Annotated in this window: 49 protein-coding genes and 4 pseudogenes (2 of these 53 cut by a window edge); 13 read left to right on the top strand and 40 right to left on the bottom strand. The window is 46.2% G+C overall.

From position 1 onward, the window contains the following. Positions 1 to 1,485: the 3' portion of a DUF1593 domain-containing protein gene (locus AC0WRU_RS05285; protein ID WP_476127517.1), read on the top strand. 141 nt of this gene lie to the left of the window's left edge; only the last 1,485 of its 1,626 coding nucleotides appear in the window; the start codon falls outside the window, past its left edge; it ends in the stop codon at positions 1,483 to 1,485. Positions 1,486 to 1,572: 87 nt separating this feature from the next. Here AC0WRU_RS05285 and AC0WRU_RS05280 read toward each other — a convergent pair whose 3' ends face one another. Continuing rightward, on the bottom strand, positions 1,573 to 2,418 hold the full coding sequence (locus AC0WRU_RS05280; RefSeq protein WP_476127516.1) for a TrmB family transcriptional regulator: 846 nt from the start codon (positions 2,416 to 2,418) through the stop codon (positions 1,573 to 1,575). A gap of 160 nt (positions 2,419 to 2,578) precedes the next feature. On the opposite strand from AC0WRU_RS05280, the gene AC0WRU_RS05275 reads away from it, so the two are divergent. Then, on the top strand, positions 2,579 to 3,481 hold the full coding sequence (locus AC0WRU_RS05275) for a DMT family transporter (protein ID WP_476127515.1): 903 nt from the start codon (positions 2,579 to 2,581) through the stop codon (positions 3,479 to 3,481). Between the two features lie 254 nt (positions 3,482 to 3,735). Here the strand turns inward: AC0WRU_RS05275 and AC0WRU_RS05270 are convergent, their stop codons facing one another. Beyond that, positions 3,736 to 3,915 carry an aspartyl-phosphate phosphatase Spo0E family protein gene (locus tag AC0WRU_RS05270; RefSeq protein ID WP_025685194.1) on the bottom strand — a complete coding sequence of 60 codons (180 nt, stop codon included), beginning with the start codon at positions 3,913 to 3,915 and terminating at the stop codon, positions 3,736 to 3,738. 161 nt (positions 3,916 to 4,076) lie between these two features. Next, positions 4,077 to 4,262, bottom strand: a pseudogene (locus AC0WRU_RS05265) (MFS transporter); the annotation flags it as partial. 1,010 nt (positions 4,263 to 5,272) lie between these two features. Between AC0WRU_RS05265 and AC0WRU_RS05260 the strand changes: the two are divergent. Both AC0WRU_RS05260 and AC0WRU_RS05255 read left to right on the top strand, forming a co-directional pair. Then, entirely contained in the window at positions 5,273 to 6,367 is a 1,095-nt protein-coding gene (locus AC0WRU_RS05260) for a hypothetical protein (RefSeq protein WP_476127514.1), read from the top strand. A 50-nt stretch (positions 6,368 to 6,417) separates the two neighbouring features. Continuing rightward, positions 6,418 to 7,248: a copper amine oxidase N-terminal domain-containing protein gene (locus AC0WRU_RS05255; protein WP_476127513.1), complete on the top strand. Its 831-nt coding sequence runs from the start codon at positions 6,418 to 6,420 to the stop codon at positions 7,246 to 7,248. Between the two features lie 80 nt (positions 7,249 to 7,328). Here AC0WRU_RS05255 and AC0WRU_RS05250 read toward each other — a convergent pair whose 3' ends face one another. From AC0WRU_RS05250 to AC0WRU_RS05235, 4 genes and pseudogenes are all read right to left on the bottom strand, one after another. Further along, positions 7,329 to 7,625 (bottom strand): hypothetical protein, encoded by a 297-nt coding sequence (locus tag AC0WRU_RS05250; RefSeq protein WP_476128722.1) that lies wholly within the window; start codon positions 7,623 to 7,625, stop codon positions 7,329 to 7,331. After that, positions 7,559 to 7,705, bottom strand: coding sequence for a transposase (locus AC0WRU_RS05245; RefSeq protein WP_476128578.1), 147 nt, complete (start codon positions 7,703 to 7,705; stop codon positions 7,559 to 7,561). Before AC0WRU_RS05245 ends, AC0WRU_RS05250 begins: the two co-directional genes overlap by 67 nt. A 147-nt stretch (positions 7,706 to 7,852) precedes the next feature. Then, positions 7,853 to 7,999 (bottom strand): annotated as a pseudogene (locus tag AC0WRU_RS05240) (IS5/IS1182 family transposase); the annotation flags it as partial. A gap of 159 nt (positions 8,000 to 8,158) precedes the next feature. Further along, entirely contained in the window at positions 8,159 to 9,391 is a 1,233-nt protein-coding gene (locus tag AC0WRU_RS05235) for an MFS transporter (protein ID WP_025685195.1), read from the bottom strand. 131 nt (positions 9,392 to 9,522) lie between these two features. Between AC0WRU_RS05235 and AC0WRU_RS05230 the strand changes: the two genes are divergently transcribed. Continuing rightward, entirely contained in the window at positions 9,523 to 9,780 is a 258-nt protein-coding gene (locus tag AC0WRU_RS05230; RefSeq protein ID WP_025685196.1) for a YqkE family protein, read from the top strand. 44 nt (positions 9,781 to 9,824) lie between these two features. On the opposite strand, the gene AC0WRU_RS05225 is transcribed toward AC0WRU_RS05230, so the two are convergent. After that, positions 9,825 to 9,995 carry a hypothetical protein gene (locus AC0WRU_RS05225; protein WP_167518709.1) on the bottom strand — a complete coding sequence of 57 codons (171 nt, stop codon included), beginning with the start codon at positions 9,993 to 9,995 and terminating at the stop codon, positions 9,825 to 9,827. Positions 9,996 to 10,112: 117 nt separating this feature from the next. Here AC0WRU_RS05225 and AC0WRU_RS05220 point away from each other — a divergent pair, with 117 nt between their 5' ends. Further along, positions 10,113 to 10,790, top strand: a complete 678-nt coding sequence (locus tag AC0WRU_RS05220; RefSeq protein WP_476127512.1) for a peptidylprolyl isomerase — start codon at positions 10,113 to 10,115, stop codon at positions 10,788 to 10,790. Between the two features lie 336 nt (positions 10,791 to 11,126). Here the strand turns inward: AC0WRU_RS05220 and AC0WRU_RS05215 are convergent, their stop codons facing one another. Further along, positions 11,127 to 12,560: an N-acyl-D-glucosamine 2-epimerase gene (locus AC0WRU_RS05215; RefSeq protein ID WP_476127511.1), complete on the bottom strand. Its 1,434-nt coding sequence runs from the start codon at positions 12,558 to 12,560 to the stop codon at positions 11,127 to 11,129. Between the two features lie 194 nt (positions 12,561 to 12,754). Here AC0WRU_RS05215 and AC0WRU_RS05210 point away from each other — a divergent pair. Then, positions 12,755 to 12,916: pseudogene (locus AC0WRU_RS05210) on the top strand (SDR family NAD(P)-dependent oxidoreductase); the annotation flags it as partial. An 8-nt stretch (positions 12,917 to 12,924) separates the two neighbouring features. On the opposite strand, the gene AC0WRU_RS05205 reads toward AC0WRU_RS05210, so the two are convergent. Continuing rightward, positions 12,925 to 13,731: a YwaF family protein gene (locus AC0WRU_RS05205; protein WP_476127510.1), complete on the bottom strand. Its 807-nt coding sequence runs from the start codon at positions 13,729 to 13,731 to the stop codon at positions 12,925 to 12,927. A 103-nt stretch (positions 13,732 to 13,834) separates the two neighbouring features. On the opposite strand from AC0WRU_RS05205, the gene AC0WRU_RS05200 reads away from it, so the two are divergent. Next, positions 13,835 to 14,047: a hypothetical protein gene (locus tag AC0WRU_RS05200; protein ID WP_025686491.1), complete on the top strand. Its 213-nt coding sequence runs from the start codon at positions 13,835 to 13,837 to the stop codon at positions 14,045 to 14,047. A gap of 79 nt (positions 14,048 to 14,126) precedes the next feature. Here the strand turns inward: AC0WRU_RS05200 and AC0WRU_RS05195 are convergent, their stop codons facing one another. The 8 genes from AC0WRU_RS05195 to AC0WRU_RS05160 all read right to left on the bottom strand — a co-directional run bounded on the left by AC0WRU_RS05195 (position 14,127) and on the right by AC0WRU_RS05160 (position 25,404). Next, positions 14,127 to 15,398: a methyl-accepting chemotaxis protein gene (locus tag AC0WRU_RS05195; RefSeq protein WP_476127509.1), complete on the bottom strand. Its 1,272-nt coding sequence runs from the start codon at positions 15,396 to 15,398 to the stop codon at positions 14,127 to 14,129. 261 nt (positions 15,399 to 15,659) lie between these two features. Next, entirely contained in the window at positions 15,660 to 17,003 is a 1,344-nt protein-coding gene (locus AC0WRU_RS05190) for a hemolysin family protein (protein ID WP_476127508.1), read from the bottom strand. A 139-nt stretch (positions 17,004 to 17,142) separates the two neighbouring features. Continuing rightward, the gene (locus AC0WRU_RS05185; protein ID WP_476127507.1) at positions 17,143 to 17,802 is read right to left on the bottom strand and encodes an SGNH/GDSL hydrolase family protein; all 660 of its coding nucleotides are present in this window, start codon (positions 17,800 to 17,802) and stop codon (positions 17,143 to 17,145) included. A 188-nt stretch (positions 17,803 to 17,990) separates the two neighbouring features. Then, on the bottom strand, positions 17,991 to 19,256 hold the full coding sequence (locus AC0WRU_RS05180) for a beta-propeller fold lactonase family protein (protein ID WP_476127506.1): 1,266 nt from the start codon (positions 19,254 to 19,256) through the stop codon (positions 17,991 to 17,993). Between the two features lie 183 nt (positions 19,257 to 19,439). After that, a complete protein-coding gene (locus AC0WRU_RS05175) occupies positions 19,440 to 20,357 on the bottom strand; it encodes a PD-(D/E)XK nuclease family protein (RefSeq protein WP_476127505.1) in 918 nt (305 codons plus the stop codon). Between the two features lie 165 nt (positions 20,358 to 20,522). Further along, positions 20,523 to 21,818 (bottom strand): galactokinase, encoded by a 1,296-nt coding sequence (locus AC0WRU_RS05170; protein WP_476127504.1) that lies wholly within the window; start codon positions 21,816 to 21,818, stop codon positions 20,523 to 20,525. A gap of 295 nt (positions 21,819 to 22,113) precedes the next feature. Next, a complete protein-coding gene (locus tag AC0WRU_RS05165; RefSeq protein WP_476127503.1) occupies positions 22,114 to 23,637 on the bottom strand; it encodes a copper amine oxidase N-terminal domain-containing protein in 1,524 nt (507 codons plus the stop codon). Positions 23,638 to 23,739: 102 nt separating this feature from the next. After that, entirely contained in the window at positions 23,740 to 25,404 is a 1,665-nt protein-coding gene (locus AC0WRU_RS05160; protein WP_476127502.1) for a PucR family transcriptional regulator, read from the bottom strand. A 196-nt stretch (positions 25,405 to 25,600) separates the two neighbouring features. On the opposite strand from AC0WRU_RS05160, the gene AC0WRU_RS05155 reads away from it, so the two are divergent. Both AC0WRU_RS05155 and ald read left to right on the top strand, forming a co-directional pair. Then, positions 25,601 to 25,798, top strand: a complete 198-nt coding sequence (locus tag AC0WRU_RS05155; RefSeq protein WP_476127501.1) for a hypothetical protein — start codon at positions 25,601 to 25,603, stop codon at positions 25,796 to 25,798. 45 nt (positions 25,799 to 25,843) lie between these two features. After that, positions 25,844 to 26,974 (top strand): alanine dehydrogenase, encoded by a 1,131-nt coding sequence (ald, locus tag AC0WRU_RS05150; RefSeq protein WP_025686499.1) that lies wholly within the window; start codon positions 25,844 to 25,846, stop codon positions 26,972 to 26,974. A 97-nt stretch (positions 26,975 to 27,071) separates the two neighbouring features. Here ald and AC0WRU_RS05145 read toward each other — a convergent pair whose 3' ends face one another. From AC0WRU_RS05145 to AC0WRU_RS05135, 3 genes are all read right to left on the bottom strand, one after another. Next, positions 27,072 to 27,626 (bottom strand): mismatch-specific DNA-glycosylase, encoded by a 555-nt coding sequence (locus AC0WRU_RS05145; RefSeq protein ID WP_476127500.1) that lies wholly within the window; start codon positions 27,624 to 27,626, stop codon positions 27,072 to 27,074. A 121-nt stretch (positions 27,627 to 27,747) separates the two neighbouring features. Continuing rightward, positions 27,748 to 29,067: a hypothetical protein gene (locus AC0WRU_RS05140; RefSeq protein ID WP_476127499.1), complete on the bottom strand. Its 1,320-nt coding sequence runs from the start codon at positions 29,065 to 29,067 to the stop codon at positions 27,748 to 27,750. 141 nt (positions 29,068 to 29,208) lie between these two features. Then, positions 29,209 to 30,663 carry a substrate-binding domain-containing protein gene (locus AC0WRU_RS05135; RefSeq protein ID WP_476127498.1) on the bottom strand — a complete coding sequence of 485 codons (1,455 nt, stop codon included), beginning with the start codon at positions 30,661 to 30,663 and terminating at the stop codon, positions 29,209 to 29,211. 99 nt (positions 30,664 to 30,762) lie between these two features. Here AC0WRU_RS05135 and AC0WRU_RS05130 point away from each other — a divergent pair, with 99 nt between their 5' ends. Further along, positions 30,763 to 31,035: a hypothetical protein gene (locus AC0WRU_RS05130; protein ID WP_476127497.1), complete on the top strand. Its 273-nt coding sequence runs from the start codon at positions 30,763 to 30,765 to the stop codon at positions 31,033 to 31,035. 99 nt (positions 31,036 to 31,134) lie between these two features. Here AC0WRU_RS05130 and AC0WRU_RS05125 read toward each other — a convergent pair whose 3' ends face one another. The 9 genes from AC0WRU_RS05125 to melA all read right to left on the bottom strand — a co-directional run bounded on the left by AC0WRU_RS05125 (position 31,135) and on the right by melA (position 45,431). Then, a complete protein-coding gene (locus AC0WRU_RS05125) occupies positions 31,135 to 32,694 on the bottom strand; it encodes an IS1182 family transposase (RefSeq protein ID WP_476127496.1) in 1,560 nt (519 codons plus the stop codon). A 148-nt stretch (positions 32,695 to 32,842) separates the two neighbouring features. Then, a complete protein-coding gene (locus AC0WRU_RS05120; protein WP_476127495.1) occupies positions 32,843 to 33,607 on the bottom strand; it encodes a methyltransferase domain-containing protein in 765 nt (254 codons plus the stop codon). A gap of 136 nt (positions 33,608 to 33,743) precedes the next feature. Beyond that, on the bottom strand, positions 33,744 to 35,840 hold the full coding sequence (locus tag AC0WRU_RS05115) for a multidrug ABC transporter permease (protein ID WP_476127494.1): 2,097 nt from the start codon (positions 35,838 to 35,840) through the stop codon (positions 33,744 to 33,746). Beyond that, positions 35,815 to 36,717: an ABC transporter ATP-binding protein gene (locus AC0WRU_RS05110; protein ID WP_476127493.1), complete on the bottom strand. Its 903-nt coding sequence runs from the start codon at positions 36,715 to 36,717 to the stop codon at positions 35,815 to 35,817. The genes AC0WRU_RS05115 and AC0WRU_RS05110 overlap by 26 nt, the downstream gene beginning before the upstream one ends. Then, positions 36,710 to 37,099 carry a GntR family transcriptional regulator gene (locus tag AC0WRU_RS05105; RefSeq protein WP_476127492.1) on the bottom strand — a complete coding sequence of 130 codons (390 nt, stop codon included), beginning with the start codon at positions 37,097 to 37,099 and terminating at the stop codon, positions 36,710 to 36,712. The genes AC0WRU_RS05110 and AC0WRU_RS05105 overlap by 8 nt, the downstream gene beginning before the upstream one ends. Before the next feature lie 204 nt (positions 37,100 to 37,303). After that, complete coding sequence (locus AC0WRU_RS05100; protein WP_476127491.1) at positions 37,304 to 39,979, bottom strand: PAS domain S-box protein; 2,676 nt, start codon at positions 39,977 to 39,979, stop codon at positions 37,304 to 37,306. 98 nt (positions 39,980 to 40,077) lie between these two features. Beyond that, positions 40,078 to 41,013 carry a nucleoside hydrolase gene (locus tag AC0WRU_RS05095; RefSeq protein ID WP_476127490.1) on the bottom strand — a complete coding sequence of 312 codons (936 nt, stop codon included), beginning with the start codon at positions 41,011 to 41,013 and terminating at the stop codon, positions 40,078 to 40,080. A gap of 175 nt (positions 41,014 to 41,188) precedes the next feature. Then, positions 41,189 to 43,369 carry a glycoside hydrolase family 6 protein gene (locus tag AC0WRU_RS05090; protein ID WP_476127489.1) on the bottom strand — a complete coding sequence of 727 codons (2,181 nt, stop codon included), beginning with the start codon at positions 43,367 to 43,369 and terminating at the stop codon, positions 41,189 to 41,191. Between the two features lie 547 nt (positions 43,370 to 43,916). Beyond that, complete coding sequence (melA, locus tag AC0WRU_RS05085) at positions 43,917 to 45,431, bottom strand: alpha-galactosidase (RefSeq protein WP_476127488.1); 1,515 nt, start codon at positions 45,429 to 45,431, stop codon at positions 43,917 to 43,919. 184 nt (positions 45,432 to 45,615) lie between these two features. Here melA and AC0WRU_RS05080 point away from each other — a divergent pair, with 184 nt between their 5' ends. Then, positions 45,616 to 46,461, top strand: coding sequence for a Cof-type HAD-IIB family hydrolase (locus AC0WRU_RS05080; RefSeq protein ID WP_476127487.1), 846 nt, complete (start codon positions 45,616 to 45,618; stop codon positions 46,459 to 46,461). Between the two features lie 481 nt (positions 46,462 to 46,942). On the opposite strand, the gene AC0WRU_RS05075 is transcribed toward AC0WRU_RS05080, so the two are convergent. The 7 genes and pseudogenes from AC0WRU_RS05075 to AC0WRU_RS05045 form a co-directional block, all read right to left on the bottom strand. After that, on the bottom strand, positions 46,943 to 47,170 hold the full coding sequence (locus tag AC0WRU_RS05075) for a hypothetical protein (RefSeq protein WP_476127486.1): 228 nt from the start codon (positions 47,168 to 47,170) through the stop codon (positions 46,943 to 46,945). Between the two features lie 173 nt (positions 47,171 to 47,343). Next, a pseudogene (locus tag AC0WRU_RS05070) lies at positions 47,344 to 48,301 on the bottom strand (IS30 family transposase). Between the two features lie 468 nt (positions 48,302 to 48,769). Further along, positions 48,770 to 49,246, bottom strand: coding sequence for a hypothetical protein (locus AC0WRU_RS05065; RefSeq protein ID WP_476127485.1), 477 nt, complete (start codon positions 49,244 to 49,246; stop codon positions 48,770 to 48,772). Then, complete coding sequence (locus AC0WRU_RS05060) at positions 49,246 to 49,692, bottom strand: hypothetical protein (protein ID WP_476127484.1); 447 nt, start codon at positions 49,690 to 49,692, stop codon at positions 49,246 to 49,248. Before AC0WRU_RS05060 ends, AC0WRU_RS05065 begins: the two co-directional genes overlap by 1 nt. Before the next feature lie 151 nt (positions 49,693 to 49,843). After that, positions 49,844 to 51,085: an IS110 family RNA-guided transposase gene (locus tag AC0WRU_RS05055; protein ID WP_476127483.1), complete on the bottom strand. Its 1,242-nt coding sequence runs from the start codon at positions 51,083 to 51,085 to the stop codon at positions 49,844 to 49,846. A gap of 131 nt (positions 51,086 to 51,216) precedes the next feature. Further along, positions 51,217 to 51,459, bottom strand: coding sequence for a hypothetical protein (locus tag AC0WRU_RS05050; protein WP_229523046.1), 243 nt, complete (start codon positions 51,457 to 51,459; stop codon positions 51,217 to 51,219). Positions 51,460 to 51,470: 11 nt separating this feature from the next. Continuing rightward, positions 51,471 to 52,247, bottom strand: a complete 777-nt coding sequence (locus AC0WRU_RS05045) for a recombinase family protein (protein WP_476127482.1) — start codon at positions 52,245 to 52,247, stop codon at positions 51,471 to 51,473. A gap of 175 nt (positions 52,248 to 52,422) precedes the next feature. Between AC0WRU_RS05045 and AC0WRU_RS05040 the strand changes: the two genes are divergently transcribed. Continuing rightward, positions 52,423 to 52,632, top strand: coding sequence for a helix-turn-helix domain-containing protein (locus AC0WRU_RS05040; RefSeq protein ID WP_061828714.1), 210 nt, complete (start codon positions 52,423 to 52,425; stop codon positions 52,630 to 52,632). 519 nt (positions 52,633 to 53,151) lie between these two features. On the opposite strand, the gene AC0WRU_RS05035 is transcribed toward AC0WRU_RS05040, so the two are convergent. The 3 genes from AC0WRU_RS05035 to AC0WRU_RS05025 all read right to left on the bottom strand — a co-directional run. Further along, positions 53,152 to 53,775 carry a helix-turn-helix domain-containing protein gene (locus AC0WRU_RS05035; RefSeq protein ID WP_476127481.1) on the bottom strand — a complete coding sequence of 208 codons (624 nt, stop codon included), beginning with the start codon at positions 53,773 to 53,775 and terminating at the stop codon, positions 53,152 to 53,154. Between the two features lie 522 nt (positions 53,776 to 54,297). Beyond that, entirely contained in the window at positions 54,298 to 54,771 is a 474-nt protein-coding gene (locus AC0WRU_RS05030; RefSeq protein WP_476127480.1) for a hypothetical protein, read from the bottom strand. A gap of 6 nt (positions 54,772 to 54,777) precedes the next feature. Beyond that, positions 54,778 to 57,671: the 3' portion of a CdiA C-terminal domain-containing protein gene (locus tag AC0WRU_RS05025; RefSeq protein ID WP_476127479.1), read on the bottom strand. 379 nt of this gene lie beyond the right edge of the window; 2,894 of the gene's 3,273 nt are visible here — the last part of the coding sequence; the start codon falls outside the window, past its right edge; its stop codon occupies positions 54,778 to 54,780.

The raw sequence follows: 57,671 nt of genomic DNA, 5'->3' as shown, positions 1-57,671 counted from the left end.
GTGGAAGCTAAAGCGACGAAGGCTAGAACCGTTATTACGACCGATGGAGAAGTCGATGATATGAATTCGGTTATTCGCTTCCTCCTCTATTCTAATGAAATGGACTTGTCCGGTATCGTACTGACCAGTTCCGTGTACCATTATGCAGGTGATGAAAAAGCAGGCATAAAGCCATTCAGATGGACTGGAACTCAATGGGTAACGGATATGATCGATGCTTATGGAGAGATTTACCCTAACCTAACTAAACAAGCCGAAGGATATCCAAAGCCTGAATATATTAAGAGCGTGACCAAGATAGGCAATATTTCATACAAAGGTGAGATGGACAAAGAAACAGAAGGATCTAATTTTCTTAAAAATCTCTTCCTGGATGATGACAAAAGAGATTTATATGTACAAACCTGGGGTGGCACAAATACGACAGCCAGAGCTTTAAAATCCATTGAGGACGAATACAAAAATACAGCTCAATGGGCTGATATCCAAAAAAAGGTGAGCGATAAGCTCGTTCTTTATATCATTTTGGATCAGGATGACAGCTACAATAAGTACATCGCAAAAAATTGGCCGGACATCAGAATTATCAATGATCAATCTAACTTCTGGCATTTTGCATACGCTTGGAAAATGCACACGGAAGAAGTAAACAGCAAGTTACACGGGGATTGGAACTTCAAGAATATCCAAAATGGTCACGGCAAATTGCTCGATATGTACGCTTTGATGGGCGATGGAAAGATGATTCCAGGTGAATTGGCTGAAGAACAAAGAGGCAGTGACGCTTATTTGAAGAAAAATCCACAATATGATAAATATGATTTTATCTCTGAAGGAGACTCTCCATCATTCTTCTATCTGATTGATAACGGTCTGCGGAGTATGGAAAACCCAACCTATGGTGGCTGGGGTGGTCGTTTCGGTGTGGTTAACGATAAATTATTTAGAAATACCGTGTTAGACTATGATGTGTATACGAAAAAATTTGAAGCAGAATATTCTCTGATGAGATGGTTTGATGATATTCAAAATGACTTTGCAGCTCGTGCAGATTGGGCTATTGCATCCGACTATAAAGATGCCAATCATAATCCAACTTTAAGCATTAAAGAAGGAGTAGATGTAGCAGCTAGTCCCGGAGAGAAAATAACACTGCATGCAGAAGGATCAGATCCGGACGGCGATCCATTAACCTATAAATGGTGGAGATATTTTGAAGCCGATACGTATGAAGATTCTAAAGTAAAACCCGCGGAAGTTAAACCTGAAATGCTGGGTAACATGCAGCTTGGACTTCATAGAGAAGTCGCCAAGGGTGAGAAAGTAAATACGATTGACTTGCAAGGCAGCGATACCAATGCAGTAAGTTTTACAGTTCCCGCGGATGCCAAAACTGGAAATACGATTCATATCATCGCAGAAGTACAGGACAATGGAAAGCATCAGCTAAAACATTACCAACGTGTGATTGTAACTGTAAAATAACAGACGGAACGTCCATTGAAAAAGGCTCATGGAATTAACACTCCATGGGCCTTTATTTATGCATTTTGGGCCATCGCATACTCGCGTTTAAGCCTTCTTTTCAGGCAAAGGGACATAATATCCTTTGCCATTCGGACCCATCGCGAATTTATTGCGAAGATGGATAAGATTAGGGCCGAATTTGGCTTCCAACTCTTCACGGAACTCATACATGATTTCCATAATATAAACATCATGAATAATCACTTCCGTGATCGGCATCACAAGCCCCGGATGCATCGTCCATGCAGCACGGCTGTCATTCCCGAGCGAAAGTATACCGGCTACAACCTCCCGGTCATCTACGCTCAGTACAATCCACCGTCCCCCAATTTCGGACGTAATTTCCTCACTCATATCATGGTGATAAATGGTGGCGAAATCAAATTTAAGATCTCCGTACGCTACAATGAAAATCTCAATGCCTTCCCGGGCGACTTGCTCTAAAGCAACTCTGAACACCTCGGCATCCTCTTTCCAAATCTCCATTAAGATTCGGTGTTTGGCTCCCTTAATTCCTTCTTGTATGCGACTTATAATGGCTTCATAACCCGATATATTCCAAATATTCTCTCTGTTTTGGGACGATGCTGTATACTGCTCCAATGTCTCTTGCGCTACATTAAAAATCTGCTCTGCTTTGCGTTTTCTCTGGGCAATCAATTCATGAGGCGGGAGTGGTACATATAGCGGTGTATTATCCTGACTGACCATAATGTCCCCACGGTTAACCATCCCTGATAAAACCTCATAAATTTTAGATCTTGGCACGCCGGAATTCAATGACACAGCGTATCCCGAAAGTGGAGAGCTTTCCAACAAGGTCACATAAGCTTTAGCTTCATATTCCGTAAAATTCAGATCCCGCAGAATTTCTAACACATTTGGTTTCATGATGCATTCTCCTCAAATTCATGTTCAACCTTACTATATCACTTCCCCTTGACAAAAACCGATATACGCACTATCTTTTTTATTAGTAGTCACCTAAGTAGCTACTCTAGTAACTACTAATATTTTATTTGATATGAGATCATGTCAGGGAGGATTTCGCTTGAACAAAGTCATAGCTATCAACAGCAACAGCAATCGCATCTACTACAGCGCTACGATTCTGGCTCTGCTGATTTGGAGCACATCGTTTATCGCCACAAAAGCAGCGTATACCACGTTCCCCCCTCTTACGTTGGGACTATCCAGATTTATGATAGCCTCTGCCGTGTTGGGTATTGTTTTGCTTATAAGAAAGGAATTTGTCAAAATTAAGCCAAAGGATTTAGCTATGATTGCATTTAGCGGTGTTTTGGGGATCACTATCTATTTTTCAATGGAGAATATAGGGGTAAGCCTGACCACCGCTTCCAACGCAGCACTGATTGTCGCCTCCTATCCCGCGATTACATCGCTGCTTGAACTCATGATATATAAAGTGAAACTATCCAAATATAAAATCATCGGCATTGCACTGGCTATGATCGGGGTATATTTTTTGACTTCGGTAGGCGGAAGCTCGAATGGGAAGAATGAACTGATCGGAAATTTAATATTGATTGGAACTGGTTTTGCGTGGGCATTTTATACTTTCATGACACGCAAGGTCGTGGACAAATACCCGCCCGTGACTTTATCTTTTTATCAAACTATTGCAGGCAGCATCTTCTTTATACCTCTGGCACTCATTGAAAAAGATAGCTGGCAAGCTCCGACAACGGGATCGTTTATGTTGTTAATATATCTGGGCGTGTTCTGTTCCGTTATCGCATTTTTGCTTTACAATTACGGATTAATCAAGCTGTCACCGAGCAGTTCCGTTTCCTTAATGAACCTGGTACCCATATTCGGGGTATTATTCTCTGTTCTATTGTTGCAGGAAACCATTTCATGGCGACAAATTATTGGCGGTTTGGTCGTTATCCTAGGTGTCCTACTCAGTGCACAGCAACCAAGCAGCAAATAGCACAATAGTATTCATGCTCTTTTGTTCATCTTTCGCTAGGGTTAAGAACATATATCCTTAAAACAAAAAGACGCGATTTACGCGTCTCTTATGAATATATATCGTGCTTTTTTTGTGAATTTTGCAGGGGGTATCGTAAATGATGTAAAAGTAACGCTATTTCCGAATGCTAAGATTTCAACTAAAATATATAACGATGTGCCACAATAAAAGGGCGAGCGACCTCACCATGTTTCTCGCCCAGGTCGGTTGCTTCATGCAGTCGGCTTTTTTTCTTTCACATAGAAATGGCGGTTATATTGATTAATGAGCTTGTCCAGAATCATAGATTGTCTGAGCACGCTGGAGTGACTGAAGCCATGTTTTGCTTGCAAAACATAAAGCCTTTGTCGAGCTTTCTCCAACCGTTGTCGCAAAATGTCGTCCCTTATCATTATATAACCTCCTTTGTCGTATTCTTAGTTTAGAGGGTTATGAATAAGTTTACTAAAAGTAAAGGTTTGGGATAATTATCTATTATCAAACAAAAAAAGACCCGCTGAAAGAGCTGGTCTGCAATTAAATATGCTCATGCACATCGTACAGTTGTCTATACTCTAGCGGCAAAGGTCGCAATTAGCGCAGAGACCAGCACAAGCCCCGCAGAGAATAGAAAGGCATTTCGATTGCCGTAATAATGGCTTACCACTCCGCCAATCAACCGACCTATGATGCTGCCCGTCGCCCCGGAGGTTGCCATAATGCCGAGTGCATAACCCGTTTTATCCTCAGGCGAACCCGTTCAAAGTATCTCGTGATAAGGTTTTCTTGTATAAAAAAGCCTCCAATACTCCTCTTCCGATCTTTCTAAATGCTGGCAAAATTCCTTTGCCTCTTTCTTTCGCCTCTTCCGTTCAATCTCTAGACAATCATTATAAAAATGATGAACAGCCCATAATGCCGATTCTATATAAAAATCAGTAGTCCCCGTTAAGTTGAATTTTTCAGCCAAAAAAAGCAAATCATCCCACAAGGATCTATAACCTTTATATTCTTCATTCTGGTGAGAAATTTTTACAATTTCCCATTCGAGGATTCTTTATCAACATTGAATCCTTGACTCAAATACCATTCAGAAGCTATTTCATAGGCTCCACAAACCTTTTCTAGTTCCTTTATGCATTCTGGAGCGAGCTTCTCAAGCATGCGGACAAAATAAGTAATTGAGTGGTGATGTGATGCGTTCATGATGACAGAGCTATGGTCAGATTAATTCTGCCAGGATGATAATATAATCCAGTTTTCATACCATTACCTCCATACTCGCTGTTTATATCATTATCATACGAGATTGAATGTAGGGTTTCTAGGAAATAAGAAGTGGTTTCGTAAATCAACTATTATTTAATGGCCAAGAGGCCCGAATGTACATCACACGTCCAATCTACGTTCCTTATTTACTCATACATCATCTACTCTATCATTTTTAATCAATAAAAGAACTCCAGCAAGTGAATGAAGCTGCCCGAGTGTACAAAAGGTCTTTTACTTCTACTCACTTAGAGGTTGAAGTTTAAGAAATAGAGCTTTAAGAGTTATAAGTCAGCAGCGGTCAGAATCTACCCCGTCGCTTGATATCGATTGTTTTTTTTCAAAGGTTTAACTATGTTAATTGTAAAATTGGTAAATTATATAATATTGATTTAATATATAGTTTTGTACATAATAGAGTTGTGTTGTAATTGGTAAAAGAGGAGGCTAGTGGTTTTTATGTAATTTTAACAACAAAAATTTGAGGGAGATGAATGTATTTTGAAGGTCAAGAGTTTATGTACGTGTGTGGTTGTAGGCATGCTTTCGTTATCGCTAACTTGTTCAGTCGGTGCAGAATCACTCCAAAGTGGAGATTTAATCAACCTGTCCATGAGTAAATCGGACAATGCTATTTTGAGCAATATCATCAATTCGCTGGACCCCGATGACAGAGAGAACGTTACATACATAGATGAAACGGGCAAAGTGCTAGTAAACAAGGAAAGCCTAAGGGAGCAAGTAATCCCCCTGGAACCGGTGAGCCAGGTTACGTACAAGAATTCGACATCTTCCCTCACTTCGGTAACTCAGAATACGTATAAAGATTCGAAAGGACAGTTATATACTTTACCTGTATTACAACCTAAACCAGATTGTATTGTAGGGAATCATTCAACATCTACACCAATGGACTTTAGCACTAACTCCGCTAGTTTCCCCGTATGCCGGGACCTGAGAAATGGGCCGTATCGTGCGGTATATTCACATATAGGATACGCATGGGCAAGTACGCGAGTTCATTTACCGAAAGCTGAAGAGATTAAAGATAATAATAGCGGTTATAGTGCAAGCACAGGATTCATCTATATGGGCGGTTGGAGTAACACCAATAATGCTGTTGATGTAGGTTTACAGCATAGCACAAAGTATAATGACTGGGCTCCTTTCATGCTGATTGAAGGTGTAGGGCACCCTTATTCATTTACTCCACGATTTGATGCCGATCAGGAAGTTCGAATGAAATTTTATGTCCCATCTGACGGTAACATTGCTTTAGTTATTTCTGGTTATTCAGACGGTACTAAGATGACTCAAAGCTGGGTCAAGCCGGCTCTAGGTTGGACTGCTTCTGGGAATGGTAACCTCATAAAAAGAGTGACAAGTATAGCCCAAAAACAAAACCAAGAAGACTATAATGATGGTTCTTACATCAAAAATATTCGGTGGTCTACCTCCTATATTGGTAAAGATTCAGAAGATAATATTCCATGGCGAAACAGCCAAACCTATGGATATTGTTCTTCGCCACGGAGTAAAGTGTTTGTGAATTACGTACATGGAGGAGAGGAAACAGATGATATTTATTTAGACTAAATTTTATGAGAGGGGCTGCTTTGCCCCTCTCTATTAAAGGAGGAGATTTTGTGGGAAAACTGTTGCTCAGAATTATGCTTTTAAGTGTATTGTTTTTTTGCTTTTCTCAACAAGCTTATACAGGAAAAATGTCAGCTCAGAGTATAGCTCCAAGCACCCAATTTTTGAAGATTAACAATTACTATGTTTTGTTCACAACTCCCAAAGCCCCTTATATTGATAAGAACAATCGCTATATGGTGCCTTTGAGATCCATTAATGATTTATTGGGAGGGCAGACTACGTATACCCCAACTTCTAATACGGCCACGATTAAGTTTGGAACACACAAGGTTGAGTTTAAAATGAACTCAACCGAGATTGTTACCGACTCGAACACGTCCGTAATGGATACCGTCCCGGTGCTGTATAAAAATGCGATGTTTGTTCCTTTAGGGGTACTTACTACGCAATTAAATATACATCAGGAATGGGATCAACAAAATAAAGTGTACTCCCTCTCAGGGAAGGAATTAATGAAGACACCTATGATAGAGAATGTAGAGGATTTGGACCATCTTAGCGGACAGATAGACAATGAGAATGCATTCAATTTGTTATCGTACAAATTGACCATGGGGAAAGAAATTCATCTTACCATTACAGCTAAGAACATGACAGGGAAGAAGCTTAGTGAAGGTATTGAAGATTTAAATACCACTTTTATTTTTGATAGTGGCACGGTGGGAGAAAATATGAATCGTAAAAGACCAAGTATAGATAAGGATGAAATTGTTATTCGTGATTATAATGTAGATTATGTAAAAGTAATGAGAAATAATAAAATTATCAAAAATGAGCTGTCGTATATTCTCTTTAAGGGCCGAACGCTAAAACCATAAGATCCCTCAAGTAAAATGATACTGTTTTCCTTGTAGATGGGTCCTAGGGCTGTGAATTGAGTAAAAAAAGTAAAGCTGATTCAAGAAGGGATCAGCTTTACTTTTGCCATTCTAATTATGTAGCCGCCATACAGTATTTTCCATTCTCCTCTTCTTATCAAGTTCAACTCCAGAGCTGTATCTTCCTCTTTAGGTGCGTTATTTTTCTTTGGAGTTTCTCTTCTTTGCACTTCAATTAATTTCCCATCTGCGTCAAACTTTGTGATCTCGATGGATGGTTGAATACAGACAGCAAAAGAAGCTCTCATTTTTATTTCAATTTTATATGTTCCTTCCCCACACTTCCCTGCAAGATTCCTATTCCTCTCGCTTCGCATCCTTGCCCGATCAGTTCCCGTGTTCTTACCGCCAGCGCTCCTTTCAATATCTTATACCGGTATTTCGTCACCCAGATCACATGATACTTGATTTCATACACCGCATGGCTGTTCTTTTGGTATCCTTCTATACTTTCACTCTTTAGTGAAAGTATTTCCAGTTCCCTTAAGGCTAAAAGCGGATACCGTCTAAAGACGGTGGAGTTAGACCTCGCTCTTGGAAATTAAAAGGATAAATCCGTTTTTGAGCGCTCGACCAGATCGACGTCAGACAAGTCAAAGATGGATTTGAGCAGCAGATTATCTTTGGGAATGAGTATATTGTAAAGTTCTGTATACGGACTCAAGATAAAACTCTGCTGTTTCGGAAGCAACGGACCACCAGCCTTTATGTAGATGCTTAGATTATACCAAAAAAGAGACACTCTCCTCAAAAAATGAGAATATGTCTCTTTTTGTGCATCAGGACTTTTTCAGTGGCCTCTGAAAGAGCAGATATGTTCATGCACATCGAACCGTTGTCTACAATACACCTATCCGGCAGGACGAACATCCCGATCCGTTGCGTTATTTTGAGCTGAGGCCGGGAAAACATCCCTTCCCTTCATCCATAGCAGCGACGCTGCAAGCAGCAGTATGCCACCGTTTAACACAAAGATCCAGCGGATCGGCATCCAGCTGCCAAGCATGCCGCCAATCAACGGCCCCGCCATCGTCGCGAGTTGGGTAGCTGATTGATTCAAGCTAAAGGCTCGTCCGCGAAACTCCGGCTTGGTGACCTCCACAGTCATTGCGTTGATAGCCGGAACGACAGACGCATAAAACAATCCGTAACCAAACCGAAGCGCACCAAAGCCGATAAAATTCGATACAAAAAATTGCAGGATATTGCCGATTCCCGAACCAATCAGCCCGATCAGCATCACTTGTGCAAATCCAATCCTGCCACCAATCCGTCCCCAGCGGGGAGCCATCAGCACAGCCGCAATACCTACGGCTGAGAATACAATTCCGGAGCTTAAGGACGCTCGGCTACGGTCAATTCCCATTTCCAGAACATACACCGTAATCAGCGGCTCAAGGATCATGACGGAAAAGGTACTCAATCCAGCCAGTATGAGCAAAAAATACAACGGCCGATTAGCAATAGCCTCCTTGATATCATCACGGACATGCGAGCGGGTACTGGTTCCCTTGAAGTTGTCCTCTCTAGCGGCAAAGGTCGCAATTAGCGCAGAGACCAGCACAAGCCCCGCAGAGAATAGAAAGGCATTTCGATTACCGTAATAATGGCTTACCACTCCGCCAATCAACGGACCTATGATGCTGCCCGTCGCCCCGGAGGTTGCCATAATGCCGAGTGCATAACCCGTTTTATCCTCAGGCGAACCCGTTCCGACCAATGCGATGGCGGCAGGAATAAACCCGGAGAGCAGGCCCTGAAACAGCCGTACCCCTACGAACACATACGGATCAGTCACAAAGGCACATATCAAATACAATACCGTCAGACTAAAGCCTGAACGAATCAGCATCGGCTTCCGTCCATACTTATCTGCGAGCGAACCCCAAAACGGAGCAATCAGAGCACTGGCTAAAAAGGTAACCCCAAAGGCGATCCCCGCCCACAGCTCCAGATGATCGGTCACACCCATTTCCGTATTCAGAAAAATAGGTAAAAACGGAATGGAAACGGAATAGGCCATGCTGCAAAAAAATACACCGATCCACAAAACGACCAGGTTTCGCTTCCAATAAAGATGCATGATGTTACACGTCCCTTCTCCTCATTCCATTATTAACCTCTAAATTAGAAAAGTCCACAGCAAACCTCACCCTTCAGCCGTGGAACAACCATGCAGAAGCTGATATAATCGAATGGAATGGAGTTGATGACATGGCTAAAAAAAGAAATTCGTCTTCCCCCGCTCCTGCGGCTCAGGACAAACCTGCAACGTTAAAGGATCTGTTGAGTCAGGACGTGCTGAATAAGCTCAAGGCTCAGGCCAATGAAGCCCAGGCAGAGCAGGACAAACGTAAGGAAGACGAACGACAGCGTGCCCTCGAAGCAAAAAAAGCAGAACAGAAGAAGCTGGACAACAACTTCGAGCATCTGCTGAATAACAGCAATTTGGACTGGCACAAATATAAATAAGCCAAAACCATCCCGGTTTTGGCCTATCTCCACGCTTGATTATATTATAGCCAGTCACGAATGTGTTGTACCGAGTACAGCACCCCTACCCAAACCGGCAGACTGAACGCCATACCCCATATGAGACCTTTAGCCAGCTTTTTGTCTACCTCCACCATGATTCTGCCCCTTTCCTTGGGAATAGCAGCAGTATGGGCCAAGAATACGGTATTCAAACCCGTATTTCCTTATCCCAACAAAAAAAGGTATGATAGAAAACGGAAAAGTGCTCTGCGCTGCCCCAAACTATAATTTAGGATTTTTACACATCTAACCTTTCAGGAGGAATACAAATGATCCGAAAAACGATACGTCCCTGGTATATGCTGTGCCTGCTGGCTACCATGCTCCTGCTGGTTGCTGGATGCGGCACAAAAGCGACAGATGTTGAAGCCGCAAGCCGGACAAGCAGTACAACCCCTGCCGCGACGAAAGACAAAAGCAAACCTGTTTCCCATCCTGTCGTCACGATTGTCATGAACGACGGTAAAAAGATTAAACTTGAGCTGTACCCGGAAGTAGCACCGAACACGGTTAACAATTTCATTTCCCTGGTGCAAAAGGGCGCTTACAACGGTACGATCTTCCATCGTGTCATCCGCGGCTTCATGATTCAGGGCGGTGACCCGCAAGGTAACGGTACAGGCGGCCCCGGCTACAGCATCAAAGGCGAGTTCAAGAGCAACGGTGTCAACAATACGCTCAAGCACACGCGCGGTGTACTATCCATGGCCCGCTCAGCGGATCTGGACTCAGCCGGATCGCAATTTTTCATCATGGTTGCCGATGCGGATTACCTTGACGGTCAATACGCTGCTTTCGGCAAAGTAACGTCTGGATTGGACGTGGTGGATGCCATCGTGAATTCCAAGCGTGACAGCCATGATAAACCCATCAAACCAGCTACGATGAAAAAGGTAACCGTGGACACGCTGGGTAAGAAATATCCGGCTCCAGTCAAAGTGAAGTAAGATAATATCGGCCCTGTGCATATGCATGGGGTCGTTTTTCATGTTATATAAAGATGTCTATCGTGCTCCACAGTAATGTTTACTTGGTGCTGCCTCTCTGATGTAGTAAGAGTATATACACAAAAGGAAGCGTTTTCAATCATTATTTTTAAAGCTTTTTCACTGTTTCAAGGACCCGTCAACGTTCGACAAAAGAGGCACTGAAAGAGATACTGTATGAACAGTATAGCCGTCTAAAAACGGCTATGGAGCAAGGACTGTGCTGCCAAAATAAAAAGGGTTACCCCTGCGGCAAATGAGCCGCTTATACAACTGTTAGTTGTTATTACCCAAATTTTAAAGAACTTGCACTTCATGCTCCGGCAGATTGTGATGTGCCTTCCTTCCCTTGAGCAGCCATAGCTCCGGTGTATCCTGTATCCCTTCAAGCCTCAGGCTGAACGCCCTCGGCGGCAAATTACATATACGTAGCAGTAGACGGTTACCGTCTGCCGCTACGTCCACAAGCTCTAATGGCCTCAGTGAATCGTTCCTGCCTGTGCGAATCTGATCGCCCGTGGCATCAGTCGAACTCTCCCGGCTCCAGACACGCAGCTCATTCACAGACGGCGTGGCAATCCGCTTGCTGAAAGAAACGACCACCTCATCTGCGGTCGACCTTTCCGCACAGAGCGGGGTGGGCGGCTCATCGTACATATAGCCGCCCAGATGGTATTCGTAGGCGGTCCAGGCGTCATAACCGCCCTCCAGGGCGGTAGCCCCAAACCGCCGGGTCCAGGCGCGGTCCCGAACCATACTTGCGAGTGAACCAATATCCGCCTGCACCCCGAGGGGCAGATTCGGATAAGCGGCGCGTATCCCTTGCGCTATGCGGGCATAGCCGCCAATATAATGCGGCGGCAGACGGCGGCGCATCCAGTCCGGCCAATGGGTCTGGAGCACATGCATATCCGGGGCTACGCACCCGATCATCGCTACCGCGTCCAGACCCTGCCATTCCCGTAGCTGGCCGGGAACATCGCCGCGTCCGTTCACGGCCAGCGACCACGTCGCCACGCAGATGTCCGGCCGGACATCACGCACGCCGCCTGCGCCGTTCACCAGCTCGCCGATCAGCGCGTTCACGGCGTCCACGCGCAGATCGACCCACTGCGCGTACAGCTTCGGGACCTTCCGGTAGTAATTTCGCGCATGCTTGTCGCGGAAATCCGGAATGTCCTCGCCGCTGCGCTCGCGGAAGGCCCGCCGGGCATGCGGCCCGATATCCCCGTACACTCCACTACGCAGCCCGTTCCATTCGGGAAAATAAGGCTCCGCCACCTCGAACCCGTCGAACGGAATGTCGGTGACCAGCCGGGCAGCGGCTTTCTTTTTCCACTCTACATACTCCTGTGCAAAATGCGAAAGCCGCTGAAACCCGTCATTCGGTTCGCGCAGCAGTTCCATGCGCCATCCCTTCCACTCCGGCGGTAACTGTGACACGCCAAAGGAACCATTGCCAAGCACCATCGCCCATACCGCGATTCCCCTGCGTTGAAAGGCGGCAACGAGCGCCCCATCTACTTCATTTTCACGCACAACAAAATAATGAACGGTCTGGTAGCCTGCAAGGGCGATTTCATCGGCTATACTGTCCCGCGAACGGTTCGCGTAATAGGGAAATAACGGATCTATTTGAATACTGGGGCCGCTCAGCGCCCACGGCTTTATTTTTCCGGTCAGTGCTATAGATTCTGTTGGTTGTGTCCCGTCATTTCTGTTATAGCTCAATTGAATCCACCTCCGTTACCCGTCTTCTTCGCTATATGCTCCTGCTGGTTCGCCTATGTTACCATACTTCGCAAATTCCGTGAAATGCAGACTTACAGACGGAAATGCAGCACATACTGTTTCACCATCAGCAATCAGAGGTATTGGAATAACGAGTCAGGTTTAGCTTATGAGCGGATGAGGAGGAATAGTCAATGGCAGAGCAGAGATTACAAGAAAAGATAGCGGTGGTCAGTGGTGGTGGTTCAGGCATCGGCAAGGCAGCCGCGACTCGGTTTGCAGAGCAAGGTGCCAAAGTGGTTATGCTGGATCGCACGCCCAAGCACGCAGAGGAAACGAAAGCAGCCATTGAACAGATGCCTTCTCAGGACGGTGTTTTCTCCGCGCTATGATCTTCCCCAAGACGTTCAGCTCTGTGCACAGCCTTTTTGCGAAAGCGGGCATACAGCCTGCCTCCAGGGAACACCTCGAACAGCAACATCATAAGAGAAAAGAATAACAGCGCAATGACCTCTTCTGCCAGAATATACAGCGGATACGGTCCCAAAACATCCAATATCGACGGTGTTGACGGCTTTCCGGCAAGAAACATATAGTTTGCTCCGAGTACATCATCTACGAGCCACACGATCAGTGCCAAACTATTGAGAAAAAGCATCGCTCCCCCAACGCCCTTCCACGTCGGTTTCAGCCCTTCGATCCACGTCATGTACAAGGCAGCCCATATAATAGCACTATGAGCCACAAAAAAATGAATAAAACGATAGTGCGGAAAAGCGTACGCCAAATTAGGTGTAAGTACCGCTTGAAGCGCTCCCCCAATTCCGGCAAAAAGGTTGATCGGATACAGCCAGCGACTGCGGAAAATCAGCATCACAATCGACAGCAGCAGCGTCACACTGCACAGCTCCAGCGGCAATGACGTCTGAGCATTCCAAATGTGCTGCGTCACATACCAAATATTCAGAGTCACCTCGGACAGAATAAGTATGGTAACCAGAAGCCAGCGAATACACTCGCTTAACGGCCTATGCGACCGAATCAGGCCCCGAGTCAGCCAAAGCAGCAAAGCACATAAAATAAGCCCTAGTACAGTCAGCACATGTGAGGAAGTAAAAGCCTCAAATTCTTCCGGCGCAGCGGCATCGAACCATGACCACGACTTGTCCATCGAAAGCCCCCTTCTATCCTTTTACTCTTTCTCTGCATCCTATTTTATACCAAAAAAACAAATGTGTTATGATAAAAGATATCATATTCAAAGGAGACCCCTCATGCCCATTAATCGCCGTTTGATCACAGATCAGGATTTCACCGAGGCGTTGGAACGTCATCTTCGTGTCCGCATATTTCAGGATGACCAGTTGATTGGTTCGGGCGGAGTCATTATCCGTTTTGACGATCAAACCATAGTCGTGCAATCCAGTGTCAGTGATCTGGCCTACCATCCCAGAAAACAATGTGAGTTTTTCGAAATTAAAAAATAGCCGCTACACACCGGAGAACCATTTTGCTTCGTTTTCCGGTGTATAGCGGCTACATTTGCTTTTTCTGACACGTTACGTTCTACAGCTGCATTCCACGAGTTTTCATCATGAGCTTGTTCGTAAGCACTTTCAAGTCCTCGGAAGAAGACGAAATTTCCTGCATAATAGCCGTTTCCTCATGAGCGGCTGTATAAATCTTGTGCGCACCTTCCGAGAAGGCCCCTGACATTTGCTGAATACGATGGATCTGCTCGAAGGTTTGATCTACCCGATTCGTCTGCTCCGTTACAGCTTCTTCCATTAAACGAATACCTTCAACAAATTCACGCACAATCGAGTTCAAACGACTCAACGTCTGATCCACCGAGCTTGTCCGTTCCGCCTCAGTGCTGACCAGTGATGTTTGCTGGTGCATTAATTGTACCGTTTCTACAATTTGCGACTGCACACGGCTAACGATCGCATTGATTTGCTGCACCGATTCCGTACTTTGTGAAGCCAACGCGCGAATCTGGTGAGCAACTACGGCAAACCCGTTACCTTCTTCTCCTGCACGTGCGGCTTCAATGGAGGCGTTCAACGCCAGCAAATGAGTTTGTTCCGCGATATCCTTGACGGTGCTTGTAATCGCTTCAATTTGTGAAGCTTCCTTTTCCAGTCGTGCAATGACCTGCTGCGAACGACTATGCGAAGCAGTCAGCTCCCCCATTCCCTTCATCAGGGATGAAAATACCGTCTGCGTCAAATCGACCGACTGCTCCATATGGCCTGACAGTTCCAGCATATGGCCCGATTTGCTGCGCATCATTTTAAAATCGCCCAACATTCGATCCGCTGTTTCAATAGATTGGACAGACGCATCCCTTTGCTGCTCTACGCCTTCCAAAATATCCTCCACCACCGAAGTCATGGACTCAATCTGTGTCGTAGCCTGTACAATAGCCGAACTAAGGTTTTCCGCATTTTGTGAAGTCGCTCTTGAGCTATACGATATCTCGTTAAACATATCCTTAATATTCAGCATCATGCGCCGGAATGCATCATAGAGCACCTTGATTTCGTCATCTGAACGACGATCCGGAATGACAACGGACAGATTCCCCGCCGAGGCTTCCTCAGCCGCCTTTGCCAATCTGACAATCGGCCGTGTGAGTAATTTTGAGATCAACCAGCCCAAAATGCCACTCCACAGGACACCCAATAAGAGAATGATCGAAGTGTACACCCATTCTTGTGCACCTTGAGCAAGCCAGTCCTTGAGTACAAAAATAAAAAAAGCGCTTGTTCCATAGGTTATTGCGGAAATTGTGACAAATGCAGTAACCATTTTCGTACCTAGTGACATCTTCATGTACTCTAGCCCACCCCAAAAAACTCAAATTTGATTCCATTTTACCATATAATTGCTACAATTCTAGTAGTATTTTTCATAGACAACCGTATTTATGAGCATAAAGATATAGAGACTTTAGGCCCGCCACCTTAACAGCCCAAAATAACATGTAACAGGCATCAGCGTGCATCAAAAAAATGGACGAACCGCACTGCTGCTTGCTTTACAGGCCATTCGTCATATTTTAAACCATTGATTTGCAGGCACTCAATCATTCCATCATTCGGAATTATTGTCATTTCCCTGTTCACCAGTTGTTTTTTTGACTGCTTCAATTGTGTCTATTTGGTGACTGTTTTTTTCCAGTACGGTAAACTCCCATGAGCCTATGGTCATACTCTCTCCCTGTCGGATATCAAAATGCTCTGAAAGCATCCAGCCGCCAATCGTATATACGTCCCCGGCCTCAATATCCGTCTCCAAACGCCGATTGACTTCATGAATGAGCGCTTGCGATTTGAGTATGTAACGATGATCGTCTGTTTTTGTAATGAGAGGGGTTAGCGCTGCAGGGGTTTCGGTATCGGTATAGGAAGGGATGTCCCCTACAATCTCCTCCATAATATCCTCCAGTGTGACCAGTCCGGATGTGCCACCATATTCGTCCACCAGCACCGCCACGGGAATACGTCGCTTTTGCATCTGAATCAGCAGGTCCCGGGCCTGAATGGTTTCAATCACCTGAAGCACCGGATGAATATAGGAAGCCATCGTGGTATTCCCTGTGCTGTGCCCTCGGGCCAAATCATGCAGCGCTTCCTTCACACGGATCATCCCGATGATCCGATCCCGATCCCCGTTTTCCGCTACAGGCAGAAAATTATAGACCTTGTCCTCGATCAGCTCCATAAACTCTGCCACCGTTGCCAGATGAGAAATGGAGCGGATATGAATACGCGGTACCATAATCTCTTGCGCCGCACGGTCGTCAAAATCAAACACATTGTTCAGATAGCGGTATTCTGTCGGTGTAATTTCACCACTGCGGTATCCTTCGGATAATGCCAAACGTAGCTCTGCCTCACTGAGAGCCGCATCTTCCTCGGAAACCTTTTTCAGCCCGAAAAGTCCCGTAATGACACGCGAGGAACGGCTGAGTACCCAGTTCAGTGGATACGTCATTTTATAGAAGATCGTAATGGGACGGGCAAAAAACAAAGCCATCGGCTCCGCAATCTGTATAGCGAATGTTTTGGGAACCAGCTCCCCGATAACCACCTCAAAATACGTCAATATTAGAAAAGCCAGCAAAAAGGATAATACTCCCGTGAGTCCTGCCGGAATATGCGCCAGCACAAACAGCGGATGCAATAGCTTTTCAACCGTAGACTCCCCGAGCCATCCTAACGCCATCGAGGTTAACGTGGTCCCTAGCTGACAAGCGGATAAATACTCATCCAGGCGGGACAAAATATTTTTGACAGCTTTGGCATTTTTATTCCCTTCGGATGCAAGCTGATTGATACGGGATATTCGCACGCGAATAATGGAATACTCGGATGCAACGAAAAATGCAGTTAACGCAATCAGTAAAATGACCAGTATGATATTCACAGTTTCCACAGCCTCTCTTGCCCCGCCATACGAAGTAAGAAGCCCCCCCTTATGACGTTCATTTTTGGATGGACAGATCCTATAAGTAATTATGTCCATAATCGTGTATTACCCAAAAATGACAAGGAGTAGACTATGGTTGACCCTGTTAGCGAATCGCCAGCGGACTCTTTTGCACGATATCTATCCATTGATCCGCTATCAACTGGTGCCCAACCGCTGTGGGATGTACCCCGTCATGCAGCCAATAGGAGGCGTCCGCCTTGGTAGCGGCTTCGTTCAGCAGGCTTTGAAGCGGCACGAATACGGCCCCAAATTCGTCTGCAAGCTGACGCACAAGACGCTGATAGCCCATTATTTTTTCCTGCCAAATGTCCCATCGTGCCTCGGTAGCTCCTGTTTTCAAAATAAACGGCTCACACAGCACCAGCCCGGTATCGGGCAGCACTTCACACGTTTCCTCCAAAATGTGGCGATAGGCTCGTTCAAATCGGTCCGTCACCCCGGACGGCTCCTGCTCCACGATCCGCCAGGCATCGTTCACTCCGATCAGAATACTGAGCAGGTCCGGCTTCAGGCTAAACGTGTCCTCATTCCAGCGTGCATACAAATCCGAAACCCGATCCCCCGAAATCCCCCGGTTCACAAATTCTGGCTGCGTAGCAGTCAAACGGCTCCCCAATGCACCTGCGATCAGATACACATAGCACTGACCCAGCCAATGGTTCGCGTCCTCATTCCGTCCTCTTCCTCCATCTGTTATGGAATCCCCCTGAAAAAGAATACGTGCGTGCTCTGTACTCGTCATATTCCTAAACCTCCTCCTTCGACTTTTCCAATAATACCCTTATCATACCTTGTATTCTCCAAATTAGAAAGCGGTTTCAATAAATAGAAGAATGTCAGATTTGCATTATGATATGAAATTCTGTTCACCTTGTTATCTGTAGTCGCAAGTAAAAAGCCCGTTGTCAGACGGGCTAATCACTAAGCATCCTAAGGATTCACTCCTACTGCGAATGGACGAGCGCCCACCGGAACGGTAGCAATTGTAGTTTGGGTTACTCCATCAATTTTGGAAACATTATTATCATCCTGATTTGTTACATAGATACAATTAGTTATTGGATTAACACCTACTCCATTCGGATTATTCCCGACGGGGATCGTTGCAATCACTGTATTCGTTAACCCACTAATAATGGAAACATTATCAGTGTCACGATTGGGTACATAAATAGTATTCGTAGAAGTATTGACACCCACTTCCCCTGGAGTAGTCCCGACTAGAACGGTAGCAATCACCGTATTCGTTATTCCATCAATGACAGAAACACTGTTACTCGTGAAATTTGACACATAAATTCGATTAGTTAATGGATTGACACCTATTCTAAATGGATTAACCCCCACTGGAATCTGGGTAATCACAGTATTTGTTGCTCCATCAATGACCGTAACGACATCAAAATTAAAATTCGCTACATAAATTCGATTGGTTAATGAATTGACACCTATTCCTGTTGGAAGAGACAAACCTCCGACAGGAATAATGGTGGCGATCACCGTATTGGTCAAACCGTTAATTACGGAAACTGTACTATCATTAAAATTTGCTATATATATGGCATTGGTTGCAGTATTAACCCCAACTGAACTTGCTCCATCTCCAGCAGGAATAGTAGTAATCACCGTATCGGTTATTCCATCAATGACGGAAACGTCGTCACTGTTCAAATTCCCCACATAAATTCGGTTGGTGAATGGATTAACTCCTACTCCGGCTGGATTAACACCAACAGGAATGGTCGCGATCACTGTATTGGTCGCCCCATCAATCACAGAAACATCATTGCTATTAAAATTAGCTACAAAAATGCGATTGATTGATAGGGGTACAGGATCTGAAACAGCTCCTAAGAGCTCAGAGGATACAAGCCGATGGGCTGTAACTAACTGTCCGGCTGCATTTTTTCCCCAAACGGAAATTTCAGTCTGACTTAGGGCAACACCTCCCGTTGTAAAAACAAATTCAAATGCATCAAAATTGGCAAAATAATTTTTTGTAACTACTTGATTCGGAGCGACAGAGAAAGATTCAAGTACATATGACATTCTCGATCCGTTTAGTAGATAGCCTTCTATTAATACAGTCGAAAAATTGACCGAATCCCGGTTATCGATTTTGACCGTCACCTGTTGAGTGGGCCTAACACCACTAACAGCACTATTATCAATAGGTCCAGTTGACAAAATGGCCATTTAAATGAAACCTCCTAAATTCAGATATTATGGCTAAATTCCAGTTAAACCTTAAAGTACTTCACGAACTCTATTTGTAATATATGCAGAATTTTTAATAAGAATTGGACATTTACTTTAATAGAACAAAAGAAAGACACTCCTTTTAATTAATGGAGTGTCTTTCTTTTGTTCTATTCCGCCTTACACCGCGCGGTACTTGCATACCTCCCGAAAATTACAGCCGCCGCACGCTCTGCGTGAAGGCATCGGGGTGAAAAAGGACTCTGGTTTCGGTCTGTTATAGTAATCGTCATCGAGACAGGACTTCATTTCCTCGATATATCGCCCGACATTGGCAACGACCTTGTCGATATCCTCCTGCGTGGGACGGTACACCTCATGTTCTCCCGTCATTAGATACTCCACACGCACCTCGATCTTCTCCAAGGGAAGCTGGTAATGCTCCTGCACATAGGAAGCGTACAAAAATAGTTGGTCGGAGAAGTCGCCTTCCTTGCCAGTTTTCCAGTCTACGATAACCATGTCTCCATTACCTCTACGGTAGAGCAAATCCATTTTGACATAGACCTTCGTCTCGTGAAGCAGCATCGTATCCCACTTCTCGATTTCAACAATTCGAGCCTCAGCCTGCTGCAACTCACGCCAAACGGCAGTACGGTACAGATTGTGTACCACCGCATGCTGTCGCTCCTTAATCCGGGCAATTCGTTCCGACAGCACTTCGTCATCATAATAAATTTCAGCGAGCATGATGCGATTTTTTGGGTCTTGCAGCCATAGCTCACGTTGCAGCGATTCCTTGTAGCTGTCATTCAGCATGTTCTTCATTGCTGTCTCCAGGTACGCCGGACGTGGAACAGCACCTTTTTCCACCCAACCACGTATGACCGATTCACACATTTGATGCGTAATATTCCCAAATAAAATATATAAGTTGCTCAGCTGCTTGAGCCGATACAACGTAACCTGCTCTTCACTGCCCTGTGCAGGGTTCCAGCCGTTATGCGAGCCGTAATAATGGTAATAGTATTTGCGTAGGCATTCATCGAACGTTTGGGCCCTCGATTGCGAATAGGACCAGGACGGGTACATAGCCATGAATAGGCCCTCCTTCGTTAGAACTTCCATGCTCTATTATACCGCAAGCCTGGACTGCATCGTCCAAAAAGAACGAAGACTTTAACCCATAGGTTAAAGTCTTCAATGGTCTAGTATAGTCTATTCGCAATAACTCCTAAGATCCGTCCAACTCTGGCTTCATTTTCAATCCTTCGTTGTCGCATGAATCAAATCACTTACATTAACAGCACCCTGCTCACGGACGTTGACAACGAGTACCGGAGTTCCCAGCATTCCGCTGATCCACGCCTTATAATCATCAACACGATCATTGGGAAGAATCGTCAAGATAACTCCAGCAAAGCCACCACCATGTACCCTGCATGCGCTGTCATCTATTGATTTCAAATACATTTCCGTTAATGCAAGCGCAACCGATACGTCCTGTTCCCGGTCAACCCCACTTCTATATACGTTTTGAAGCCATTTCCATGAAGAATTACCGGACTCGGTGACAAGCCTCAAGAAATCAGAAAAACGTCCCTCCTCCAGCGACTTCACCTGTTCATCTACACGCTTATTTTCTTCAAAAAAATGCAACGCACGCAATACTGCACGATCTCCTGCTTTTTCCCTGACCATTTTGAGGTTGGCATACAGATCCTCTGGCGATAAGTCACGGCATACGGAAGCACCTAAGGACTGAGCTACTGCACGCATTTCGTTGGGTACCGCCGCGTAATCGTCCGTTAAATCCGCATGATCTCCGCCCGTATTTACGATAACCAGGGAATATCCATTCTGTTGAAAATCCCAGTGAACCGGATTGATGATCGGTTCCTTGGGGTTTACAAAATCAATGGCAACCAATCCCCCATATGCACAAGCCATTTGGTCAAGCAGACCCGACGGCTTGTTCCAGTAGCGATTTTCCGCGTACTGGCCGATTTTGGACTTGGCGACAGCATCCAATGCTCCCTCATTATAAAAATGACTGATGATCGTGCATATCAGCATTTCAAACGAAGCGGAAGAGCTTAAGCCTGAAGCAGAGAACACATTGCTTGATATATAAGCCTGGAATCCTCCGATGCGATAGCCGTGTTCAAGCAGTCCAGCGGCAATACCACGGACCAACAGCATCGTACCGTCATCCTCTGGTCGTGGCGACAAGTCGTTTAAATGAATGACGTATTTCGTTTGATAGCCTTCGGAAAAGAACGTAATTACAGGCTCCTCCACTTTAGCAGCTACAGCGATGGTATCCAGTGTAATACTGCCTGCCAGCACCTTCCCGTGATTGTGGTCTGTATGATTCCCCCCAATTTCGCATCTTCCCGGAGCACTAAACAACTCAATATTCCCGATGCCGAAGTGCTCCTGATACGCTTGTATAAGTGATTGATATCGCGTCGTTTGCTCTGAAACCTGCTGTTGACCATACATTCGGGCGAGTACATTTTGTCCCTCGCTAGAATTCAATAGTTCCATATCTTTCATCGTATATCCCCCTATTGTAGGTGATTTCCACTGTGGCGCCTGGCCGCAAATATATAATGGCGAAACAACACTATGATTATCTCAATTTTTTCTGTACAAAAGTAGGGTATTTTTTTAACCTGTAAGCGCTTATTTAAACCGCTTCTGTGAGAATGTTTCCTTACTTTACCCCGGATTGGACTCGTAAGGATATGCAAAAAAAGAACCGACCCTTGAACGGGCCGGTTCCTGTGTCTATACCTGCATATTCCATGCACCAGCGGTGCAGTTGGACACAGATATGTGGAATGTCTTTTTAGTCACGTTTCAGGACATACTCACCATCACTGTTACGAGTTACTGTGGCACCAAGCGCTTCGGCAACCGATTTGAAAGGAACATACAACGTACCATATTCATCTGCATATGGTGCTTGTGGCAGCGTTAATGTGCTTCCTTCCAGTACAGCCTGTTTGGAACCGCTTTTCAGCTTGATGGTCTTACCTGTAATATCATCCACAACTGTAATTTGCTTGGCTGCTGCATCCCATTTTAATTCGGAACCCAGTTCATACGTCAGCTCACGCAGTGGAATGAAGGCCGTACCTTTACGATTCACCAGCACATAATAATCGTCTTTAGGATCGAAAGTGGTTTCTACTTTTGTAATTTTCAAATCATTTTTTAAAATATTGTAGATCGGAGAGTTTGCTTCAAAATTGCGAAGTGTCGCTCCTGGCGTAAGTTCCGCTTGTTTATTCAGGTCGATAACACCATTGGAGATATCTACCTTGTCGGCTGTTACACTACCGTTTACGTTCCAGGATTGAACTTCCGTAACAATCGAGAAGGACTTCACTGGAAGACTATCTACTTCTGGCAAAGCAACCGTCAGGTCTGACACTGATTTGCGAACATTTCCTTTTTCATCAAAATACATATCGGTTTTCAGAACCGTATTGGAACTCAGAACCGTTTTAATTTCAGGAGACTGTGCATATAAAGTGCTTACGCCTACATCATATTGAGCAACGGCCAGATCCAAATACTTTTTAACCTCGGTATAAGCCTCATTGACCAGTTTTTCCTTGTTCGTGTTCAGTTCGCTTGTGACTTGATCAGCACCATCAATATTCATGCTGGAAGCGATATTTTTAGTGAAATCAATCGCTTGCCCGATCAGTTCCTTCAAGCCAGCCTCGTCCTTCGCCAGATTGGTCAGGAACGGTTTCACCAATGTGACCAGCTCATCGCCACGAAGTTCAGCATGCAAACGAGTCAGCTTCACTTTGTCCTTCTCACCATAAACTTCCTCGGTTACAGACGTTGCAGAGATGGTCGAAGGGTTAGGAGCATGCTTGAGTACAAGTGCTGCGGCTGTTTTCGTCAGATCTCTTACATCCTTGGAGTATACATAAGGATCAAATCCGGCAGGCAGACCACTCAAACTCTCCTGCGAGTTCAAAGATATGTAATAAGGTTTTTTGGCACCTTCCAGTTGAATAGCCACACCTTGGCGGTCCAAAGCAATTTCAAACGGCAAATTATACTTGTCGATGTGCAATGTACCCTTGGCGGAAGCGAGTTCCTCCGATTGTACCTTGGCCTCATCCACTGTTACGGAAATAGAATTGATTAAATCAACAATTTCCTGATCTCCTTGCGTAATGCCTTCTTTTGGAGTCAATTTAAGAGATATCTTCTCCGTTGACTGCTGGGATTTCACATCAAGTGTGCCCAAAAGATTTTTACTTACATCAAATCCGCCTACTGCCTGGCAACCCGTCAAAGCTACCATTAGCAGAATAAGAGGGACGGCAATCCATTTTTTTATATTCATATTAATCCCCTTTCAAAGATATTACCGCTATCTCTTCTATTATCTCAGTGTTGACACACATTGTAAATGAGTAGATTGGAAAATAGAAGTAGTCATTTAGGATCATTTTTCGGCCTGTAGCATCCGGTGAGCCAGCAATGCCATCTCCAGACAACGACGTTTATCCGGGTCTGCCAGATTTCCTCCTATGATCTCGTTAATTTTGTCCAGCCGATTATAGAGCGTTTGCCTGTGAATGTACAGGATTCCAGCAGTGTCGCGTTTGGAGCCATGGCAACGAAAATAAGCATCCAGCGTATCCAGAAGCTGCATATGGTGCTCACGATCATGCTCAAGCAGCCCGCCCAAATGGTCCTGTACAAACTCTTGTAAAAAGGGAGTGAGGGGTACGGCTTTCAACAATTGATAGATTCCGATACTGTCGTAAAAAAGTCGATCTCTCATGGCCGAAACGCTTCGCGCCACCTCAATAACCTGATAAGCCTCTTCAAAACTACGGCCTGCTCCGGTCATCCGGTACCTTACTTTGCCGAAACCTGCATGAATGCGCACCTTGTCAAGCTGCCCTGCGGCATAGTTCTGAATATATTGTACGGTATGGGCAAGCACTTTCTTCATTTGCGCCGCGGAACGCAGGGTCAATTCCTCCTTGGCGCAAAGAATGTAGCACTGGTTCCCCTTCATCATGAGCAGGTTGTGCAGCGTCTCCTTTTTCAGCAAAGAACGGAGTAGTACCAATATATCCTGGTTAATGGACTCCTTGCGCACCTGACTGGCTTCCTTATCCTGATGCTCCACCTCAATAACCCCGGCCCAAAATAAATACTGTCCCTTGGACAGCAGACGCAGCCCCATCCGGGTCTGAGCCTGTTCTTCGCTGGGAAGCTGTCCGTTCAGCATATCCTGAATCAATTCATTCTGATTGCGTAACAATCGGTCTTCGAGGAACTGAGTTCTCAGCACCAGCGTAGCGGCTGCTTTGGCTGTGTAGTCAAGCAGCAGTGACAGTTCTTCTGTCGGCGTTTCACCATGCAGCACCAGGCCTACAGCGGAAAACACCTGCCCGAAGCAGACAACCGGTTGAAACAAGACGGCGGTGGATTCATTAAGATGGAACAGCAAGTGACCCTCCCGGTCAGACGTCATGCTGGATTCCACCTCATTGGCATAAAAATTCGCAATGCGGTCAGCCACATCAGGCTGGATGGAAGGCACGAACCGATTGGTATCAATGGAAGACATGTAGATGACCTGTCGGGCGGCATAATCATGAAGTACTCGTAAAAGAGCACTCATATCCGTGCTGCGCAGCGTCTCCTGCTGAAGCTGGCGCGAGAAACGCTCCAGATCTTTCAGTAGTTCGTGGTGGCGGTTAATAAGCAGGGAATGAATATCTTGCGTGATTTCAACAAAGCGTACCGGCTGTTCAAATACGATGACCGGAAAATGCTGACGTTCCGCCAGCTCCAGAATTTCCGGCGGAATCTCTTGGATGCTCGTACCCAACTCCACGCATAGTCCTGCGGCTTCGGAACGGATCAACTGCTCCATATACTCAGCGCGTTCCTCCCCCTCTCGGGTTAGCCACAGGCCGGTCGTCAAAATCAGGTCATGACGACTCACAAAGGGGGTTACGTTTGTGATTTCCAGCACATGGACCCAGCCGACCTGGTGACTCGTGCCCTGCTCCCCGGCCGCCAGTTTGGCCCGCCGGAATACCGGACGTTCCAGCACATCCGCAATGGTAAAGGTTTTTTTACCGTTCATCGGAATTCTCCTTATGTATATGTCTTAATGTCATTTTATATGACGCCTATTCATCAAAAAGTCGAGCCTTGAAGTCAGATAATCCGACAAAATGTATGATGTCAAGGAGCTTTTCCACTTGTAAACTGTACCTAATCTAACATGAATTGCATTTATCAGCTTGAGTCCATATAACTAATTGGCAGGCTGTATAAAAATGATAATGCAATTTTTGAATCCGTTTGGTGCAGCAACATTGCAACACAGAAACACAGAAACACAGAAACACAGCAGCGTAGCTGCCCTGAAGAACAATTATTTGCCGTTGGATAACATGCTGATGAAAATTTACAGCAGGTTGAGTGCTGACTACCAGCAAACAGCAACATTGCAGCACAGCTGCCCTAAAGAATAATTATTTGCCGCTGGATAACAATTATTTTCAGGAGAGGTGAACAAAATGAATATTGGAATTCCGAAAGAGATTAAAAACAATGAAAATCGTGTCTCCTTGACACCTGCCGGTGCAGCTCAGATGATCCAGCACGGACATCACGTGTTTGTGGAAAGTCATGCAGGGGTTGAAAGTGGCTTTACGGATGGAGATTATGCCACGGCGGGTGCAACGATTGTGCAGCACGCAGCTGATGTGTGGTCTCAGGCGGATCTGATTATCAAGGTGAAGGAGCCGTTATCCGCAGAATACGGATATTTTCGGCAAGGATTGATTTTGTTCACTTATCTCCATCTGGCTGCTGAGCCAGCACTGGCACGGGCTCTGATGGTCAACGGCGTAACTGCCATCTCTTATGAAACCATAGATGTCGGGGGAAGCCTTCCGTTGCTTACCCCGATGAGCGAGGTCGCAGGTCGAATGGCTGTGCAAATCGGGGCACAGCTGCTGGAAAAACCGAAGGGCGGCAAAGGCATCCTGCTGGCAGGCGTGCCGGGAGTCAAGCGCGGCAAAGTGACCATTATTGGCGGCGGAGTCGTCGGCACGAATGCTGCCAAGGTCGCTATCGGCCTCGGGGCAGATGTGACGCTGATCGACCTGAGCCTGCATCGGCTGCGCCAGCTGGACGATATTTTTGGCAACCAGCTTCATACACTGGTATCCACACCATCCAATATTGCTGAAGCCGTAGCGCAGAGCGATTTGCTGATCGGTGCTGTCCTGATCACTGGAGCCAAAGCCCCTCGTCTCGTAACGGAGGCTATGGTGCAGACGATGCAGCCCGGTTCTGTGATTGTGGATGTCGCCATCGACCAGGGAGGTATTGTCGGGACGATAGACCACATCACGACACATGATCAGCCAACCTATGTGAAGCATGGCGTCATTCACTATGCCGTGGCGAACATGCCGGGCGCAGTGCCGCAAACCTCGACGCTTGCTTTGACAAATGCGACGCTTCCCTTCGCCCTCCAGCTTGCGGATCAGGGCGTGCAGGAGGCTCTTCGCAGAAGCAAACCCCTGCTCAGCGGCACAAATGTCCTGAACGGTCATATCACCTACGAGGCGGTAGCCCGTGATCTGGGATATCCTTACGTTCCGGTAGATCAGGCGTGGCAGGCAAAAACCTTAAAATAGAGTCTGCGGTAGTTCAAAGAACCACACGTTCTTCCCCTCAGGGCATGAACTGTGTGGTTCTTTTTCTTCTAGCTGAATCCCTTGTTCTCGCTGCATATCAGACGATTTCTGCCGTCAGAAATGTCTGGAGACCGCGGTAAATATTTGTGATCTCCTCCAGCGACATGCGAACCAGTCCGCTGGACGAAGGGGCTACAAATTCATGCATCTCGGGGATCAGCGGTTCTGGCTGGAATCCCCAATCTGCTTTGGATTTTTTACTGTATTCGGTATATACACCTTTGCCGACAAAGCAGGCTACCTTGGGACGGTATTCCTTTAGCTTGGCATGTAGCTTCAGACGTCCTTCGGCGTATTCCTCGCGCGCAATGTCCTCCACTCCCCTCGTGGGCCGGGAAACAATGTTCGTAAAACCGTAGCCAAGCTTGAGTAGCCCACCATCCTCCGATGAATCGTACAAGCGAGGGGTCAAACCCGCTCCCTCCAGTATGCGCCAAAAGCGGTTGCGCGGGTTCGCATAATGATGCCCCACTTCGCCTGATTTCAAGCTGGGATTGAAGCCTATAAATACGACAGATAATCCGTAATCCAGATGATCATCTATCTCATGCAGCTCTGCCTTGGTTCCTGTTCCTTTTTCTCTCTCTGCCATGGCACACCCCTCCCTCGTCCGATCAGAGGCACTTCACGGCCGTCAGCCCATGTGATTGCACTTTTCTTCTGTTGGCTCATGTCTTCTCCCTCCTCACTATATCTGCTCAGGACTTATCTGCTCAGGAACCTGATGCCGCAGGCTTGTCAAAGACATGGCTCTGCGTCCAATGCTGTCCACCATCCGAGGTGGTATACATTACCGGAGCCTTCTCTGAATCCGAAAAAATAGCCCAGCCTTCCTTGGCATTGGCCATCCCGATTTGCTGGCTGCCATAGCCGTCAAAGCTTTGCTTGCCGTTGTTCCACGTCTTGCCTCCATCATTCGTCCAGCCAATGGTATTAGGTTTGTCGCACGGTGCGCAATAGCCGCCCATCAACGCGGTGCTGCTGTTTACTGCATAGAGCATACCCGGTGCCGCCCCTTCATTCTTGGGAACCTGATTGTCTTGCTGGCTAATGCCGGGAGCCGGACCTGCGCCAGCGGTGGCATTTGCCAACACAGCACGCCAGCTTTGGCCGCTATCGGCGGTATGCCAGAGCGAATATGAGGTCTGATTCATGCCCGTATCCCCGACCAGCTCAATCCATGCGTTTCCGCGTTCTACCGAACGAATGATTACACCGTTCAGAGGGGCTTCGGTTTTCCGGGACAAAGCGGTGGTCCACTTCTGGCCGCCATTCGTTGTGTGTAAGATACCGAACGAGCCCTCTTTGCTTTGCGTTACCGCCCAACCGTTTTGCTGATCATGATAGTATGGTTGTCCAACGGTGTGATCAGGCACGGGAAGCGCGGACCAGGTTTGACCGCCGTCCTTCGTATATTGGTTTCCGGTGAATCCTTCCTTGGACGATACAAAGTGCAAAAATCCCGCTTGTCCTTGCTTCGGCACTGTCCCGATACTTTCCCAGCGCTTGCCTCCATCCTGAGTCGCCAGCAGCAAGCCGCTGTCTGCCATGACAGCCCATGCCTGCTGCCCATTCAAGGCAAAAATTTGCTGCACTGTCCCTTGACCCTGATATTGCACATCCCATGCCGCTCCGGCTGAACCGGATGTGCCTGCGTCTGTCCGGGCAATCCAGCCCTTCCCGCCGATCCAGCCGGATTTGCCGTCGATCAGGCGCAGCGCGGTAACATCGTCCATGCGAACCTTCGCCGCATTCGCATCTGTGGATGCTTGTCCACCAGCCCCCGATGCAACGCCTGTACCGCCAGTTGTGCCATTTTTCCCGTCAGAAGCAGTCTGCTGTCCAGGTGTATTTACAGCGGTTCCCGAAGCACCCGGTTGCGCGGAAGCAGAACCCTTTTGTCCATCCTGAACGGTTTGTCCGTTCTGCTCTTTCTGTCCGGTCTGTCCTGCTTGTGTTGTATCTGCTCCACAACCTGCTGTCATGATGGATACGGCGAGCAAAAGCGCCCATGCCGATAATTTTTTCTTCATTTTCGTTCATCCCCTTACTGTGTTAGTACAATGCTGCACGGGTATGTAACCGCAGCAAGGTATATCCTATGTATTACCCTGCTGTCTTCGTTTCACTCTTGACGGATGGAAACCCAAAATCGACCGTATGGAAAACCTCGTCTACGGATTTACAGGAACAAAACCGCCTTTTTCAATGATCCGTTTTCCTTCTTCGCTTTGCAGCCACTGGAGTAGCTGCTGAACCGAAGGGCTGGACTTCTCTCCTTCCCGTGTGACCACGAACAATTGAGCGGTGAACGGATACTGTTGCGAACGGATATGCTCCTTGTTTGGCACCACTCCGTCAATGGACAAAAATTTAACTTCTTGCCGCTTATGCATCACATTGGCAAAATAATAAAACGAATACCCGAGCGCATTATGATCCTTGTTAAAATCAGCGACTGCATTAATCATACCACCCATGATGCCAATTGTGCGCTCCCGGGGCGGCTCGGCCATCTCATGGTCAGCCATCACTTTCTTTTGCATATACGTCTGACTTCCCGAATTTTCTTCCCGCTGATAGGCTACAATCGGCTGATCCTTGCCTCCCACTTCACTCCAATTATGAATGGAGCCTTCATAAATGCGACGAATCTGCTTTGAAGACAGATTATGAACCGGATTGTAATCGTGAACGAGGAAAATAAACGCATCCCTCCCAATGGGAGTCAGCTTCATTTTCACTCCCCTACTTTTGGCAAGTTGCAGCTCCCCGTCGGACGGTCCGGCCACCAGAATGAGATCCGCCTTTTTGTCGATCAGATTTACATACGCCTGATGCGTTGTGTTGAATCTCAATTCGTGCGCCGCGCGCGCCTTGCTCATTCCAGTCAGCTCATGCAGCATATCCTGTGCGAACGGAATCGCCGCTGTAGCCCCATCGACCACTGGAAAATCCCGTTCTGCAATCAACGAGCGGTGAGGCAGCATTAGTGTAATGGTCAGGACAATGACGAGTGCGGCAGACATAGCGGCCACGACCCATTGCCATCTACGATCCACCTTTCCGTTCTTTCCTATCACCGCCGGATAACGGTCCACCCCAACCCCTACTACCATTCCGGCGATCGGCAGCAGTGCAGTCAGCAGAAACCAGATTTCACCATGCTGTGTGTACGGCTCCAATACCTCCAGCACAGGCTCCGCCCACGCGTGATAGATTGAAAACAATTGCCACGAACTCCCGCCCACCTCGGACGGTTGGCCGCCAGAGCCTTGTAACCCCACAATCCATAAACCCAGGCCGCTTAATAATGATAGCAGCCCGGTCAGCATGAGCGGAAGCTTGCGCAGACTGGAAATACGCGCACTCCAGGCACCGTAAGCTGCAAAAATCAGGCCGACGATCCAGGCATACAAAATCATCATCACAATGACCGCAGTATCCGTCACACCTTCACGCCTCAGCAGAAGCTGTACATTAGATGCCACAGCCATACTCCAAAATACATTAAACATGACTGAAAACAATCCAAACATAAATGTACCGCCCAGCCACGACCAAAACCATGTTGGCCGCATGGAGGCGCCTTTTTCCGGTTCGGTTATAACTCCCTTTGGATCAGACATGTACATCCCCCTATATCATTTAAATGAAATGAGCCTTTAAGCCACTGCTTTTTCATTGTACAATTATGGTAAAGATTAGTATACGAGGAGATGGTAAAAATGTCCTTATCCGATCACCGGGATAACACATCCGATATGGCCTTTCTCCGAAAAATGCATGATGACCTCTGGATATCCTTACAACATATTCCGGCCGAGGACGCTCTCAAGCTACTTCACAGTTTTTCAACACAAATCGAGATTTATCATGAAAAAAAGCATAAGGCCGCGGATTGGAAAAGCTATCTGAAAACTCCCTTGCCCTATATTGCCATCGCCGTCGGTATTTCACTGCCAACTGCCGCATGGCTTTTGATTTTGTTTTTACCATAAAGAAGGTATGCTAAAAAAGGGGCTGTCCCAAAAGCCCTTAAAAAGCATATCGAAGAAGAACAAAAACACCGATATGTTCAAAAGGGACGAAGCAGAGGTCTATCCTGCTTCGTCCCTTTTGCGTTTTTCCGTCATTGCGGCTTTTTTGAGCAGATTGTGGGCAAGGCAAAGCCACCCGACCTCCAGGCTTACTTTTTGCAAGCCGCGAAGCAGGAACCTTCGGAAACCCCGATTGTTTTTTATTTGTCCAAACACGCTCTCGGGCTCAGTCATGCGCCGAACGGAAAGAGTGTATCCTTCCTCGCTGCGCAGTCGTTCCCGCATGTCGTTTTTTTGCCGCATATAGGTCAGACTGACGGCAATCTCCCGGTTGCCCTTGGCTGTGGTGCATTTCGCTTTTAGGGGACAATCGCTACAATCTTCACTTCGATAATGGCGTGTCCGAATCGTGTAGCCGCTCTCCGTGACCGTCTGGCCTTCGTATCGAAAACGTAACATTTTTCCAGCCGCACAGGTCCATGTATCTTCCGTTTCGTTGTAGCTCCAGTTGTCCACTTTGCCTATCGCTTGCTTCCAGGCCCTGGTTTTCTCTTTGTGGTATGTCCCGTATTTGACGATCGCTTGGATGTTGTGCTCTTCGAAATAGCTGTAATTTTCTTCGCTTCCATACCCTGCATCGGCAATGACCATCTCTGGTCGTCTCCCGAGTGATTCTTCCAGATGTTCCAAATGGGGCTTCAAGCATTTCGTATCGGTAGGCCGCTGATGCACGCTGTAACCGAGCACAAACTGGTTTTCCGTGCCCATCTGCACATTGTATCCCGGCTTCAGTTGACCATTTCGCATGTGATCTTCCTTCATTCGTATGAACGTCGCGTCCGGATCGGTTTTGCTGTAGCTATTGCGCTCGCCCGCGGTTTCGATCTGATGCTCATACTTTTGGAGCCGCGGCAGCAAGTCCTTGCGTAACTGGCCCACGGCTTTCTTTAAGGTTTTGTTTTTCGGTTTTTCTTGCAAAGCTTCCTCCAGTTGTTGAACCGCGTTTTCCAGCTTTTCTGCCGTGAGCGAGGAAGCTTCGCCAAGCTCAGGAAGGTCTGTACCCGCGTGGAGCGCATCTTCTTCGCTTTCGGCCGCTTCGATGGTTTGGAACAGGGTATGTACTTTTTCTTGCAGCTTGGCCTGATGCTTGACAACGGCCTTTTTCCAGACGAAGGTGTACCTGTTTGCATTCGCTTCAAACTTGGTTCCGTCCAGAAAGTAGTGTTCCAAGGACACGTATTGCTCCTGAACAAGCAGCTCCAGCACATGGGTAAACACGGTTTCCAGCACCTCTTTCATCCGCTCCGAACGGAAGCGGTTGATGGTACGGAAATCCGGTTGTTGCCGCGCAGCGAGCCACATGAACATGATATTTTCGCGGACGGCCTTGGCGATTTGACGGGAAGAGTAGATGCGCTGGGTGTAGGCGTAAATGATGATTTTGGTGAGCATTTTAGGATGATAACTATGACGGCCACCGCCAGGATACGCAGCGTTGAAAATGGAATCACTCAGGCGGTTGACTGCGTCGTTTACCACACGGACGATGTGGTTTTCGGGGATATCTGCCTCTAAATCCATTGGTAAGAAAAGTTGATCCATGGTATATTGAATGTACAAAGAAACCGTCTCCTTTCGAATGGTTGGGTGGTACCTCCATTTTACCAAGGAACGGTTTCTTTTTGTTTTACAATTTGGAGAAAAGGGCCGTCCCCAGCCAATTTTATGACTTTTGGGACAGCCCCTCTTGGTATTGAATTCAACAATTCTATATCGCTCTTGCTTGGATCAAAAAACGGTGCTGCTTCACGTCCCAATACCCATCACTTTGAATGTCCAGATGTAGACCATACAGCTGTTCTATATATCTCTCTGGTTGAAAGTCAGCAATCTGCCATTCAATCGCTTTTAAGTAGTAGACAAGCGCTCCAATATCGTAAAACCGCTGTATCGGAAACTGTTCCCGCTGCTCCACGATTTCGAAGCCGTTGCTTTTCAGACCGGTAATCGCTTGAGAAAGGGACCAGTCCGCATATTCGCTATAAGGGGCTTCCAAACGGTCGTTAATGCCCACACAATCCAGGCCCCCCACCTGTTGGGTCAAAAACGTCCCGCCCGTATGCAAAATACGCCGCACTTCCGCTGGAGAAAATGCCTCATGCTTGTTCAGCACGAGATCGAACCCGTTATCATCCAATGGAAGTGAGTCGTCGTCATCTATAGCCATAACACGCACACCCAGCGGCTCCAATCGTTCCTTCGCAACAGGAATATTCGGTGCATATGCTTCTGTCGCGCATACGATCTCTGGAAAAGGACGCAGCCGTGACAAAAGTTCGCCTCCGCCTGTTCCCATATCCAGCATCGCCGTGGAAGAATGGATGAGCGTCATAGCCTTGCTGGCATAAGACCAGTCCAAGGGCTCGCTCGCTACGCGTCCTGTATCCGAGATGAATGAAAAATCCCATCCGGAAAAGGATTGCTTATAGTGATCCAACAACTGTATAAACTCACGATCTTCTGTATATCTCATATTGTACTGCTCCTTCCTGAATTAGGCTGACATCATTTACCGAACGCTATACTCTTTATGTTCTGCGTTCTATCTCTATATGCCTCTACATCTGCCCAAATCAGGAGGAATTTCTTGCCTGCCGTTCGGTGCCGTTTTAAGGAGCTGCTGGTAGAGCCTTCGCAAGCTCAGGTGTTATGTCTTTTGGATTTAATAAATAATAGCCTGTGTGAGCATTTAAGCCATATAAAGGTTTGATTTTGATCTGTATCAGGTAAGTGCCTTTCTCCATATCCGGAGTATAGTTATAGGATCTGCGGTTTTCCAAAATAGCTTTCCAGAGCTTCATATCTTCAATGACGATTGCTTTATGCTTCTGCTGTATATCTCTGAATAAATTGACGTCTTCGATATACTGACCAGATTGATAAGGTTTCATCTCCTGAGAAACAATTGGAACAGCACGCACAGAAAGTATATCCTTCGAGGTGACAATTACCTTGTCGACATATCCCTTCTGTTTCAGCCAACCTTCCAGTTTATGAAAGGATAAACGCCAGTTAAATGCAACATTACGAGTCCATTCCGGCTCATATTTGGAGATAGAGGAAGCTTTATTCAGAATTTCGATATTCCCCAGCGGATAACTTCCAGACTGCATTTCGCTATAGCTCATATCCAAAATTTCTTCTTTCAGCACAGCTTCAAATTCGCGAATTTCTTTCGGATCGGTCAGTATCACCCTCCGTTCCTCATCATCCCCTGATTTAATGCTGATCGTTTCGGCTGCACCATATAGCTTATCCAACGAGTATGCTACTGTTTTGTACGGCTCAGACACCATGACCTTTGCCAGTTCTGCCCGGAAAGGCTGCTCGGGAAATGTATAGCTTCGGGTCATAATTGAACCATCGTCAAGGTGATAGGCAATGGCTATCATTTGAAGAGGTTCATCTTTGGTCATGGACGTCTGTCCTGATGAATGGGCCCGCACGAGTTCACGCTGTAAATTCAGCACAGAAGCGATATAAGCTTTATCCTGCGAAAAATAAAGATCTTTTCGTGTAATGCCCCCATCCAAATACAAACTTGGTCCGGCATAAACTTGCTCCACGGAATGCGCGGCTGGAATCCGTTCCTCGTAGCCTATCCAACTTGAAGTCGGAATGTACATTGCCAGACCCAATACTGCACCGTATGCGACTAACTCCAGCAAAGCACGAACACGTACGATTTGCCACGTCTTGCGAATCACCATCTCCACAACGATATAACCTAAAATAGCTCCGAGCACATAACCGAAGATCGACCAGTCTTTACCCTGCCCCCCTGGGCTATAAAAATATTCTCCTATCATCAGCATGACGCATAACATGACTCCTGCCTTAAATAAGGGCTGGAAGAAGGTAAATGCCATTGCTTGCGTTGCCTTCTCTACCAGCCGTTTGCGATACAACACATAGCTCAAGATCACAAACAGCAGAGAAACACCAATATAAACAAGCAGTTCAATATATGAAAATGGAGTTTTTAGCAATTCCGTAAAGCGAATAAACGGCGATAAAGAATGCCAAATATTAATGTTACTACGTAACTCCATGCCATCACTATAACGAACTATTGTTCCACTGACCTGATAGTAACCGTACAAATGATGCCCCAGAAAGCGACTAATCATGGATGACAGAAAGAAAGGAAGCACCATCAAAATGTATACTACAGCAATTTGCAGCAGCGATTGCCCTACGCAAATACCTACAAACACAGTAAAGGCGAAAAGAAAAATGCTAATGACCGAGACGACCAATGCCCATGATCCAACATCATTCATGTGAAAAATATAAGGCAGATCATTCGCGGCGTTAACCCAAGCCGTCACTCCTGCCGTGAGCCACACGGGTACGAGCAAGAGGATAAGACCACTGATCAAATGTGCCGTTAGCAGATGTTCCCTGCGTAATGGCAGACTGTGATACAAATCAGATGGCCCCTGCCGCTGAATAAAACGAGTCAACATCACACCTGTCAGCACGGGTACGGTCAATAAAATCATATTTTGCAAATCATTACCTGAGTTTGCACTATCGAACAAGCTTCTCAAAACCTCGTGCACCCGTTCGTCTCCGATGCTCATAAATAACGGCAGCGGCACTGTAAACAATAATCCCGCCAAGTACAACAGACCGATCCAGCCATGCTGTCTCAGGCTTTGGCGAATCACGCCGCCGCTACAGAAGAATCGGTTGGATGTCATAACCTGCGTCCTCCATTTCATAAATGAAAATTTCCTCCAGCGTCAACGGCAGCAAATCGAACACATGCGGCTCATACGCCTGAATCGTCTCTGTAATCTGCTCTCGTTCACCCCTGATAATAAGCAGCAAAACACTGCCTCTGCGCTCCTTATGTACAACCGAAAGTTGTCCGCAGACGACTTCCTCATGCATGCTGTCACGAAAAGCAACCTGCACCTTATGCGTATCGGACTTGAGGTCGTCGACCTCTTTTTCCAACAGCATACGTCCCTGATGCATAATGCCGACATGATCACACATGTCTTCAATCTCACGCAAATTATGGGATGAAATCACGACAGTCATCTCACGTGCGGCGGTTTCCTGGAACAGCAGATTTTTGATCATTCGTCGCATTACCGGGTCCAGTCCGTCAATCGGCTCATCCAAAATCAGCAGCTCAGGCATACAGCTCAAGGCAAGCAAAAAAGCGGCCTGACGCTTCATCCCCTTGGAAAAACGGTGAAGTTTACGCTTCGGATCAAGCTTGAAAATGTCGGTAAGCTGTATGTAGCGTTCCTCACTCCAGCTCGGATAAATGGAACGGTAAAACAGGGCCATCTGGCGAATCGTCGTTTGCGGGAAAAAATAAGGGGTATCCGGCATAAACAGAATGCGCTGCTTGACTTCCGGCTGCTCATACACCGGCTGCCCACCGATTAGCACCTTGCCAGTATCCGGTCGGTAAATCCCGGCGATAATTTTGAGCAGTGTCGTTTTACCTGCTCCGTTGGAGCCCAAAAGTCCAAAAATAGAGCCTTTCTTCACCGTAAGGGCGAGCTGATCGACAGCCTTTTCTTCTGTAAATGTCTTTGTGACTTCCCTTAATTCAATCAAGGGACATCCCCCTTTCCTTCAATTGCGTAGCTTCCATGTATAAGGCGTCCACTTCCTGCTGCGTAAAACCGAAATGGACAGCTTCGATCATCTGCTTCAACAGCGCCGCCCGAATCTCATCCCGCTTCATTTGCTGCGGCTGATGCTCGGCAGGGGTGACAAAGCTACCCTTGCCCTGGACGGAATAGATGTATCCTTCGCGTTCCAGCTCTCGATACGCCTTCTGAATCGTATTGGGATTCACCGTAAGCTGAGCGGATAAAACCCGTACAGAAGGCAATTGCTCATCCGGCTGAAGCGATCCGTATACGATCATTTCCTTTACCTTGTCTATTAGCTGTTCGTAGATCGGCTTACGACTGCGGATATCCAGCTCGAACATGGACTTCCTCCTTTCAAGACTTGATCAGATTCATCTGCATTCTTTTAACTGTTCTAACTGTACTATTATTTATAATACAATTAGAACAGTTTGTCAATCATTTCTTTGGTTATTTATTACAGAAAAGAGAAACGCCTTGCATACCATTCCACTTGGACATAAAAATAGCCGTGATGCGTTAAGCACCACGGCTGGCTATTTCTTTTAGCATTCCGTCGATTCGTAAGGCTCATCACGGCTTATATTCGCAAGTGCTTCCCCTTCCGGTAGCATAAGATCTAGCTGAAACCGGAACGTGGCTCCTCTGGCCTCGTCACTATCCACATCAATGGAGCCGCCCATCAGACTGACCAGGTTTTTGCAGATGGATAGCCCCAGACCTGTGCCTCCATATTTCCGGTTCAATGCCGGATGAAGCTGGGAAAAGGGCTGAAACAATAGATGCTGGCGATCTGAGGGAATACCGATGCCGGTATCGGTTACACTGAACTCAATCAAGCATTTCTTTTTACGGCTGCTGTAAGCCTTGCTCTCGGCAAAGATGTTTACACGCCCTCGCTCCGTAAATTTGATTGCATTGCTCACCAAATTCACCAGCACCTGCCGGATACGCACATGGTCACCGACAAGGACTCCCGGCAATTCCTGATCCACGTGCCACTCCAGCTCAATGTCTTTTTCCATAGCCTGCTTGAGAAATAGGTCCGCCACACTGCCCATCATATTCTCAAGTTCAAAAGGCTCGTGCAGCAACGCCATTTTTCCAGCCTCAATTTTGCTCAAATCCAGTATTTCATTCAATATCTGCATTAAAGCACTGCTACTATTGGTAATAATATCGATATAACTTCGCTGTTCCTCATCCAATTCAGTGTCTGCGAGCAACCCGGCCATCCCGATAATTCCGTTCATCGGTGTACGAAGCTCATGACTCATCACAGAAAGAAATTCTGACTTGGCCCGGTCGGCCCGCTCGGCGGATTCCTTGGCCCGGATGATTTCCTTCTCATTCGTCATATCCACAAAAACCATTACGGCCCCTTTACGCTCTCCATTATCCATCAGGGGACTGATCCGGTAAGAGACGAGGAAGCTGGACCCGTCTTTTTTCCAAAATACGGCTTCCTCAGCCTGATAAGAAGCGCCACTGCGGATCGCTTGAAGAATGGAGGGCTGCTCATCCGGATAATGTCTGCTAATCTCATCGAAATGGCGGATCATGTCCGTACATGTCCCGCTCAGTGGATTTTCCGATCCCACTCCAAACATTTCGACCGCCGCCGGATTCATAAAACGGACATGCCCCTCGGTGCTCAAGCCCACAATGCCTTCAGATACCGCGTTCAGAATGAGTGAATGCTCGTTGCTGAGCTTTTGGATTTGGGCGATGTAGCTTTTGAGCGGGGTGACATTTTCAACGATGCCATAGCAGCCGACAATTTGCTCATGCACAAAAATCGGGATATTGGTTACCTTGATAAACAGACGCTCCCCATCCTTATGTATGAACTCTGATTCATAGGTTTGCGTTTCTCCCTGTTTGGCCAGTTCCATATGATGCCTAATCTTGTCCTGTTCCTCGGAAGGAGCCATCGCAAGAACTCCAGTCCCAAGCAGTTCCTTCCTTGTATAACCGGTAAGCTCCTCCAGACTGGGATTTACACTCAGGATTTGCCCCTCCATATTCATGGCGCATATGCCGAGCGGGTTATGCTGGAACAGCGATTTATAACGGTTCTCGCTTTCACGAAGACGCTGCTCCATCTTTTGGTGCTCCGTGACATCCTGTATCATACCGACAACTTGAATCGGCTGCCCTCCGCGCTCGTCCATTTCCGCTTCCCAGGTCGAACGCAGCACTTTCTGTTCACCATTAGGCAATACAATCCGGTAAAAGGTTTCTTGATGAATCCCTTTTAAAATGACGTTCGTTATGATCTCGATCATTCGCTCTTTATCCTCTGGATGAATAGCATCCAGAAAAGAATCAATACTTGTCTCGACCGGCTTTACGCTAAAGCCGAAAATGCTGCGGAATTCCTTGGAAAAATGCAAAACGTCGTTAACCAAATCCCAGTCCCATGAGCCAAACATCGCCAGTCGCTGGGCTTTTGCAAGATTATCCTCACTCTTCTGGCGCTCCGTGATGTTGCGACCAATAGACAGAACCCGCTTGATCTGACCTTCCTCATCCCGAATAATGCGGTATGACACCTCCAGCCACAAATAATGTCCGTCCTTGTGACGCACACGCCGCTTCATAATACCTGTTTCCTGGAAGATTCCATGTACGCGCATATAATCGGCATCTTCTGCATGATAAAATTCGAGCCGTTTTTTGCCGAGCATTTCCTGCCTGGTGTAACCAAGAAGCTTCTCTACCGAAGGAGAAACATATTGAAGGTTGCCGTCCGGCGTGCTGAACGAGACCACATCCGGCGTATTTTCTGTAATCAGCATGTACAAGTCCTCATTGTCCGAGAGTACCTGCTGCATGTCTTTTTTCTCCGTGACGTCTATCGCGTAGGCAATCAGATACGTTTGACCCGTAGCCGGGTCATCAAATATCGTTAATTCCAGCGATAACCAGACGGATGTCCCCCGCTGATGTTTTAAACGAAGCTCTGCCTTGTACACTTGATCCGTAGCTTTCAGCCAGCCCGTATAGGCGTCCCGCAACGCTTGTCGATCTTTGTCTCCTTTATACAACAAATGATAATATCGGGTTTTCAGCAATTCCTCCTGCTTGTATCCGACCATGTGGCAAAGGGCGGGATTGACGTACAGACATTTTCCGTCCCTCGAAAAAATGGCGATCCCTGTCGGTGCATGATTGTACATGTGTTCCAGCAAAGGCAGACGTTGAGCAGCAGAAAACACAATAAATCTCCTCCTTTGTGGTTTATGAGGGCGCAGTCTAACATGCATGCACAAAGGATTGCCGATGCAGATCCACCGGCAATCCTTTGAATTATTTTTTATACCACCCGGCTCAGAAAATGACGCAAAAACCGCTCCGCATCCACCTTAAGTGCCACGTCAATACTTGTCTGCGAATGAGCTTGATCCTTGTCCGTTACTTCACGGGTACGACCAACCTCAGCGGAATTCCCCACCTCGACGGCAATGTGCATCGGGCGCGTCTCCACAAAGCTGGAATCAATCGCTAGCCCTACGGCCAACGGATCATGCAAAGCACAGCCCGCGATACCGGGTCTGAAATTACGATAGGCTTCCATATAAAAGTCCGTCATATCTGCCATAAACGTGCCCAACTCGGTCCCTTGCTCACGCCATTTGTCCACCTCATGCTGAGGAAGCAGCGTCTGCATAGTCACGTCCAGCCCAACCAGCGTAAGCGGGAAACCTGCTCCCAACACATTAGCTGCGGCTTCAGGATCGGCATATATATTCGCTTCAGCGGTCGGGGTTACGTTGCCTTTTACCGTGACTGCGCCGCCCATAATGATCAGACGGTCAAGCAATTGCGGCAGTTCGGGACAGCGATCCAGTGCAATCGCAAGGTTCGTCAGGGGTCCCACCGCAACAAGGGTAAGCTTGCCTTCATAGTGACGAGCCTGTCCGATGATAAAATCAGCAGCATCACCAGTTGCAGCCTGTCGGGAAGGCGAACCCTTCAACTGGTTGCCAATCCCGTCCTCGCCGTGGATATGCCGGGAATACGGCTTGAACAGCTCACGGGCATACGGCTTGTGAGCGCCGGACACGACCGGAGCCTCTACACCCAGCTTTTCCAGCAGGATCAGCGAGTTGCGTGTCGCCTCCTCCACCGAGATATTGCCAAAGGTGGTTGTAATACCGAGCAGCTCCAATTCCGGCGAATGGACAGCGTACGCAATAGCAAGTGCGTCGTCGATACCTGTATCTACATCTAAAATTAACTTTTTACTCATGATGACCTCCACAGTAGAACAAAGCATTCTTTTTTTATTATACACAATTTGAATACTTATTCTCTTGGTCATGAGGTCTTTATCTGAAAACGATCAAAAAAAGCTACGGCAGTTAAGCCATAGCTTTTTCTTCGGGGCTCTTCCATTACTTAAGCACACATCTTCTGTTCCAATCTTAAGGCTCGATTCCCCACACCTGCTTTTCGTTATGGAACAACATTACTTTATTCCACTCTGTATAAGAGGTTTTGGTTGGATCGAAGGAGTAGTCATTGGATTCATCCAGGTTAGACCAGTCGCTATTGTTGATGCGGATCTGAATATCACCTGTTTGCGCTCCAGCAGCAAGCGTGCCGGCAGCAGCATTGAAACCAATTTCAATATAGTTGTCTGTAATGGTACGCAGCACATTATCATTGCCTACTTGCGCATAGTCTACTGCGGATTGCAGCTCCTGGCTGCCATCTTTCGTGAAATAATACCGGACTTTCAGCTCACTCAGCTTCACGGGTGTTGTACCTTTATTTTTCAGATTTAAGAAAGGCTTGGCTGAGTTATTAGCTGGATCGGTGTCCCCGGCCCGATACATTACAACCAGATCACCCGCTGGTTCTGTAGGATCTGTAGGGTCCGTTGGATCTGTCGGTGTACCTTTTGGTTCAGCGCTTACCGCAGTGGAATCCTTGCTTGTTCCTGTCGTATTCGTAGCACTTAAAACATAGAAATAAGTTGTTCCGTTGGTCAGTCCCTTATCCGTGTACTCTTTCTCAGTAACAAGAGGCGCAACGGTTGTAAAAGGACCTGCTTCGCTGGTTGCACGTTTTACCGTGTAGCTGTCGACCCCAGTGGACGCATTCCAGGTCAGCTTCACTTCCGCATTACCCGCTGTCGCCTTTAAGCCCGCTGGTACTGCCGGAGCGGATGGTGTAGGAGTTGTTCCGCCACCGGATGAAGGGACAATCGCTGGATATGCATTTTGCACAAGCATAACAAACTGATCATGGAACCAAGCTCCTGAAATAGGTGCATTCGGTAAAGCATCTGTTAATGTGCCATCCTTGGTTGTATAGGTAGGATCACAGTATCGGTCAAAGCCTTTACCCTCATCGTTCGGAATGAGCGAGCTGGAACCATCGGAATCACCCGGAGGTTTCGCCCATACATAAGCATCGACATGGGAAGCTGGAGCTGTTTGCGGCGGCGTACCCATACCTGCTCCGCTGTTATTACACCAGTTACCACGATGCGAGCGTTTGTCTACACGACCTGAGTTCACATAGGAGTTAATATCACTACCGACAGCGGCAGTCGGACGGTTAGGTCCTCCCCATCCGTTACGGCCCGTATCAATTAACATACCGAGTGAGCTCGGCCAGCCTGCACTCACAAAGTCTCTATGCAAGGACTCTGCGAAATCAGATTCATCGAAATTAGGATTCCATTCGTAGTATTTGGAAGATTTGATCGGCTGTCCGCCGATATTCAGGTTTGGATCGGGCAGATTAGGCTCTGTCAGCGGGGAAGAATTGGCTGTATTCGTGATAAAGCCGTCCACACTGGACAGTCCTTTGCTCGTGTCTCTGAAAACATTCGTGAACAACGATACGGTTGCTGTGCGATTGTTATCCCAACCCAGCCAGCCGGAGTGACCGATATCTACATATTTGTAGACGTTAGGAATATCGTTCAACTTATTAATTGTATACTTGATGCCGGCTTCATAAATTCCTGTAGATTTGGCTTCCGCGCATTTGGGGTCATTCAGATTGGTCACGAGGTTTGGCAAACTGTCTGGTTCAATGATCGCTACGATACGAATATCCTTATATTTGGGATTGGCAAAGATCGTAGCAATCTTGTCGATATAATCCTTTTTATACGTTTCCAGACCTGCCTGGGTTAACGGAAGCTCACCATTGGAAGCCAAGGCATGACAATCCCGTCCGGGCAGATCATATACAATAAACTCTGCCGCAATTGGTGTATTGCCTTTCTTTTGCGCCAATACTTGGTCCAAATGCGCTTCCAAGCCAAGCTTTCCTCCACCCCCGTTAATAGCAGCGATACGATCAAGCCATACAGCTGTCGGGAACGTTTTGACGGTTTGCATTTTCGCTTTCAGCGTGGGATCCGTAACCTTGGCAATCGACGTATCGACGCTAGCGGCGTAATCAGGACTAACATATTTGGTTGCCCCTTGATAAGGATTGTCCACATGGGACTCCGCGTGTATTTTATCCGTAAATCCTGCACCTGGTAGAAAGCTGCTTGCGACGAGTGATAGCGCAAAAGCATACTTAACGCTTTTAAGAAGCATGCCTTTACGAAGCACTTGTTTGGTTTTCAATTGCTTCACCTATCTTTCCGTAAATTTTGTTGAATCTTCCTATGTCGGCACCTGATTGTTACATGATTATGTGTGTTACGCCTACTTTCTCCAAAAAAGCGGCGTTCATAGTTGTAATAGGTAAGCGCTTTCTACTTTTTCGCACGCTTACATTTTCCTCTTTTCGTCACCTCCTATGTTAGATTATAGTGAGCTGGAAATCTGCTGTAAATTGAATAAATCAAGAATTAAATTATTAGTTAGGCTTTAAATTGCCACTCTGTCGGTCTTTTTTACCGCTATATTTCCCAGGAACCGGTTCCTTTATTTAAAGGTGCATCCGCCCTGTGGCAAGCCCTATGGGCGAATTGGGGCATCGACATGGGAGAAGAGATTTGTAATAACAAGGCTCTATTCTTTAATTTCCGTCGACCCGAATCGACAACCATAAACCTGAAGATATGAAGTGTGAGGGGCGGCTATGCCTAGCGCTCATATCAGAAAAGGGTATTTCCAGGCCATCACGGCACTGAAAACCCCCTTCTACCACTACGACTATTGAAAATGCTCTGGACGTTCAGGCTTCGCTAGTTTGCACCTTTTCACGGTCCTTGCCTTTGTCCGACTCACCAGCATTTTTGTTCGCGGCATCCCGGTCCAACTGCATTTCCTCGACCGTCTTGACCTTGATCCGTGCCGCTCCCTCGTAATCGCGGGTCGGGATCAGGTTGCCAGCAGACAGACGCTCGCGCGCCTCGACAATCGCTGCTCCATATTGCGGCAACCACGCCTCCTGCGCTACCAGCATTTCATCGACCATTTGCCAGATTTCCTTCGGATTGCATACCGCACCCACCAGCGGGTCCAGCATAAACGCCTGCCGCAACAGCTTGTCGTCCCCATGCACGGCAGCTTCAACTGCCAAACGCTGCACGGAAATGCTGACATTGCAGACAGCCGCAGGGCCGAGCGGCAGCTCACCCACATGAGGCATGGAGATGCCGTTACGATCCACATATCCCGGCGCCTCAATAATCGCATCATCCGGCAGATTGGAAATCACTCCGTTGTTGACGACATTAAAATGCCCCCGGTATACACGTCCTGTTTCGAGTCCTTCAATAATGTAAGAGCCATGCTCTTCACCGCGTTTCTCGGCCTTGTACTCCAGTGGATCTTCCTTCATCCAGTTGGGGAAATCTGTTTCAAACCAGTTACGTCCTTCCGTACATACACGCAGATAGCCTCCCGTTTCTCCATTGATCCAGCTTCCCAGATCAATCCAGTCGAGAATTTCATCCGGACGCTTCCGATACCAGGGAACATACTCGCTTAGATGGCCGTTCGATTCGGTGCTGTAATAGCCAAAACGGCGTAGCATGTCGATGCGTACCTTTTCAGTGCGGCTATATTCAGGGTGTTTTTCAAAAGCCTCCAGTAGTCCGGCTGTCAGATCCTTGCCTTCATGTGAAGCCTGAATGTACCACGTCTGGTGATTGATTCCGGCACACACAATGTCCATATCCTGCTTCTCCAAGCCGTATACCTCGGCAATTTGGTGATGTCCATGCTGTACGCCGTGACACAGCCCAATCGTACGTACGCCGCTGTACTTGTTGCAGGCCCAAGTGATCATCGCCATCGGATTCGAGTAGTTCAGCAGCAGCACGTCCGGTGCGCTTAGCTCGCGGATATCCTTGCAGATGTCCAGCATTTCAGCAATACCACGCTGCCCATACATAATACCTCCTGCACATAGTGTATCGCCCACGCATTGATCCACGCCATATTTCAGCGGAATATCTACATCAGTCGCAAAGCCTTCAAGCCCCCCTACCCGGATCGTACAAATTACATATTTGGCATCCTTCAAAGCCACTTTTCGATCCGTGGAGGACTGTATTGGTATAGACAAACCGTTCTCCCGAATATCTCGCTGACACAGCTCAGTGACCATATCCAGATTGTGCTGATTAATGTCCGTAAAAGCCACTTCAATCTCATTAAATTCCGGCACAGTCAACAGATCACGCAAAATTCCACGTGTAAAACCGATGCTCCCGGCTCCAATAAAAGCCACTTTAAATGACACGGCATTCAACCTCCAGCGCTAGAATTGTGGTATACCGTCATTGTAGCAACTTGCCAGAGGGAAGCGTTATCAAAATCATGACCAGATTCGTATTTAGGTGTCAAAAATCCTAACCTTTATATCAACAGGAGCCATAATGTAGTAACATAAAAGAAAACGTTCGACAGCAAGGAGCAGCCTGAGAATGAGCAAAAAGATTATTTTTTTAGATATTGATGGAACGCTAGTGGATGATGATGGTATGATTCCCGAATCTGCAAAAGCAGCATGTATCGAAGCAAGGAAAAACGGTCATCTCATTTATTTATGTACAGGCCGCTCCAAAGCGGAGATCTACGATTTCATCATGGAAGTGGGTTTCGACGGAATTATTGGAGCTGGCGGGGGCTTTGTAGAAATCGAAGGTGAGATGTTATATCATCACAAAGTATCGGATGAAGATGTAAAACATATGGTCGATTACTTTAATGAACACGATTTGGACTTTTACCTGGAATCGAACGGGGGACTGTTTGCGAGCAGAAATTTCCTGCCCCATGTGGAACGGCTTATTTATGGTGATGTGGACAATGATCCCGTAGCCCGAGAGAAAAAGGAACACCGCCCGCATCCTTTTATCACCGGCCTAACTATAGGAGAGGACAACCTGTATCGTAGTGACGTGAACAAAGCGTGTTTCTTGGAAAACAAAAACGTTCCTTTCGAACAGATCAAAAAGGAATTCGCAGGGAAGTTTGAGGTTATTCAATGTACTGTATCTGCTTTCGGGCAAGACAGCGGGGAACTCATGGTTCCGGGTATCCACAAAGCCGTGGCTATTGAAAAGCTTATTGAGCATTTGGGCATATCCAGGGAAGATACGATTGGTATCGGGGATGGCATGAACGATGCTGAAATGATTGAATATTGCGCGTTAGGAATTGCCATGGGAAATGCCAAGCCGGGCTTAAAAGCCATTGCCGATGAGATTACGGATGCTGTAGATGAAGATGGGCTGTTTCATAGCTTTAAAAAGCATGGTCTGATTTAGTGAAGTTATTTTTTATACTTAAGCCCCTACAGCAGTTTCTGGACTTAAAAATAGTCGGCTTGTATTGAGCAACAGTGTAGTTGGATGCGGTAGATCTTATGACATGAGGTGTGGATAGCTTACTTCTTCAATTTCCACCTTTATTTTACGTGTTCCCTAGTTGTTCCGGCTTGCTTTGAATGTCAATACAACTGCATTTTCCATCCTTTGTTCATCTGCATTGTTTGCTGGATAGATTTTTAGTAATAGATTCTACTAGAGGCAGTTTTAGGACTTTTACACATTTGATTGGAGCATACAAAAAAGCTCATTCTAACCCCTTGTTCAAGTCGGAATAAGCTTTTGAAGGTTTATCAAGTGTTTATCAAGTTGCTTAGTGTTTGGTTTGTTGGTTGTATTGTACGATCTTGTTGTTGACAGTATACAACACAATTATTTACATATAATCAATGAAATATAGTTATAACCAAACAATGTGATCCTATTTATTACCCTTGTTCCGTTTTGTTAAGCCCAACCTGTCTAATATATCGCTTTTATTAACATTTAACCGAACATGGTAGCCTCCAGATGGACATATAATACTAGGATGCATACCACTTTCTGCTTTTTGATAAACTAGGATTTGTCCACAATTTGGACAGGGAACTTTTTCACCATTCAAGACCTTTCTATCAATATCATTCTTATCTTTATTATTGTTATCCATATTTTCCTCCTTAAAGTCAACGATACGGTAAATTAGGATAAAGAAGTTTCACTTCTTTGAGGATAGCACGAATTTCACTATATGAAAGATTTTCTTTTATATGCTTTGCTTCTCTTAAAAACGCAATAACCTCTTCGCGTTGAGTATAAGTAGGATTTTTTAATAACGGATTGTCAAGCCAAGCACGACAGTTCTTCTGAAAAGGATTCGTGAGCAGTCTTCCAGCCCAAACATTTTCGTGGTCTGTCGTTGATGAGATGGAGGGCATTCTCCAAATCTTCATCCGTGATGTGAGCGAAATCCGTCCCTTTGGGAAAGAACTCTCGCAGCAAGCCATTGGCATTCTCATTTGAGCCCCGCTGCCAGGACGAGTAAGGATCAGCAAAGTAGACCTGAACGCCATGCGTAGCTTTCAGGCTGGGATAACAAGCAAACTCCTTGCCTCGGTCAGCGGTAGCGGTCTGGAAGGCTCCGGTAGGGTACGGAGAAGTGGCTACGCCAAAGGCAATCTCCATCGATAGCGCCGTGCGGTCAGGCATCTTGATCGCGGTATACAGACGCGTTTTGCGTTCAATGAACGTGGCTACGCAGCCCTTACTTTTTCCACGGCCCGAGACGACGGTATCCAGTTCCCAATGGCCGAACGTTTCCCGAGAACGGACGTCTTTAGGGCGTTTTGAAATGGGTTTACCTACGGTAAACTTGCCACGGGTTTCTGCTGGCTTCTGTCGCTTACCTTTGTGCCGAAGTACGGTTAGCGTCCCTCTCACCAAAAGGCCTGCATACAGCCAGCGATAAATGGTTTTGAAACACACCACACGCTGTCCTTCCTGACGCAACCGTTCTACGATCTGCTCTGGAGACCAGGTCGCCTGAAGCTTCTCTTCGATGGCAGCCGCCTGCTCAGTAGTCCACTTCCCGGCAGGGATCGAGGCCTTACGTCGCTGGTGGTAGCTCTCTTGAGAGCGCTCGGCATGATACGCCTTTTGCTCGTCATGGCGTTGGAGTTCGCGACTAATGGTCGCATGGTGCCTGCCCAGTTCCTTGGCAATCGGTTCTTGCGCTTTTCCCATGCTGATGCAGGATTTCTAGCTTGCTTCGTTCGATTATGCTAAGATGTAAATAACTCATGGACTGATTCTCCTTGTGTGAATGCTGGTGTGGTAACTTTCATTCTACACGAATCAGGCCATGGGCCCTTTTTTATTTATTTCCAGCGGGTGTCGCACTTCATATTACAATCCATCTTTTGAAAAATCGGTGAGAAAGCGAACATAACAAAAAACAGATTTATTATGGTGGTATCTGACCATAATCAGCCTGTTTAATGTAACGATATAGCGTTACATAGGTTATAAAATTAAAGCATTTGATGTGCGTACAACCGAAATGGCGAAATTTTCATACGGGTACTACATGGGTTATATGTGTTATTGGTTGAATAATGGGTTCATTCGGCACTGGGTGGGGTCTAGTACATCAGCCGCCGCCAACTATATCAGAGAAAGAAAAAGACCACAACACGGGCGGCTAGCTCGCATTGTGGCATTGTTGATTGTATTGCACACTCTTGTTACTGGAGCTGTAAACCAGCATAGGTTAGTTTTTCGGATTCTTATAACACCAATCTGGGTCATATGGCCTGCTAATAAATCTCTCTAAATCATGCACCGTATAAAACCATTCTTCTTCAATCCAAACAATCAACTGAGGATTAAGCTTTAAATATTCATATATTAATTTTAATACTATTTTTTCATTCTCGTAAATCTCATCAATAATTAATACATTGAAAAAAACTTTTCCATCATTCGTCCAGCTAAAATCCCTATATTGGTAATCAAGCGGTTCATCATAAACATCAACACTAATATTATTTTGCTCATTGTTTAAGTTTTGGTCAGAAGAACTGATACCCACGGAATAATGCTTTAATTTATTGTGACCATCAAACTCCTCAATACCTAGACTTAACTTAAACCTCAACCGAGTACAGATATCATTTAAATCTGAAAGCAATTTGTTAATTGGAATATAACTCTGCTCTTTTGCAAGAATAAATACTGACATTCCCATTATTTCAGCACCCTTCCTAGCTCCTCTATGGAGTTTACAATTGTAATACCTTTACTTTTTACATGTTCCAAATTTTTTAACGATGTTTTGCTTAAGTTTTCTAGCGGCTCATCAATATAGAGAATAATTTCCTTTTTATCAAAATTAAAAAATTCCGCATGATTTGGATTTACCAACCTATCAATTTGATCGGTTTTAATTGCAGATGCAGATTTTTTCACTTCTATAATTTGCTTTTGGGTAACAACATCTAGGTCTGTCGCTCTCTTTCCCATAGTTACATTTGTAATTTCCACACCAAAGCCTGTAACTCCAACCTCTTGGTTTATATATCCTCCAACCTTGCCCTCTATTGCCTTACCAGCATTGTTACTATTTTTAGCACTTTCAATTGCATTTGGTATATTTTTAGGATTCTGTTCAACCCATTTAATAGTATTACTCAAAGGATTTGTAAATTCAACTTCTATCCCCTTATTAGTTTTAATTTTTATTGGTTCATTGAATTTAGGTACATTATTACCCGTCCCCTAAGTTGTAATCTTAAAATTGGGAATAAAGAAGGTGGTAACCGTTTTTCCAATTACCACCATTATATCAGCTTGCTTGACGCTCTGTTAGACTTGCCGCCCTATACTCTGTCTTATGCTTCATCATGCTGTAGATGATGTTTACAAGCCTTCTCATGACGCATATCAGGGCTTGCTTCTTGGTCTTGCCTTCTGCTAGCTTCCGTTGGTAAAACTCGTACATGAGCGGATTACGCTGTGTCTTGTTCTTTCCCTTGGCGACTTGGATTTGCTGAACGGCTAGGTTATGGAAGATGGCATTCAGTACACGATTGCCTTGTCCACTGGCTTGATCTTTGCCCTTGCCACCCGAACTAAAGCGGACAGGTGCGATTCCGGCAAAACGGGCTAGCTTGTCAGCGTTAGAGAATCGACGAATATCTCCGATTTCAGCAATCAGTTCCGCCGCTGTAACGGTGCTAATTCCATCCATCGACTCTAGCCTGTAATCAGTCTCTGCCAATACCACCCGAAGCTGTTCCTCGATTTGCTTGATAAGTTCTCGACTTCTCCGCATATCCTTGACCATATTGACGATAAGAAAGTCTCTGTATTCTTGGAAGTTCCGCTTTGTCTCGCCGTCCTGCTTCACCAAATCCAGTATTTCTTCTGCCTTACGGGTCGAACAGGTGTTATGACTCGCTTCACGTAAATACTCTGCCAGTTCATCCACTCCCACCGTCAACGCTCGATGTGGTGCAGGATACTTCTCCCAGAAGGCAAGTGCCGCTTTCCCGTCGATGTCACAAAAGAATTTCTTGTAGGACGGATAGTGATAGCTTAATTGTTGGTGCATTTGATTCTTCAAGCCACTGGCATGTTTGACGATGGCGTTCCGCCTCGCTACCAGTTGACCTAATGTCCAGTACAAGTCTTGCGGATTCGCATCCGGCAATTCATCGAGTCTTGCAAGGAGTACCTTGGCGATGCAGAATGCATCCCAACTGTCGCTCTTTTGCGTAGTCGCATGGCTCATTCGTTCGCTGTAGGACAGAGCAGAATTCACTTCCTTAACGATTTGCTTCTTCTCGACTAGATGGACGGCTAAGGCTCTGCCGTTGCCGCCCGTATCTTCTAACCCATATACAGGGGTCAAGCCTTTTGCCGTATGCTTCTTGACGAACTTCATCAGGTCATCGAATGCAGACGGTTTATTCTCAATCTGAATCTCACCAAGCCGCTCGTTCCAACAGTTGATGATGACCGCCGTATGGTGGGCTTTATGTAAATCCAGACCGACATAGATGTGATACTGCTTGTAATGACTCAAAAGACTTCACCTCTGATTACGGATTCTGTCGTGACTCAGGTAAAGAATAGGGGCAACCTCAGTTCAAGCGTTACTCTTTCGAGCCGCAATGGGACGCAAGCCTCTCTATTCCTTGCCTTGAAAGTCACAAGTTATTTCAGTTCAAAAGCCAGATATGCTTTTAACAATTTCAAATGTAGAAGTTCCAAACGTACCTTGTCTTCCAATTGGTGAATGGTTAGCAGTACTTCTTCTGCCATCCGCCGATCAAAAATTTCGCCAAATCGGTATATATGGTCAAATATCGCATGTTGGCATTGTTCCAATGTTTCGAGTTTCTTGTAATAGCTGTCTTCTTGTTCGACGTAGCCATTGTAGATTTCCATCTGCTCCATGCCTCCACCGCCTATATAATGGCTTGATGAAGCCCATTGGCTTCAATGCCACCGTAGAGATAAGTACCTTCGTACAACGGGCGGCGATCAAGGATACGTTTAATCTGTACCTTTGTAAACTTCTTGCCCTGTTGAGTTGTAAAGCCATCATCGTTCATCTGATACGCTAATTCCGACAATGACCAGTCGGGGAATAATTCCTTGAGTTCAAATACTCGCTGTACAGCGGTAGCTTCATCGAGATTAATTTCGATTGCCTTCTGACCTTTCTTCGCTTTGTAGCCGAACGCCGCCCGACCTCCTGCGTAGCCGCCTTGCTGTGCTTTCTTGTTGCGTCCTCGACTTAACTTCATCGAGATTTCAAGCCGTTGGTATGCGTCAAGCAGTTCCATAAGCCCATTGATTAAGAAATCGGATGGGTCTTTCTTGTAGATGCTGTAAGTCGGTTGTTCAATGCTACGAACATCCACGCCATGTTTTTTGAACTCTCGATGAACGAGAACTTTCACGATGTCAGACCGCCAGAGACGGCTTGTATTGAGTACGACAACTGCATCAATGGTTTGAGTAGACAGGGCTGATAACATGTCCTGAAAGCCGATTCTGTCAACCTCAAGCGTATCCTCATCAATCTTCGCCCCACTGATTCCTTCGTCAGTAAAAATGTGAAGTAAGTTCCATCCTTGTTCCTGACAGTAGGAACGAATTTCGTCTTGTTGGTACGATAAACTGTAGCCGTCTTTGGCTTGTCCTTGTGTCGATACTCGAACATATCCGATGACGTTCATGCTATTTCCTCCCCACCGTTACGATAATCAGAATTTACGTTACTCTTTAAGGTTTAAACCCTTAAGAGTATTATATCTGATTCCAATATACCACTCTTAAGCGTATAGTACAATGTGTTTCTGACCATACTGTGCTATACTTAATGTATTTACGCTTAAAGGTAATGGAGGAACTATGAAAATTCGTATCCGGTTACGAGAGATACTAGCGGAACGCGGTATTTCACAACGACAATTTGCCCTTTCGATGGACATGAGGATTGCGACAATTAATCATCTCTGTTCCGATTCTGTAGACAGAGTTTATATCCGCACGTTGGAACAGATTTGTGAAGCATTGGATATTACCGTTGACCAACTTATTGTCTCAGCAGAAGACGAGTAGGGTTGCATCAACCTCATATGCCTTCTATAAGGCTCGTAGAGCCATGCTACTATTTTCGCCACCCACTTATTGTCAATGCATCAAAACGCCTGTAAAAGCTTCCTTTGCATTTTCAGAGCCATTGAGCGAGCCGTCCGACAGGGCGGAGCGGCGGCGGAACTCCATCTTTGACTCTTGAGTAAAGTATCTATAAAGAGTTATCCGCCGTCTTTACCCTCCGTCCAAAAATCAAGAAGCTCCCCCCGAAATCGCAGACCGCCAACGGCGTGTCTGCTGTTTCTTTTTCAAGTGATTCTTAGCTTGATTCTTCTTGAATTGAATCTTATTTATGATTCTTATTAGTGAGACTATCGGACGGTTCACAACAGACTCTACGTCTACGATTCAGACTCTCTGTCTAGCATTGCCGACTCTCTGTCGAAATCATAGACACAGAGTCTATAGCCTTGATTTCTTGCCTTGAACCGACCGTGTGACGGCTATCTGGACAGAGAGTCCGCTGAAATAAGAGACTCTCCATTATGCTCCGTTGACATCTGGCGGAAATCGCTTGGCAAATGCGGTCATCAGGAACTGCGTGTAACTAGCCAATGTTTCCGTTTCAGCGAATTTGTCCATCGGCAAGCGTCTTTCATGAAGTTTTTGGAGTCGGGCGGTATATGCCATGTAATCGTCACTCTTTACGACTTCCTGAATCCACAGCGTCAGTTCTCTCTCGTTTACCTGCTTCCTCACACTTCCAATGAACTCATGAGTCTTCTCTGACACGAGCAAATAAGGATGAACGTGAAGATAGTTCGGCAGGTAGTACGTATTATTCTTGCTCTGACTCACCAGAATCAGCTTTTTCTCTGCCAGTTTTGCAATATGACGCTCTACGGACTTGGAACTGCATCCTAGATTTCGGGCAATCATCTCAATAGTGGGGTAGCACTGGCTCTGGTCGCTCATATACGCGACAATATCGACGAAAATCAGCTTCTCATACGGACTTAAACCGTAACACCGATGGATTTTATGCGGCAGGATGGTATACCCCTTGTGATGCCCTGTAAAGTTACTCTCCTTGGCAACATCATCCATGTACGCATTAGCGGCTTTATTATTCTTAACGAACCAGAAGTCGTTGTACTTCGTTTTCATCTGCAATTCCTTCCTTCTTGTGCTGTTATGCCGCTATCGGGCGGCTATGGAGTAGGGAAGGCGGCTAGCCCGAAACGTCTCCTTACCTGTCTATGTCAACTGGTCGTCACCAGATTTGTTTATTCACGATAACCATCGCGGCAAGTAGTCCATTCGTTGTGGACAATATGCAGATAAGTCCTGACAATATTAATGGTCGGGCTATCCATCCAAGAAGGTGCGATGGTTTAGACAGCTTATCTATCGGGGCGGCGTATTCTACAGTTGCAAGTAAATTTGAAAAAAACGCAAGAAAACGAAGATAACAAAAAACAGGTCAATTATGATGGTATCTAACCATAATCAACCTGTTCAACGTAACGGAATAGCGTTATTTAGGTTATAAAATTAAAGCATTTGATGTGCGTACAACCGAAATGAAGAAATCTTTATACGGGTATTACATGGGTTATATGTGTTATTAGTTGAATGATGGATTCATTCGGGACTGGGTAGCCCCACAGATTGACTCACATTTACATCTTAGTTTGACAATTCTTTTTCAATGTAAGGACGGTCAAGTAGACTAAGTAGACTTGTGGTTAAATATTTCGTCTGATACTGGTCTAAAGCGTTATTGACAATTAGCTGACCATTCTCAATTCTAAGCAACTGAGCTGAACCATCTTCTAGAAATAATAGATTTCCATCAATATGTCTTATAAGCCTTCCCATAATTTTAAACAAAAGCTCTAGTCCTTGATAAAACGTATTGCCAAATAATTGAATTCTGATGCAAACATTTACATCTAAGTTATAATGATTTCTAACAAAAGCGATATCAGAAATATCTTCAATTTCAAGAGCCAATGAAAATAGCTCAGACCCAATAACTATTTCCTCATCGTTACAACTCAATGATGCCTTCTTGTTCGCATACTCAGTCGTAAATCTTTCCAGCATCTCACCTAATGAATTATTACTTACATTAGATAGTAAAAACAATTCATAATCCATTCACTTCTATCCCCCAAATACTCGTGTAATTTCCCCATCTTTCACAATAGATAGTTCTTTTAAGTTCTTCAAATCACCGTTTGGATTTGCTTTTCTTAAAATCCCTTGAATAATTTCGGCGACTTTTTCAGAAGGGAACTGATCTAAATTTAGAACTATTCTTTCTGCTTGTGTTTTAGTCTTTTTTGCTGTGTTTCTAAGAATGTTATCTACATTTGTTTCTATTGTTGGTGCATAACAGTCAAATACCTTACCTTCAATTAAGAAATCCGGATTTGACGACTCTTTTATTCCGTATCCATTACCACCGTTTACTTCATCTAGCATTTTAATGTCATAACCTTGATCTGCCATTAGATCGGCTGTTTCACTCTCTTTCTTAATACCGTGTGAGTCACCTTTTGTATAGTTTCCTTTAGGTTTTCCACCTTTAGGTAAAGAAGGTTCTGTTAGATTAACATTTCCCGTCCCCTTAGTCCCAAGTTTAACTTCTTGCTCGAGTATATTCTTCGATTGCTGTTTCACTGGGACACTATTCGAAATTATTTCCTCAGTTATTTGTTTCTTGCTCGACTGTGAGAAAAACTGTTTAAATTCTTCTGCACTTGGACCACGTTCTCCGCCTCGTCCATCAAATACAAAAGGACCTTCAGTCAGGTTAGTTAATGACATCCACCTTTGCTCTTCTTTAGATATACCTTCTTTATTCGATAAAATCAAAAAGTCGCCAGGATAACTTTTCTTCCAATCCTTATAATATTTTAAATCAGGATCACCATTTTCTTTGCGCACCACTTGATCTGCTGCCCAATAACTTCCTTCCGGTATATCAGGTCTGTAGTCCTCATTAACTGTTTTATGAACATACGTTCCACGAATCCCCCACTTCTTTTTATCTTCCTCAGTAGGCTCTATTCTTTCCTGTACACTCATCTTTCCCCAAGGTTGTTTTTGAGGTTGTTCAGTCTTTTTGGGCTTCCAGCCCGTTCTTACTTCAAGCGGAACTTTGTGATACTCCGTGTTCAGCTTGTCCATATTATGGGTTAGGTTTTTGATTAATTCCCCTAATGATCTGGAACTGGCGACGTTGCGGGCTGACGTCCATACTTTGCCTCTGTAAGCGGCGGCGTAGCGTTGACTGACGCCGTTCTTTTTATAAGCAGCTACCCGGCGGTTAAAGGCTGCGGCTTCCCGCGCCAGATTCCTTCCGCCCAGCACAGCCCAGCCTCCTGATGGCACGCCTGCCAGCATGGATAAACCAGCGGCCGCATACTTCAAGGCACGGGTTGGCCCTCCCTTGGCAACGTCGCGGCGAATGGAGGTGAGCTTGCTGCTCACTATCCGCGCAGGCGTTCCCAATACGGGAACCGTACCGATGATACTTAGCGCCTTCTGAGCTACGTTCAGTATCCCTCCAAGCAGGTTTGCCTTCGGCGATGCAGAAGCAGCGGGGGAAGTATTTGCCTTCCCAGCCTTGCTGCTGCCCGAACCCTGTTCGCTCGGAGAACCTCCCCCTGCTCCGCCAGTACTCTTCGGCGCATGGGCGGCCTGATACGCCTTGATCGACATCAGCGGCGGTTCTGGCACGGGTTCCAGATCAGCGACGAAAACCGGACGCTTGATTATCCCATCCAGCTTCACTCGCGACGAACGAATATCCGTCTCTCCGTCTATCACCATACTGCTGCTGCCTGCTTGCAAATAAATGGCCTCGTTTGCCGTAATGTCCAATGTGTCCTCCGCGTGGATCGTTAGCCCCCGTTTGGCTGCAATTGACAGCGCATGGTCACTGTGTACCTGTATTCCCTTCGCATCAAGTGAAATATATACGCTATTCATTTTAGCTGATACCAGCAACTCTTGCGCGCTTAGCTTAACCAGCTTGTCATGAGGAGTGCCCCAGTATTTAATGTCCGGATTGCCCAACTCGGGTACAGGCTTGCCACTGCGCCTCACAGACCCGGCTGCAAAACCATCCGACTCCTGCAAGGTCGGGAACTGTACCTGCACCATGTCTCCTTTTTCGGGCATCACAAACCAGCCGCTATGGCCCTCTGCACTATAGCCTGTTGCATAGGGGAACCAGCATGCCTTTTCCCGTTCCTGTACAGCATCTATGGTAAGATGTACACGAACCTGATCCCGCTCAACTTCCAGTACCCGACCCTCTAGGGAGGCTCCCCTCACTGAACCGTTCCAGATAGGCTTTTGTCGAATTTCATCTTCAGAAACCAGTGTATAGGTATGTAAAAACAACCCCCGGTCCATCCGGGACACGATATCCGCAACGAGCAGTTCCTTGCCTTTAAAAGAGAGTACATCTCCGGGGCGGAAATATCGTGCACTTTCCACAGTATAGGACGTACCATAGGGGGTGTTGGCTTCGTTATGGCGCATACCACCTATTTGAATCCCCGGCTGTCTATGCCACAGGTCTGCTCCCCCAGGCAATGCTCTACCCATGAAGCCATCCACGCTGACAGCAGATAGCCCCTCACTGCTGCTTGAATCACTCCAAAAATATTTTATTCCGTCGTCCACAGGCCCCGATCCTGGAAGAGGGCCGCCAAGGATTGCTTCGGCTTCGTACACCGACGATGCTCCATATGACAAATCGTCCCCGTCAGAAAAAGCTCCATCTGCGTCGACAAAGCTTTTTCTTGAGTGATACGGGACCTCATCCAGTGTTGCGGGTCGTCCCTCGGGAATACCGAACCAGAACTTGGGGCCATCTGCGACAGCCTCAGGCACAAGCACAGCTCCAAATCTGGAAGCCATCCTTTTCAAAAATGCCCAGTCTGTTTCTCTGTACTGCAATGTCAAAGCGCCCAGTTGGGTATCCCCGCTGACTGTATCGATCACATCTGATCCTGTATAACCAGCAAGCACCTGCTTCAGCA

This window comes from Paenibacillus sp. 1-8 (genome assembly GCF_056316205.1).
This window is presented reverse-complemented; position numbering and strand designations above follow the sequence as displayed.

Bases quoted from the DNA above. Each gene is read 5' to 3' on its own strand.
- AC0WRU_RS05050 (WP_229523046.1), bottom strand. From the start codon at position 51,459: ATGGAGCAGATGGAAATCTACAATGGCTACGTCGAACAAGAAGACAGC.
- AC0WRU_RS05200 (WP_025686491.1), top strand. From the start codon at position 13,835: ATGCCCATTAATCGCCGTTTGATCACAGATCAGGATTTCACCGAGGCG.
- AC0WRU_RS05105 (WP_476127492.1), bottom strand. From the start codon at position 37,099: ATGTTCGAGCTGGATATCCGCAGTCGTAAGCCGATCTACGAACAGCTA.
- AC0WRU_RS05120 (WP_476127495.1), bottom strand. From the start codon at position 33,607: ATGAGATATACAGAAGATCGTGAGTTTATACAGTTGTTGGATCACTAT.
- AC0WRU_RS05155 (WP_476127501.1), top strand. From the start codon at position 25,601: ATGATAATGCAATTTTTGAATCCGTTTGGTGCAGCAACATTGCAACAC.
- AC0WRU_RS05175 (WP_476127505.1), bottom strand. From the start codon at position 20,357: ATGGCTATGTACCCGTCCTGGTCCTATTCGCAATCGAGGGCCCAAACG.
- AC0WRU_RS05075 (WP_476127486.1), bottom strand. From the start codon at position 47,170: ATGGATAACAATAATAAAGATAAGAATGATATTGATAGAAAGGTCTTG.
- AC0WRU_RS05140 (WP_476127499.1), bottom strand. From the start codon at position 29,067: ATGAAGAAAAAATTATCGGCATGGGCGCTTTTGCTCGCCGTATCCATC.
- AC0WRU_RS05270 (WP_025685194.1), bottom strand. From the start codon at position 3,915: ATGATAAGGGACGACATTTTGCGACAACGGTTGGAGAAAGCTCGACAA.
- ald (WP_025686499.1), top strand. From the start codon at position 25,844: ATGAATATTGGAATTCCGAAAGAGATTAAAAACAATGAAAATCGTGTC.
- AC0WRU_RS05180 (WP_476127506.1), bottom strand. From the start codon at position 19,256: ATGGCCATTTTGTCAACTGGACCTATTGATAATAGTGCTGTTAGTGGT.
- AC0WRU_RS05135 (WP_476127498.1), bottom strand. From the start codon at position 30,663: ATGTCTGATCCAAAGGGAGTTATAACCGAACCGGAAAAAGGCGCCTCC.
- AC0WRU_RS05195 (WP_476127509.1), bottom strand. From the start codon at position 15,398: ATGAAGATGTCACTAGGTACGAAAATGGTTACTGCATTTGTCACAATT.
- AC0WRU_RS05160 (WP_476127502.1), bottom strand. From the start codon at position 25,404: ATGAACGGTAAAAAAACCTTTACCATTGCGGATGTGCTGGAACGTCCG.
- AC0WRU_RS05230 (WP_025685196.1), top strand. From the start codon at position 9,523: ATGGCTAAAAAAAGAAATTCGTCTTCCCCCGCTCCTGCGGCTCAGGAC.
- AC0WRU_RS05280 (WP_476127516.1), bottom strand. From the start codon at position 2,418: ATGAAACCAAATGTGTTAGAAATTCTGCGGGATCTGAATTTTACGGAA.
- AC0WRU_RS05115 (WP_476127494.1), bottom strand. From the start codon at position 35,840: ATGACATCCAACCGATTCTTCTGTAGCGGCGGCGTGATTCGCCAAAGC.
- AC0WRU_RS05235 (WP_025685195.1), bottom strand. From the start codon at position 9,391: ATGCATCTTTATTGGAAGCGAAACCTGGTCGTTTTGTGGATCGGTGTA.
- AC0WRU_RS05040 (WP_061828714.1), top strand. From the start codon at position 52,423: ATGAAAATTCGTATCCGGTTACGAGAGATACTAGCGGAACGCGGTATT.
- AC0WRU_RS05145 (WP_476127500.1), bottom strand. From the start codon at position 27,626: ATGGCAGAGAGAGAAAAAGGAACAGGAACCAAGGCAGAGCTGCATGAG.
- AC0WRU_RS05205 (WP_476127510.1), bottom strand. From the start codon at position 13,731: ATGGACAAGTCGTGGTCATGGTTCGATGCCGCTGCGCCGGAAGAATTT.
- AC0WRU_RS05170 (WP_476127504.1), bottom strand. From the start codon at position 21,818: ATGAAAGATATGGAACTATTGAATTCTAGCGAGGGACAAAATGTACTC.
- AC0WRU_RS05045 (WP_476127482.1), bottom strand. From the start codon at position 52,247: ATGAACGTCATCGGATATGTTCGAGTATCGACACAAGGACAAGCCAAA.
- AC0WRU_RS05035 (WP_476127481.1), bottom strand. From the start codon at position 53,775: ATGAAAACGAAGTACAACGACTTCTGGTTCGTTAAGAATAATAAAGCC.
- AC0WRU_RS05030 (WP_476127480.1), bottom strand. From the start codon at position 54,771: ATGGATTATGAATTGTTTTTACTATCTAATGTAAGTAATAATTCATTA.
- AC0WRU_RS05080 (WP_476127487.1), top strand. From the start codon at position 45,616: ATGAGCAAAAAGATTATTTTTTTAGATATTGATGGAACGCTAGTGGAT.
- AC0WRU_RS05185 (WP_476127507.1), bottom strand. From the start codon at position 17,802: ATGACGAGTACAGAGCACGCACGTATTCTTTTTCAGGGGGATTCCATA.
- AC0WRU_RS05220 (WP_476127512.1), top strand. From the start codon at position 10,113: ATGATCCGAAAAACGATACGTCCCTGGTATATGCTGTGCCTGCTGGCT.
- AC0WRU_RS05250 (WP_476128722.1), bottom strand. From the start codon at position 7,625: ATGCGAAGCGAGAGGAATAGGAATCTTGCAGGGAAGTGTGGGGAAGGA.
- AC0WRU_RS05165 (WP_476127503.1), bottom strand. From the start codon at position 23,637: ATGAATATAAAAAAATGGATTGCCGTCCCTCTTATTCTGCTAATGGTA.
- AC0WRU_RS05095 (WP_476127490.1), bottom strand. From the start codon at position 41,013: ATGAGTAAAAAGTTAATTTTAGATGTAGATACAGGTATCGACGACGCA.
- AC0WRU_RS05065 (WP_476127485.1), bottom strand. From the start codon at position 49,246: ATGGGAATGTCAGTATTTATTCTTGCAAAAGAGCAGAGTTATATTCCA.
- AC0WRU_RS05130 (WP_476127497.1), top strand. From the start codon at position 30,763: ATGTCCTTATCCGATCACCGGGATAACACATCCGATATGGCCTTTCTC.